We start from the raw sequence: 57,671 nt of genomic DNA on the forward strand, positions 1-57,671 counted from the left end.
CTGGCAGCCGCGGCCGCGGCGCCCGCCGACAAGCGCCCCGCCCTCTATCAGGACGTCATGCGGTTCGTCGTGGACCAGGCTTGGTTCGTGTCCGTCCTTCGCATGGACGGTCTCTACGCCTACAACTCCAAGAAGCTGACCGGTTTCATGGCCGGCCCGAGTTACCTACCCGACCTTGCCTGGAACGTCGCTCCTCAGTAGAAGTCGCATTCCGCGTAGGCCACCTCCGCCCAGATCGTCTTGCCCGTGCCGGTATGGCGGCTGCCCCACCGCCGGGCGAGCTGGGCGACGATGAACAGGCCACGGCCTCCTTCGTCGAAGGTGCGGGCGCGACGCAGATGAGGCGCGGCGCTGCTGGCATCGCTCACTTCGCAGATGAGGCCGTCGTCGCCCCGAATCAACCGCAGGTGACACGGGGGATGGGCGTAACGGATGGCGTTCGTGACCAGTTCGCTGACGATGAGCTCGACGGCGAAAGCGAGTTCGTCGAGATGCCAGCTGTTCAGAGCGGTGCCGACGAGCTCGCGGACATGAGCGACCGTCGCGGGATCGGTCGACAGTTCCCAAGTGGCGACATGATCGGCTCCAAGGGCGTGCGTCCGCGCCAGCAGCAGGGCGGCGTCGTCGTTCCTGTGGCCGGGAAGCAGAGCCTGAGTGACCTTGTCACAGGTTTCCTCCAGGGGAAGCCTGTGGCTGGCGAGAACCTCGCGAAGCCGCGTGGATCCGTTTTCGGCAAGGTCGTGGCCATTGCCGAGGAGACCGTCGGTGTAAAAGGCGAGAACACTGCCTTCCGGTACTTCGAAATCGGCGACCTCGAACGGCAGGCCGCCCACTCCGAGGGGCGGTCCGACCGGAACGTCCAGTACCTCTACCGAGCCGTCGGGCGCGACCACCATCGGCTCCGGGTGCCCGGCGCGGGCGATGGAGCAGAGGCGGGTGACGGGGTCGTAGACGGCGTACAGGCAGGTCGCCCCCACCTCGCCCACGTCCTCACCGGGCGCCGGGCGCGTGTCGCTCGCTGTCTTCTCGCGGTCGAGTCGCAACACGAGATCGTCGAGTTGGGTGAGCAGCTCGTCGGGGGCCAGGTCGACGTCGGCCAGGGTACGCACGGCGGTGCAGAGCCGTCCCATGGTGGCGGACGCCTGGATGCCACGGCCGGCGACGTCACCGACCACAAGAGCGACACGCGCTCCCGAGAGCGGGATGACGTCGAACCAGTCGCCGCCGATGCCCGCCTCCGCATCGGCCGGCAGGTAGCGGGACGCGACCTCCACCGCGGGGTGGCGCAGCGCGCGACCCGGCAGAAGGCTGCTCTGCAGGGCGAGCGCGATCTCCCGCTCACGGGCATACCGGCGGGCGTTGTCGATGTGCACCGCTGCCCTGGCAGCGAGGTCTTCGGCCAGCCGCAGGTCTTGGTCGTCGAAGGGGTCCGGTGTCCGGTGACGGTAGAAGACGGCGATGCCCAGGGGGACACCCCGAGCCCGGAGGGGGACCGACATCAGGGAATGGATCTTGTGATCCCGGATGCGCTCCGCGCGTTCCGGACTGCCGGCAGCCCACGCGGCAGCGGTCGCCTCATCGACGTCATGCCGTGCGGCGCGGCCCGTAGCCAGCGCGCGGCCCGGTGGCGAGTCCTCATGGTAGGAATGCGTCCCGCCCATGGGGACCACCGCTTCCGGGCAACCGGGCAGCACCGAGCGCTGGGCAGCGCGGCGCAGAGCAGGGCGCAGCGAGGTGCCCGCGGTATCCGTGTCCGGGTAGACGCCCGAGCCCAGAAGTGCGCTTTCGAGCAGGTCGACGGCGACGAAGTCGGCGAAGTGCTCCGAGCCGACCTGGGCCAGCTCATCCGCGGTGCGAGCCAGGTCGAGCGTCGTACCGATGCGCATCCCCGCTTCGTTGAGGACGGCCAGCCTTTGGCGGGCGCGGAACTGCTCGGTGATGTCGGCTGCCGCTTGCGACAGAGCGCAGACCCGACCGTAAGGATCCTTGACCGGGTACAGCGTCAGCAGCCACGCGTGGGGTCGGGCCTCACCAGGAGTCCGCAGGTGCGCTTCCAACCGCACGGTCTCGCCGCGTTCCCACACCCGCTCCGCCGCCTCGGCGATGCCTTCCAGCCCCGGCATCGGCTCTCCAGGCCCCGAGTGGCCGATGCGCACTCCAAGAAGCTCCTCAGCGGGCTTTCCCATGGCAACCGTCACCGCGGCGTTCACCGCGAAGCAGGCCCCCTGCCGGTCGAAGAGTGCCAAGGTCAGCGGAAGCTGTTCCAATGCCCACCGCTTGATCTCCGAGGCGTCCGGCCCGGAGCCGCCCGTCAAACCCGCGTCCCCCGGTGACACGGGTGCCGTCGCCGTGAAGAACCACTGCGCCGTCCCCGCTGCGTCGAGCAGTGGATGAGCGTGAAGCCGGACAGGCAGACGTCGACCGTCGCGGTGACGTACGGTGACCACCTGGGTCCAGGCCTCATGCTCGGCGAAGCGCCGCCGTGCCGCCTTCGACAGGGACTCTCCGAGGAGAAACCGGGCATCCTGACCGATCACCTCGGCGGCGACGTACCCCAGAAGCCGCTGGGCTCCCGCGCTCCAAGCAGTGATCACGCCGTCGGCATCCATGGCAGCCGACACAGGTGGGGCGGCCGGTCGTACGCCAACGGAAGCAGCCGACACGTCGACCTCCACGCGATCGATTGACCGCCAGCTTGATGCGCGCAGGCCCCCGATTGCTTCCAGCGTGCTCCTCGCCCCAGCGCTTCTCAACCGACGATCAGCAACAGGTCGGGAGTTCCTCCATGCTGCGGACCAGAACACAGTCGCCAACCGCCACGAAAGAGAACACAACCGATGACCAGACGCCGTGGGCCCGCGAGGCGCGCGGCTGAAGCCGACGTCAGTCCTTCCGCCCGGACTAGTGCGCCGGATCAGCCAGATCGGCCACCAGCCGCTTGGCCAGTCGCTCGGAGGAAGTGGGGTTCTGGCCGGTGTACAGATTGCGGTCGACCACCACGAACGGGAGCAGCGGCAGGCGTGCCTTGACGTAGTCCGCACCGCCCTCGCGCAGGCGGTCCTCGAGGAACCAGGGAGCCTTGCGGCCGAAGCTGTTGAGCTTTTCCTCGGTGTTGGAGAGGCCGGTCATCCGGTATCCGGCGAACGGCCAGGTCCCGTCCTCGTTCTTGGCCGCCAGTGTGGCGGCCGGCGCGTGGCACAGGAGTGCCAACGGCTTGCCGGAGCGCAGTACCCGGGTGAGCAGTGCGCCCGAGACCGGGTCGTAGGCCAGATCCTCCATCGGACCGTGTCCACCGGGGTAGAACACCAAGTCGAACTGGTCCGGGTCGATGTTCTCCAGTCCCTCGGGGCTGTTCAGCCGGCTCTGGATCGAGTCCAGGTACCTGGCGACCTCGCGCAGCTTGGACGGGCGGCCCGCGGTGCGGGACATGCTGAGCCGGTCCAGTGTCGGGGCCTTCCCGCCCGGGGTGGCGATCGTGACGTCCCACCCTGCCTCGCTGAAGATCTTGTGCGGCATGGCCAGTTCCTCACCCCAGAACCCTGAGGGGTGCTTCGATCCGTCCTTCAGCGTCCAGTGGTCGGCTGCGGATACGACGAAAAGGACCGTGGTCATCTGCGCCTCTCTCTCCTGTGGTGGTGACGGATCCCAGCGGCCCGAGTCGGCGGGACGTGACGTCACGGGGCGGTGATCGGCTCGGGGATCCGCTGTGAAGGCCGACCGGTCGAGCGATGTGTACGTTGCTTACATGAGCCTATGGGGCAATGCAGGCAGTGTCAACATTCCTTCCTGTCCGGGGGTGAGTCCGCCCGGCCTCGTCACGCCTACGCGAGATTGTTGACGGTGCTTACATCGGTGGCTACCCTCATGTAATCACCGTAAACATTCGAGCCAGGGAGCCTCGTCCATGCCCTCGCCCCAGCAGGAAACAGTCACGGTCGACCTCGGTGGCCGTACGGTCACGGTCCCCAAGGGCGGCCTGTACGACCGCTACCGGATGGATACCGATCTGGAAGAAGTCGCCCGCGATCCCCGGGTCAGCAGCGTGGACTTCTTCCGGCGGCTGCCCAAGACCAAGGTCGACTCTCCGGCGCAAGAAGATCCTGCTGCGCTTCCACGACCTGGTCCTCGCCCGCCAGGACGAGGCGCTGGACCTGATGCAGGCCGAGAACGGCAAGACACGCCGCGACGCGCTCCTCGAGGTGGTCGACATCGCGATCACCTCCCGCTACTACGCGCGCAACGCCGCCAGGTATCTGGGGCCCGAGCGCCGGCGCGGCGCGATCCCGGTGCTGACCCACACCACCGAGCTGCGCCACCCCAAGGGTGTCGTCACGGTCGTCTCCCCGTGGAACTACCCCCTGAGCATGGCTGCCGGCGACGCCATCGCGGCACTGATGGCGGGCAACGCGGTCGTACAGAAGCCCGACACCCAGACGGCGCTCACCGCGCTGTGGTCACTGGACCTGATGCAGGAGGCCGGCCTGCCCGCGGGCGTCTGGCAGATGGTGGTCGGGCGGGGCAGCTCCATCGGCGGCGCGCTGATGGACAACGCCGACTACATGATGTTCACCGGCTCCATCGCCAGTGGACGCAAGATCGCGAGCGATGCCGGGCGTCGCCTCATCGGCGCGTCCCTCGAACTCGGCGGCAAGAACGCCATGATCGTCCTGGACGACGCGGACATCGAGAAAGCCGCCGACGGCGCCGTCGCGGCGTGCTTCCCCTCGGCCGGCCAGCTCTGCGTCTCCATCGAGCGGCTGTACGTGGCCGAGTCGATCCGTGACCGGTTCGTCGACGCGTTCGTCGCGCGCACCAAGCAGCTCAAGATCGGCGCCGCATACGACTACAGCATCGATGTCGGCAGCCTCACCAACACCTCTCAGCTCCAGACCATGACCGCGCACGTCGACGACGCCGTCGCCAAGGGCGCCACCGTCCTTGCCGGCGGAAGGGCACGGCCGGACCTGGGGCCGCTGTTCTACGAGCCGACGATCCTCGCCGATGTCACCCCCGACATGACGCTTTACGAGCACGAGACCTTCGGTCCCGTTGTGTCGATCTACTCCTACCGCAGTGTCGACGAGGCGATCGCGCAGGCCAATGCCACGCCGTACGGCCTCAATGCCAGCGTCTGGTCCGGCAACGGGGCTCGCGGCCGGGCCGTCGCCGCCCGCGTGCACGCCGGCACCGTCAACGTCAACGAAGCATTCGCGGCCGCGTGGGGAAGCATCGACGCCCCGATGGGCGGCATGGGCGACTCCGGACTCGGTCGCCGCCACGGAGCCGACGGCATCCTCAAGTACACCGAGCCCCGGACCGTCGCCCACCAGCGCATCCAGGGCTTCACCCCACCGGCGGGCATCAGCCCCGAAACCTGGGCCACCCTCCTGACCGGCGCACTGAAGGTCCTCAAGGCGGTCGGCGTCCGCAGAAACGCCGAAGGCCGGACGGCGCGGTTCCGAGGGAGCCGCGCCGTCGACGCGCAGAGGGGGCCGTCCAGGTGTGGGCCTGCCACCGGAAGGGCCCCAGGTGGTCGCGGCAAGCGACGAGCATCTGGGGCCCTTCCGGCGGCACGCTTACGCGGCGCCCTGTGATGCGGACAACCAGGCGCGGTAACGGCGCAGGGCCCGTCGCTGCTTTCGCCGCTCGGAGATGAGGGCGAACGCCGGGTGGGTGCCCGGCGTGGGGCGGCTGCCGCGGGCGATGCGGCGCATCTGGTGGCGGACCTGTGCCATGCCGGCGGCAGCGGCGAGGGCCTTGTCGGACCAGGTGACCGGCCGCAGCTGCTCGTCGGCCTCACGTCCCTGGCGCCAGCGGGCGGGCAGGTCCGGGGTTACGGCGAGGGCCGTGCCCATCCCGATGATCGCCACGCCACTGTCGAGGACCCTCTCGGCGGTGTTGCGCTGGGTGATGCCGCCGGTGAGCATCAGCGGCAGCGGGCTGGTCTTGACCAGGTCTTTCGCCAGGTCGAGGAAGTACGCCTCGCGGGCCTGCGTGCGTGCGTCGGCGGGGCGCCCAGACATCGCCGGGCTCTCATAGCTGCCGCCGGACAGTTCGACCAGGTCGACGCCGAGCGGTTCGAGCATCGCGATCACCTGGCGTGCGTCGGCGGCGTCGAACCCGCCACGCTGGAAGTCGGCGGAGTTGAGCTTCACCGCGACCGCGAAGGAGGGGGAGACGGCGGCGCGCACGGCGCGGACGACGTCCAGCAGCATCCGGGCCCGGTTCTCCAGCGATCCGCCCCACCGGTCGGTGCGCTTGTTGACCAGGGGGGACAGGAACTGCGACAGCAGGTAGCCATGCGCGGCGTGGACCTCCACGCCGTCGAAGCCCGCCTGCTCGGCGCGCTGGGCCGTGACGGCGTACCGGGTCACGGTGGCCTGGATCTGCTCGGGGGTCATGGCGACGGGCTTGCCGAAGCGGCTGCTGTGCTTGCCCAGGTCGACGGCGACCGCGGACGGGCCCCACACGACGCCGGGCATGTCGGATCCGATCTGGCGGCCGGGGTGGTTGATCTGCATCCAGATCGCCCCGCCGCCGGACTTGCCGGCCTTGGCCCACTCGATGAACGGCTCCAGCGGCGCGGCCTCGTCGAGCACCACGCCGGCGGGGCCGGTCAGCGCCTCGGCGTGGACCATGACGTTGCCGGTGATCAGCAGTCCGGTGCCGCCGGCGGCCCAATGCCGGTACAGCCCGAACAACTCCTCGTCCGGGAGCTGGCCGTCGCCGGCCATGTTCTCCTCCATGGCCGCCTTGGCGATCCGGTTGTTCAGCACATGCCCGGAGCGCAGAGGCAACGGCGAGAACAGCTCGCTGGTCATCCGAGTTCCCCTCTCAGTCTCAATCGCTTACGATGTATGCAGCGTTCACATTAAGGCAGCTATGTAAGCGACGTAAACATGAGGGAGCGTGACCTATGTCGCAAGCGGGCGGCACCTATCACCACGGCGATCTGCGCGCCGCCTGTCTGCGTGCCGCGCGGGAACTGCTGGAGGAGGACGGCAGCGCCGGGCTGTCCCTGCGGGCGGTGGCACGGCGGGCCGGCGTGTCGGCGACCGCTCCCTACCGCCACTACGCGGACCGTGACGCGCTGGTCTCCGCGGTCGCCGCGCAGGGCTACCGCGAACTCGCCGCATATCTGGCCGCGGCGCATCCCTCACCCACGACTCCCGATGAGCTCGCGGCGGTCGCCGTCGCCTACGTCCGCTTCGCGCTCGAGCGTCCGGCCCTGTTCCGGGTGATGTTCGCGGAGCCCTGCGATCCGAACAGCGAGGAACGGGTTGCCGCGACCACCGCGATCTCGGAATACGTCCGAGGCATCGTCCGTGGCGCCTTCCCCGGCGCCGACACGGAGGCGCTGTCGACCACGGTATGGGCCCTCGTCCACGGCCTGGCGTTCCTGCACCTCGACGGCAAGCTCGACACCTCCACCCCCGACGTGGTTGCGGACCAGGTCCGCACCGCCGTCCATGCACTGTTCACCGCCCCTGCGGCGCTGCCACGGGCGAGGGCATAGCGGGTTGCGTGCCATCGGCACGGGTCGGCGAGCAGCCGGACAGGGGCTGCGATCCGACTCCAGCCCTGCGCACCGATCATTTCGGTGGGCGGATGTGCAGAGTGATCATCGGTGCCGCGAACGAGATCATCATGTGGCGGCGGCCGACCGGGCGCCCGGTCGACATGCGCTGCCTCGACGACGACTTCGTCGAGACAATCCAAGGAATGACCTGCCATCAGGCGAGACGCACTGTATGTTGCTCTGCCCCGCGCCCGACGTCTCACGGTCGCCGTCTGCGGGACCGGTCATCTGTTGACGCCGAACCCCTCAGCTCGGGGACAGCTTCAAGCGGATGTGTTGGCCTGCCCAGCGCTACGGCGAGGTGGGCACCTGCGGGGAGCGAAGCACGAGCAGGGTGATCTCGCTGGGGGCGAAGACGCGGAACGGCGGGCCCCAGAAGCCGGTGCCGCGGCTGGTGTACAGGAGGGTGCGGGGGCCGTGGTGGCTGAGGCCGGCGAGGGCGGGCTGGTCGATGCGGACCAGGTGGTGGAAGGGCCAGATCTGGCCGCCGTGGGTGTGGCCGGAGAGTTGGAGGTCGATGCCGGCGGCTGCCGCCCGGTCGATGAACTTGGGCTGGTGTGCCAGGAGCAGGACGGGCAGGTCGGGGTCGGCGCCGTTCAAGGCTCCGGCGAGGTGGGCGCGGTGGCCTGCCAGGCCGGAGGACTCGGCGGTGACGTCATCCACGCCGGCGACCACGAGGGTGTCGCCTCCGCGTTCGAGCAGCAGATGGCGGTTGCGCAGCGGCTCCCAGCCCAGCTCGTCCATCAGGTCGACCCAGCCCTGGGCCTCGCTGTAGTACTCGTGGTTGCCGGTGACGTATACCCGGGCCCGGGTGGCCCGCACGGTTCCGAGCGGGGCGGCCTGAGCGCGGCGGCGTTCGGCCGTGCCGTCCGCGATGTCGCCGGTGTGGCAGACCAGGTCGGCTTCCAGGGTGTTCACCGTCTCGCACACCCGTGCCGACCAGCGGGCGCGATCGAGTGGGCCGTAGTGGGTGTCGGTGATGAGGACGACGCGGATGCCGTCCAACCCGGCACCCAGCCGTGGGAGTTGCACGTCGAGTCGGCGCACGCGTGGCACGCGGCGGGCCTCGGCGTACCCCCAGGCGAGCAGCACGGCGGTAACGCCGAGGACGGCCCAAGTGACGGTTCGGGCCCGGTCCTGACTCTCGCCGACGCCGGCCACGGTCAGGGCGAGCCGCAAGAAGACGCCGAGCAGAACGGACCAGGTGAACAGAACCCAGCTCGTGCCCAGCAGGGTGTCACCGACGATCGCCGCCCGGTCCTGCTGACGCCGGCCGTGGCCGCGCACCATCGCGAGCGGCATACCGATGAGGCCGAGGACGAACAGGGCGGTGCCGACCAGCGTGACGGGCAGCGGCCAGTGCTGCCCGCTGTGCAGGAGCACCCAGCAGGGCACAGCCCACAGCAGGACGGGGGCGATCAGCGGGATGTAGCGCATCAGGCGGTGCAGTCGGCTCTGCCGTGGTGCTTGCGCTTCGCTGTCGACGGGTCGGGTGTTGCTGGTGTCGGTCACGCTTCCCCTCCCTGACCAGGCTGCCGTCTCGCGCACTGTATCCGGTCGCCCTCGGGCCGGCCGGACCGGCGTTCATGGGCGCGGCCCCCTTGGAGCGAAGCGGTCTCCGCGGGATGGCAAGACTCCGCCGCGGACACCTCCCTTGGCGCCCCTGACCTGCAGAAAGCTGGCAGGGAGCCGTCTTCCAGGAGTCCAAGGTGCTGCGTACTCTGTTCAAGTCCAAGATCTAGCATCTGAGCATTTGCGCAGGTCAGAGGCATGATCAGGCCGTTCCAGTCAGCAAAAGGTCAGCATCGGGTGGGGAAGCGTCCCGGCTTGCTGACCTGGTGACCGCCGCAGCGGGTCCTGGGCGCAGATGCCTGGCTCCCGTCCGAAAGAACTGCGGTTGTGCCAGGCCGACCCGATGCCCACACCCGTACACGATCCGTTTCCGCAACGGTCTGGGGAAGCAACTCGAAGAGGGCGGCTTCGACACGCAGGACGACGCGATCGAACGCCTCACGCAGATCTACGCGGAGAAGAAGCGCACGGCGCCGTCTGTCGCGGAAGCGCGCCGGGAGCTGGGACAGAAGACGATCGCGGAATACGCGAAGCAGTGGCGGCCCCGGCAGCGCCGGATGACCGAATACTGCGCACTCTCAAGGCGATTCTGCGGGATGCCTACGACAAGGGGGCGATGGCGGATGACCCGGTCAAGGGAGTGCAGGAGCCGGAGTACGTTCGCCAGAGGGTGGTCATTCCGGACCTGGCCTATGTGAAGCAGGCTTTGGCTGTCGCCGGTGATGAGCTTGCTCTGGAGATCGTGATGATGGCGGGGTGTGGACTGCGCAACGGCGAAGTCTGGAGAAGCACGGCACGACCGAGGAGGGGTGTCCGCCGCGGGGACCGAGCGGGTACTACACGGAGCCGATGGAACGCCGGCGCGTTCGTGCACTCTTCGAGAAGCTGCCCGTAGTGGATGGGATGGGGATGTACGGCTTCCGGCACTACTTCGCCTCCAACGCGCTGGGCATCCCGATCACCGACGTGGCCGAGTGAATGGGGCACAATTCGATCGAGGAGACCTACCGCACCTACGCGCGTCCTGGACGCCGGCCTGTGGGACGCGGCCTGAGGCCGCAGTGAAGCCTGCCAGGGCTAACACCCCGGCTCAAAGAGCGTGATGGACTCCGAGATCCGGAAGAGCCAGGGACCCGGGGTGGTGGTCGTCCGCTGAGTGAGCGAACCGTACTCGGTGACCGAGGTCGTCGCCGGCGGCCGGCAGCTGTCCGGCTTCGAGGCGCCCAAGGGCACCACGGCCGTGCCCGCCTCGCCCGCCGGCACCGTCAGCGACGTCCTGCGAGACGTCGTTGGGCTTGTACCACCACCGGGCCTTGGCTCGTGGAGTCGCCGACCGCCACGGGGCAGTCGTCTGAGGCTGCAACTGCGGCTCAATCCCTCACAGGGCGGAACGCAGCCGACGGTCATGGTGACCTGGAGGATGAGCGCCGGGACTTCTGGCGTCGCCCTGGCGAACACCGACAGCGCAGCCGGCGTTGGGCGGCGTGTTCCCCGGCGCGAGCGTTCACCGGCGGGGCAGGCCGGGGACGCCGTGTTCGCGCAGGGGGCCGACCTGCCAGCCGCGTTCCTGGCAGGTGTCCAGGATGCGGGGCAGCGCGGCGAGGGTGATGCGCCAGGAGCCGGTGGCGGAGGTGCAGTCGGAGTCGTGCAGCAGGATGGTCCCGCCACCGCGCAGGTCCGTCAGGACGGTGTGCTCGACGGAGTGTGGGGTGGCCCGCCTGCGCCAGTCCTCGCCCCAGCAGGTCCACAGCACGGGGGTCAGGCCGAGGCGGCGGCAGGCCAGATGGGCGCCGGTGCTCATCACTCCGTACGGTGGCCGGAAGAGCACGGGTGGCCTGCCGGTGACGTCGGCCACGGCGTCGCGTGCGCGGGCGAGGTCCTCGTAGGCGGCGCGGGGACCGCGGAGCAGCAGCGGGCGATGGTGCCAGCCGTGGACGGCGATCTCGTGCCCGGCCGCAGCCGTCTCCTCGGCCAGCCCCGGTGAGCCGGCCAGCATGGAACCGAGCAGGAAAAAGGTGGCCCGCAGCCCGCGAGCGTCGAGGAAGTCGAGGAAGCGCGGGGTGGACAGGCGGTCGGGACCGTCGTCGAAGGTGAGCGCGACGTGATCTGGCCGGCCCTGGCCGGCCAGGCGCGGCATGGCCGCATTGCGCAGCGGCCCGAACGTGGAGATCACGGGTGCCGCGTGCAAAGCCGCGAGCGCGGGCACCGCCGCGGCCGAGGCGAGCGCCGTGGCACGGGCGAGACGGGCCGGGGTCATCGTCCGTCTCCGTCCAGGTAATGGGCGACGGCGGTGAAACGGGCGGGCGTCTCGTTGTAGGCGCACGCCAGCGGGGCGGCGACGCCCAGACAGGCCGTGGTCGCCACGGCGACGGCCGTCAGGGCGATGCGCCGTCGGCCGGCGAAGCGCCTCACCGCGGGCTTTACGTCCGGCGCGGGGGTTTTGGCAGCGATGGAGGTCACGGGTCCGGGAGCCAGGCGGTGCAGGTCAAGTCCCACCGCACGCTGCGCCCGACCGCGCGGCCCGCGGAGGAGCTCGGCCAGCACCGGGCCGAGGTCCGCCGGGTCGCGGATCCAGGCCGCCAGGCCCGCCTCGTCCAAGGCGTCCGCGTTGGTCTGGCCGTGACCGGGGATACAGCGGTAACTGGCCACCGGCAGCCCGGCGGCGAACGCCTCCAGCGAGGTCAGTCCGCCCGCGTTCTGCACCAGGACGTCGCAGGCGTGCATCAGCCCGGGCATGTCGTCCACCCAGCCGAAAGTGTGCTGGATGCCGTCCCCGCGCAACTTTTCCACGAGGGACTTGTTGCGTCCGCACACCACTACGGGCACCGCGACCCCGGTCTCCCGTATCTCGGCGGCGACCCGTCGCACCGGTCCGACGCCCCACGACCCGGCGACCAGCAGGGCCAGGGGCGCGTCCGCGGGCAGGGCGAACCGCTCGCGGGCGGCAATCCGCTGCCCGTCGGTGGCGGGGGTGAAGCGTGCATCGGTGACCGGACCGACGACGGTGACGGCGGCCGCGCCCTGCACGTGGGCCTGAGCCGCCGGCACCGGGTGCACGGCGAGGTGGGCGTCGATGCCGGGGGCAACCCAGAGGGTGTGGACGGAGAAGTCGGTGAGGTAGGTGAAGGCCGGCACCGTCAGCTTGCCGCGCCGGCGCAGTGCGCCGAGGACCTGGCTGGCGCCGGGGTAGGTCGAGACGACCGCGCGGATGTCCGGCGCGAGCGCCCGCAGGGTGCGCCGCTCGGCTGCGCGGAACAGCGCCCGCCACACCGCACCGGGGCGTGCGGCCCGGTCGGTGGCCGCGTACAGGCGTTGGTAGCCGTCCGGCATCCAGGTCAGCATGCGGTGGTAAGTACCGCGCAGCAGCCGGCCCGTACCGGTGGGCAGCAGTTCGAGGAAGTCGTGCCGGTCCACCAGGTACGCGTGCTCGGCCAGCCGCTCGGCCAGCCCCGCGGCCGCACCGTCGTGTCCCGCACCGACACCGGCCGAGATGATCGCGATCCGCCCGGCACCGCCCTGCGGCGGTGCGGCGGACGGCGAGGGTGCCGACTCCGGCACCAGGTCGTCACGGTGGACCACGGTGGATCGCCTCCTGATGGGCTACGGGGCACGCCGGGCATGCCCCGGCCCAGACGGCGCTGCGGGCAGGCCGAGGCCGCGCCTGTGCGCGGGCCAGGGCCACGACTCGACCGCTGTGGTGCCGAGAAGGGAAACTACTACATGATGTAGAACTTAGGGAATGATCGCCGCAGGCGGGGATGGCGACCCGGACGTCGGCGCCCCGGTCGATGCCGGTCAAGCTACTACGAGATGTAGAGGCAGTGGTGGTGCACCGAGGGGAGGGGCGTCGATGGCGTCAGGGCTCGTGACCATCGCGGCAGCGCTGGATCCACAGGCGATGCTGACGAGGTTCGGGGCGTGGGCCGTACTGGTCGTGGTCTTCGCGGAGACCGCCCTGCCTGCGGTGGGCGTCTTCCTGCCCGGTGACACCCTGCTGCTGCCGGCGGGACTGGCGTGCTCGCTCAGTACGCCGGGCGCGGCCCGGCTGTCACTGGCCTTGGTGCTCATTTGCGCAGGCGTGGGGGCGCTCGCCGGCGCACAGACCGGATTCTGGCTGGGGCGGCGCGGCGGCCGGGCGATGCGGCTGTGCCGCCCGGGGGGTCGGGGCGAGGCCCGGACGAGGCGGTCCGAGGCGCTGTTCGTGCGCTACGGGCCCCGGCGGGCGGTAGTGCTGGGGCGGTTCGTCCCGGTGGTGCGCACCCTGGTCCACCCGGCGGCCGGCCTGCTGGGCATGCCGACCTCGTCGTTCACCCTGTGGCAGTCCCTGGCCGGCATCGTGTGGTCGCAGTCGCTGGTGCTTGTCGGCTACGCGCTCGGCGAGAGCGGCCGGCATGGGATGGCATGCCTGACGCCTGCCATCGGCGCTGCGGTCGCCGCCGGGTTGATGCCTCCTGCCGTCGAGTGGCTGCGCACTCGCCGGGCGCCCTCCGCCCCGGCCGAGGCGGACCGTGACGCACTCGCGGCGGACATTCGGGCCTCGTCCGTGCCCGGCTCCGGGCGGGCGCGACGTCGGTGACCGGATGGCTTCCCGGGCGGTGAATTCACGTCGCCGAACAGGCAGGCCGGTAGTCGCCTTGCGGGTTCGGGTGAGCCTGGCACACCGCGTGGGCTTCGTCCCGTTCGCCGCCCCTCGGCCCCCCGCCGGGACCAATCCGACCTGGCGGAAGCGATGTCGCTCCCGCCCGGGGCGACCCGTCAGATGCCGGTCTCCCGCGGCCACCGCCGGGCAGGTGGCCCCGACCTCGGCAGCACCGCGCGGCGGACGGCCCATCCTGCTCACATCTACAAGATGTAGTAGATTTCCCGTGTGGTCACTCTGTGGTCGTCGCCATCTCATTCACATGTCATCTCACAGGTGCGAGGCGGCTGGTGACAGAGCCCGAACCCCATAACCGCTCGCACATGCTCTCGGGGTCTTCGCCATCCTCATGATCGCGGGCCGGTGGACGCAGACTCGGCGCGGAAGGCGATCGGGATCGCGGGCACCACCGAGTCGTTGCGTACCGGCGCGGGGTCGGGCGCCGGCATCGCGCTCGCCCGTGAACCGGCCTTCTCGCTCGGCGGCGGCCGGCTCACCCTGGCGAGCCAGGCGCGGGGCACGTTCACTGTGCTCCTGCCGGTCCGCCTGGGCGACCGGGCGACAGGGGTGAGGATCGGGCCGGGCAGGTCAGAAGTGCCGCTCTCCGTGCTCCGGATGATCAGGGACGGCACGGCAGCCGTCCGGTCCGTGCCGAGGGGCATCGTCATGGTCGGTCGGCGCGGCGGCGGTGGTGGTGTCGGCATGTGCCCTGCACAGCGCCCACTGCGCGCTGTCCAGCATGCGGTCGCTGTCCGAGGTGGCGTTGGCCAGGCTCGCGCAGCACACGGCCAGCAGCAGACCGCCCGCCAGCAAGGGCAAGCTCCGGCGGGCGGGCGGCGGGGCCAGCAGGGCCCGTACCCGCTGGGGTACCACCCCGCCGGTCGCGGCCAGCGCGGCGGGACGGGACGCACCGGCGGATGCAAGGGCGGCGCGGCCCACGGCGTGGGCGACGACCGTACGGTCACCAACCCGCTCGGCGGCCTCCTCGTCGGCCCAGCGCTCCAGGACGAAATTGCCCGCGACGGCCACCGGTCGCAGCAACGGGTTCACGGCGGCCGTGAGCCGCCACACACTCTGGAAGACGTGGTGACGCCCGCGCAGATGCGCCCGCTCGTGGGCGAGCAGTGCAGCGCGCTCGGCGTCACCGAGGCGGCACAGCATTCCCCGGGAGACGACGATCCGGCCCGGTGCCCCAGGCAGTGCGAAGGCCAGCGGGACGTCGTCATCGAGTACGGCCAGCTCCGTGTCCCCGGGCAGCTCGGCGCACTCCCGCCGGGCCCGGAGCAGGTGGCGGCCCTGCCGGACGGCGGCCACGCCGAGGGAGAAGACACACACCGCGAGCACCAGGGTGCTGACGGCCGCGACCACGGCATAGACGGGGTCCTGGGAGCGCAACGCGGACACGGACCAGCGGCCCTCCTCGGCGATCTGCGGGATCTGCGCCACTCCGGTGAAAGCCAGCAGGGCGAGGGATCCCGCCCATCCGGCCGCCGTCACCAGCGCGGCGCAGGCCAGCGCCAGGGCCGCCGGGCGCGGGGGCAACCGGTGCGCCACGGGCGGTGCGAGCACGGCGAGTGCCGCCGTGACGAGGAACGGGATGTAGACGCTGATCAGCACCGGCTCACCGCTTCCCAGGCGAGCGCCTGCTCTCGGGGGGTACGTCGTCGTGCCCAGACAGCAGCTGCTGCAGCAGGTGCTCGTCCTGTTCGGACAGTTCCGAGACGAAACGGGCCAGCACCGCCTGACGGTCGGAGCCACCCGTCAGCAGAGAGTGCATGCGCTGGGCAGTGTGCGACGCCTCGTCGCGGGCCGGCTCGTAGGCGTAGCCACGGCCCTCGCGGTGCCGTACCAGCATGCCCTTGTCATGCAGCCGGGACAGGATGGTGAGTACCGTCGTGTAGGCGAGGTCGCCCGGCAGCTTTTCCCGGACTTCCCGCGCGGTCCGCGGACCGTCTGCGGCCCAGAGGGCGGCAAGTACATCGCTCTCCAGTTGGCCGCGAGCCCGTCTGCCGGATGCCTCGTGGGCTTCCTCGTCTCCTTGGCCCGTCACCTCACCGTCCGCCTTCCCTCGCCGTCATCGGGTAACAGGCTACCCGCCCATTTCCTACTTGTTGTAGGACGTGCTCTCTCGTCTTGCCCGACCGCCCGGCGATGTGTGAGATGTCGGACGATTCCCGAACGGCTACTACATCACGTAGAGGTAGGGCGTACGGTGGGGGCGCAGGAACCGGGCGGTCTTACGGTCTGTGCCGACCTTCTTGCGTCGGCCGTGCCGCGGTGACGTGGGGGAGCGGGTGCTCCCGACGAGCGTCTAGGGTTCCAGAAGATGCCTACAAGGCTGTAGTCATCCAGTTGCCTGTCCGAACTCATTCATCCGAAAGGACCCTGCCCCATGACGGCACCGAGTCCGGCGGCGTCCCAGTTGGCTGTGAACGTGCTCGACGCCCACTCCCTGCTGGCGGCCTTCGGTGTGCTGGGCGTCGCGGTGGTGATGTTCGCCGAGACAGGACTGCTGGTCGGATTCTTCCTGCCGGGCGACTCTCTGCTGTTCACCGCCGGCCTGCTGTGCACGGGGTCGGCGCAGGGGAGCCTGCATCTGTCTCTCGGCCCCTTGCTCATGGCGGCGGCGGCAGGCGCGCTGGCCGGGGCTCAGTGCGGATATCTGCTCGGGCGGAAGGCCGGCGGAGCACTGCTGGCTCGCAGCCGCTCCCCGCGACTGCACGAAGGAGCGAAGCGCGCCGAGGAACTCCTGGAGCGCTACGGGTATGCCAAGGCCGTCGTGCTGGCCCGCTTCGTGCCCGTGGTGCGCACGGTCCTCAATCCGGTGGCGGGCGCGCTGGAGGTGCCGGTACGGACGTTCACCCTGTGGCAGGTCGTCGGCGGGCTCGTGTGGAGCGTCGGCCTCACCCTCGCGGGGTACGCGCTCGGCTCGTCGATCCCGAACGTCGACCGTTACCTGCTCCCGATGGTGGCACTGATCGTCGTCGTGTCTCTGGTCCCGCTCGTCGCCGAGGTGTACCGCGGGCGCCGGGCGGCACGGTCCGAGGAGGGGCGAGGGTGATCAGCGCCCGGTCAGTGGCGGGGGCGGCGGGTGCACTGCACCGCGAACTACCAGGGCGCCCGCCAGGAAAATAGAGAACCGTCGCTGGAGCATCTGGGGTCAACCTGTGGCTTTTATTGTGGTGTGTGAGGATGATGCGGCGGTCCGTGACGTCCTCAAGCGTGCGCTCGAGCACGACGGCCATACGATCGCAGTCGCTTCCACCGCGGACAGCCTGCTGCGGCAACTTGAGCCGCTCCCGCACCTGGTCGTCCTGGATCTGGGACTCCCGGACGCTGATGGCCGGGATGTCTGCCTGGCGCTGCGGGCACGTGGCGTTGATGCCCCGGTGCTGATGCTCACCGCTCTGGACGGCATGCATCACAAGGTGGGCGGCTTCGAGGCGGGAGCCGACGACTACATGACGAAACCGTTCGACATCCCGGAGTTGCTGGTGAGGGTCCGCGCCCTGCTCCGCAGAACAACCGCGATGACCCCACCGAAAGGCGTCGTTCTCGATCCGGCGAAACATGTCGTGATCCACGGTTCGACGAGCGAGAGCCTGACGCCGACCGAGTTTCGGTTGTTGGGCAGGCTTATCGCCTCGCAGGGCGACGCGGTACGCCGCCAAGCCCTCGTTGCTGCGGGTTGGCCGCACGGCGCGCGGGTCAGTGACAACACCCTTGACTCCTTCGTCCGCCGGCTACGGACCAAACTCGGTGCGCTGGGCGTGGCCGATCGGCTGGCGACGGTCCGTGGGGTGGGCTATCGATGGGAGTGACGGGCTTCCGTGGGAGGGTCGTCGCGCTTGCGGCTCTCATCGCGACAGCGGTGGTCGCAGTGCTGGTGGTGGTCTCGCACGTGTTGCTGAGCCAGGTGACCGACGCCGACGCGAACGCTCTCGCGCATACACGTGCGGAGGCGGTGGCGGCGAACGTGGCCGTACGCGGTGGCCACGTCGTGCTGATCGAGGGCGGCAACGAAGCGCTGGACACGGTCTCGTGGGTGTATGCCGATGGGCACCTCATTGACGGGATCGTGCCGGGCAGCGTCCTCGACCGCGTCGATGCGCTTGTCGGCTCCGGACGGTCCCAGACCACCACGGTCGGCAGTGACCTTCTGTATGCCCAGCCGATCCGACTGGAAGGCCACCACGTCATGGTGGTCGTGAGGGTGGATCTGACGCCGTACGAGACGTCGGAGCAGCGCAGCCTGACGATGTCGCTCATATTGGGCGGCATCTCGATCCTGCTCGCAGGCGTCGTCGCACATCTCGTGGTGGGTCGTGCGTTGCGGGTGGTCCACACGATGGCCGCCCTCGCCGACGACTGGGGCGATCACGAACCCGGGCGCCGATTCGATCTCGGGGTTCCGCGGGATGAATTCGGAGAGCTCGGGCGAACTCTCGATCGCCTGCTTGATCGCGTGGACAACGCGCTCGCGGACGAGCGCCGGCTCACCGACGAGATCGCCCACGAGTTGCGGACGCCCCTGACGGCCCTGCGGGGCGAGGCGCAGTTGGCGCAGCTCTCCGGTCACCAGGTGGCACCGGAGTCTGTTCTGACCGAGGTCGACCGCCTGAACACGGCGATCACGACGATTCTGGGTGCCGCCCGGACAAGGATCGATGGCGGTACCCGCTGCGATCTCAGGGCGGCGGCGCGACAGGCGATCGCCGGTCGCTCCATCGAACTCGCCATCCCGACCGACGTCGACGTCGCTGTGGCAACCGAACTCGTCGTGGCTGTGCTGTCGCCCCTGTTGGAGAACGGCCTGCGGCATGCGAGTTCACGCGTCTGGGTCACGGGGCGCGTCCAGCCCCAGGGCGTCGTGATCGATGTCCTCGACGACGGCCCGGGGTTCGATCCGGCAGAGGTTGACCGGGTCTTCGAAGCGGGCGTGACCAGCGGCGACGGGCACGGGTTGGGGCTGGCGGTAGTAAGGCGTCTCGCCGCGTCCGCGGGAGTGGCAGTCCGTGCGATCGCGGATGGTCACGGTCGCGTCGAGGTGACCTTCCCCACGCCGGAGGCGATCACGTAGTCAGGTTATGTGCAGGTTGGCCGAGCCAACCTCGCCGCATGACAACGACAAGCGAAGCCCGCACGCACAGCAGTGGGCGGCTGATGCTGAACAAGGTTCCCGAGGTCACCATCTGGTTCTGGGTGATCAAGATCCTGTGCACGACCGTCGGTGAGAGCTTCGCCGACTGGATCAACATGAAGCTGGGCGTCGGCCTGGTGAACACGGCCTGGATCTTCACCGCGGTGTTCGTCGTGGTCCTGGGCGTCCAGCTGCGGCTGAAGCGGTACGTCCCGTTCCCGTACTGGCTGACCGTGGTCGTTGTCAGTGTCACGGGCACGCTCTACACCGACATCCTGACCGACCAGCTCAACGTGCCGCTGTGGATCAGCTCCGCGGTGTTCTCGGTCCTGCTCGCCGTGGTCTTCGGTGTGTGGTGGCTGCGCGAGCGCACCCTCTCGATCCACTCGGTCACGACGCTGCCGCGTGAGTCGTTCTACTGGCTCGCCGTTCTCGTCACCTTCGCGCTCGGCACCGCGACCGGTGACTGGACCCTCGAGCTCACCGGGTGGAGCCCGGGGGTCTCGGTCCTGTTGCCGCTCGGCCTCATCGCGGCGATCACGCTGTTGTGGAAGTTCGGCGCGAACCCGGTGCTGTCCTTCTGGCTCGCCTACATCCTGACCCGCCCGCTGGGCGCCAACATCGGCGACTGGCTCGGCTCCCCGAAGGTCGCTCAGCCGGGCGAGCCGACCGGTCTTGCGCTGGGCACCTTCACCACCAGCCTGATCTTCCTTGGCCTGATCCTGGCGACTGTCGTCTACCTGACGGTGACGCGCTCCGACGTGACCGAGACCTACGAGGCTTCGCACACCCCGCAGATCACCGCCAACCCGCGCAGGGAGCGCATCGCCCTGGCGGGCTTCGGCCTCCTCGCCGTCGCCACGGGGGGCCTGCTGGTCTGGGCTCACAGCCAGCCGCACGTCGGCCCGGCGCCGGAGACAGACGCCACCTCCACCGTTCAACTCGCGCCTGGTCAGGCCGTGAAGAAGTTCCCGCCCGCGAAGGTCGACGCACTCAGGAAGCTCGCATCGACCTCGCTCAAGGACGCACGGTCGGGCAACGCGACCGGGGCCCACGCCGCTGCCCAGTCCCTGCGCGATCTCTGGGATGCCGACCAAGCCTCGTTGCAGCCGCTGGACAACACCGGCTGGACGTTCCTCGACGCTCAGATGGACCAGGTGCTGAAGACCTTCGGCATCGACCACCCGAACCCGCCGATGTCGCCGGCACAGCAGGAGGCTGAACTCAATACCCTCCTCACGGACATGCGCTGACGGACCTGATCGGCGGCGCCTCGCCTGGGGCCGCCGCCGATCACGCTCTTGCGAGCACGGGATCCACGACGCAATCGTCGCCGGCGCGCCCACCTGCGACCAGGAGCTGCCTGAGCTGCTGCGCGTTCCCGACGGGCGCACGGTGCCGGCGGGATGGTCCAAGGCGGACGGCGGGGCGGCGTATGCGCACGGCAGTCAGGACCCGTTCAGGTGATCCGTGACACCGTCGGGCCTCATGGCATACGAGACATCAGAGACCGCGGCGGCCTCATCGGTCGACGCCGCGGCGTCCTCGGGCCGCCGGTCCAGCCGGAACAAAGCGCCCGAGGTCACTGTCTGCTTCTGGATCATCACGACGCTGTGCACGACGGTCGGCGAGACCGCTGCCGACCTGCTCGACGAGAAGGCCGGGCTCGGCCCGACCGTTGTGTCGGTGACGACCGCCCTGCTGGCGGTCGTCATGATCGTGCAGTTCCGCACCAGTGCCTACCGTGCCGGCGTGTACTGGCCGGTTGTCATGCTGATCAGCGTCATCGGTACGCTGGTCAGTGACGATCTCACCGACAAGGTGGGTGTGCCGCTGGAGACCAGCACCACCGTCTTCGCGATCGTCCTCGCGATCGTCTTCACGGTCTGGTACCGCCGCGAGCGGACGCTGTCCATCCACAGCATCGACACCACGGGCCGTGAGTCCGCCTACTGGCTCGCCGTCCTGTTCACGTCCGCGCTCGGAACCGCCGCCGGTGACCTGGGCTCAGAGCGGATGGACTTCGGCTACTGGCTGTCCGCGGTCCTCTGCGGCCTGGTCATCGCCGCGGTGGCCCTCGCACACTTCGGGCTTGACCTGGACGCGGTGTGGAGCTTCTGGATCGCCTACATCCTCACCCGCCCGCTCGGCGTGTCCATCGGCGACTACCTCTCCCAGCCGACCGGTGACGGAGGCGTGGGCCTGGGCACAGCCGTCACGAGCGCGCTGTTCCTCAGTGTCATCCTCGGTCTGGTCGTGTACCTGGCGGTGCCCCGGAAGGACGTCGCGCAGCCGCAGCAAACCGCGCGCCACGCCGGCTGAACAGGGACGGGGCCGGCGTCCAGGATGCATTGACGCCGCCACGTCGTTGATCGTGCTCGCCTCGTCGCGGTCGCCCAACCGGCAGCGTTCCCCCCATCGCCGGGCGAGCGCCCTGCCGTACGACCGCACAAGGAGCCCCCTTGCAGCAGTCGGCAGTCCTCACCGACCTCGACGTCCCGAGCACGACGACATCATGGTGGCACTCGTCGTCCGACTCAGGTCCCGCCGCTACAACCCGTTCTTCTCCTGGTCGGTCATCTTGTCGATCAGCATGGCCGGCACCACCATGTCGGACTTCATGAACCACGATGCCAGCGCCAAGTACCTCTCCCGTAGAGGGGGCTGGTGTGGCCGTGCGCGCCGCGTGCCGGAACGCGTGGGAGCAAGTGAGTGTCGGGTCATGGGCCTTGTGGCTTCTGCGCCGTGCATGGGGTTGGCAGCGGCGGCCAGGGGGTGGGTCCGCCGAGGAGCATGCCCACAAAGGCGCCGGACAGGGTTACCGGTCCGAACCCCGGAACCGGCTGAACGAAGGGCAGAGGTATTGGCGCGGAGGCGTCTTCTCACTCGCCTCTCACCCTGCAAGTCGTAGTGTGGGGTGTTCTCCTACGAGCTGTAGGAGGATCCGGCTCCGCGGCCGGCGCGGGACGAGGAGAGGTGCGAGATGGCGGACGGCTCGAACGCCACGACGACCAGCGCCCCACGCACCAGGCTTCCGGCGCAGTCCGCCGAGCCTCGCCGCCGGCGCGGGGAACCCTGGCTCGCGACAGTCGCAGCCGCAGGGGAGGAGCGGTCAGGGGTGCTAGGCGTTGCTCCACCCGGTGGTGCTGGAATACGAGTCCAGCAGGTCCACCACGAAGACCAGGGTCGAGCCCGCCGGGATCAACGGCGAGGGCGACTGATTGCCGTAGCCGAGACGCGGGGGAACGATGATCTCGCGCCGACCGCCGACCTTCATCCCCCTCACCCCCCGGTCCCAGCCCTTGATGACCTTGCCACTGCCCAGGGCGAACTTGAACGGCTGGCCCCGGTCCCAGGAGGCATCGAACTCCTTCCCGGACTCGAAGGTCACCCCGACATAGTGGACCCTGACCACCATGCCCGGCTTTACCTCAGCCCCGTCCCCGACGATCAGGTCCCGGATGGTCAGCTCGGTAGGAGCGTCACCCTCCGGAACGTCGACCTCGGGCTTCGTCAGTTCACTCATTGCAGCCTCATCACTCTCCGCCGGAAGCCGTCGCACGGACCAGCCCGACACATGGACACCCCATGCAGCAGATGGTCACGCTACCGAGAATGCCGCGGTGCGAGCGGGCGGACGTCCAGGGAGGCGATGTAGCCGCCGGGCCAGAGGCCGGACATCGGCCACGGGGTGAGTGCCTCGGGCAGGGTGAGGCGGTCGTCGGGTCCGCCCATGATCGCGGTGGTGTCGAGGTGGGCCAGGAACCAGGCGCGGGCCCGGACGACCGGGCGGCCGGCAATCCGTACGACGGCTTCGAGGAGCTCGATGGTCCGCCCGGGACGGACGGTCTCCACCACGATCTCGCACTCGTCGAGGGCGAGACGTCCGAGGATGTCGTAACTGATCCGTGAGAGGACCAGGCCGTCGTCGGGGCCGGCGGCCCGGTGGCGGTCGAGGGCGTGGACGACGAGCCCGCCCAGCGGGCTGAAGTGCTGCTCGTCCGTGTTCCAGGCCCCGCCCGCGTGCGTCGTCGGCTTGTAGCGGTGCTCGTCGATGGGTTCGTAGTAGTTGTCGGAGGTCAACGGGCGCTCCTCCAAGAGGCGTTCAGAGAGAGTTGAGGAGGACGACGTAGAGCGTGGTACCTGCGCCGACGCTGAGGATGGTACGGCGGCGGAAGGCCAGGTGAACGACGACAGTGGCGGCGACGGCGAGCAGCGCGTACCAGGTGCCGTGCGAGTCCTTCGTGATCGTGCCGTGCAGTGCGGTCACCGCGAGGATGGCGAGGATGCCGACCGGCATCCACACCGCCAGCCGCCGTACGACCGCCGAGTCCCGCAGCCGGCCCAGCACGGCGAAGGGGACGGCGCGCAGGGCGAGCGTGATGGTGAAGACGATCGACAGGACGGCGATCAGATAAGGGGTGCTAGGCATCGGCGGCCTTCCGGGCTGTGGCGAAGTGGCGGGCCAGGAGCAGGCCGACGAACAGCAGCAGTACGGTGAACATGGCCACGGCCGGGGTGAGGAAAAGGGCGATGGTGACGCTCGCGCCCGCGAGCAGCAGGGACGGCAGCTCCTTGCGGGAGCAGAACGCATCGAGGGTGAGCACGGTGAACAGGGCGCACAGCGCGAACTCCAGGCCCTTGACGGGAGCCGGCAGGGCCGCACCCAGGGCGACGCCGAGCAGTCCGCCGCCGACCCAGTAGGTCTCGCAGGCGATCTGCATGGCCAGCAGTCGGGGTGCCGAGCGCTCGTGCTCGGGCAGGGAGGCGTTCACGGCGTACGCCTCGTCGATCATGGCGTAGACGGCGTACACCTTCGCCGCCGGTTGCTTGACCAGGTGGAGCGGGAAGTTGAACGCGTAGAAGACATGTCGGAAGTTGACCACGAGCACGGTCAGCGCGACCGCGGCGAGTGGAGTGACGCTCGCCATCATGCCGACCAGCAGCAGTTCCAGGGAGCCGGCGAACGCGGACAGGGACAGGGCGGGGGCGAGCCACCACGGCAGTCCGGCCTGCATGATCAGCAGGCCGAGCGCGATACCGAGCGGGAAGATACCCAGCCCGGCCGAGAAGGAGTCGCGGACACCCTCGGATATCTGCGTCCGGCGACCGGCCGGGCGGGGTGGCCCAGCGGGTCGGGCTGACCACCGGGCCGTGTCTGCGCCGGGTGCGGCGGCTGGAGGCCGACGGCGTCATCCGGGGCTATCGGGCCGTGGTCGACCCCGCTTCCGTGGGCCGGTCCTTCGAGGTGCTGATCGACCTCAGCCTGGAGGCGCAGGACGCGGAGACGGTCGAGCGGTTCGAGGAGACCCTGGCGCAGGCCGAGGAGGTGCTGGAACTGCGGAGGCTGTTCGGGAGCCCGGATTATTTCGTCCGCGTCGCCGTCGCCGATCTCTCCGCCTACGAGACGTTCCTCAGCCAACGGGTCATGACTATCCCCAGGATCAAGAACGTCACCTCGCACTTCACGATGAAGACCGTCAAGCCGGGCCCGTAGGGGAGGACGGGACCCGGACAGCGGCAGACGGTGGCTGATCAGCTCGGTGGCGTCGAGGGCGCCCGTCGCGACGGAGTTCATCAGCTGGGGGATGGTCAGGCCGGACGGGATGTCGGTGGTGATGTTGCCGGCGCCCCGCACTGCGCCCGGCATGACAAGCTGTGCCTGCCCACCCCCGAACCCAGGAGGTCACCATGACCGCAGAGCCCGTATCTACGGAAGGTTCGGAGCCGGCTGCCCCGGAGACGTTCTCTCTGGCGCCGGACAGCGACGGCAACTACGACCTCAAGCGCAAGTTCCGCGAAGCCCTTGCACGCAAGCGCGGTGCGCAGGCGGACGCCGCCGATGCTGCCGCCAACCCCAATGCGTCGAAAGTGCGTGCGGCGCACGGCCCGGCTGCGAGCCAGCGGTCGTTCAGGCGCAAGAGCGGCGGCTGAGTCGATCAGTTCCGGGATCCGGCCGCTTCACCAGCAGTCTGAGCGCTACCTACTCGCGCCCCGTGCAGTGGCCCGCAACGTGCGCATACCCCTGTGCACGTTGCGGGCGAGGCGTAGCCGGCGCTCGTTTAGCGGGCGCCGATGCGCCTCATGTTGAGCGTTCGCCAGGTCGACACCCGGGAAGGTGGTCGTCACCTTCCGCACCTATGTGAAGGTGGCGCCGACTGTCGCCGACGATGATCTCGGGCTTGAGATCGCATGGCGGGGTTCGGTTTGCGCAATGGTGAGGCCCGGGCGGTGGACGTCAACAACGGCGTGGCGGACGACGTCCACCCCCCCCGTGCCCGATCAGATCTGCTTCACGTAGACCAGCCCGGAAAGCGCGCAGAAGGCCCTGACACGCGAGCTCGTGCGACTGGCGCGGCGTCAGAAAGGTCAGCAGTAGGTCAGTGTGAGTCCTCAAACACCCGGCGACAGCTGACCACACATGCGAAACGTTGTAGCCTCCGAACATCGCCCTTGACCTGCAAAAAGCAGGCAGGGAGCAGATAAATCGGGAGTTTCTTCATGTTTCGTACAGTATTCAAGTCCAAGATCCACCGCGCCACCGTCACCCAGGCCGACCTGCACTACGTGGGATCGGTGACCATCGACGCCGACCTGCTCGACGCCGCCGACCTGCTGCCCGGCGAGCTGGTGCACATCGTCGACATCACCAACGGCGCCCGTCTGGAGACGTACGTCATCGAAGGCGAACGCGGCTCGGGAGTCGTCGGGATCAACGGGGCGGCCGCCCACCTCGTCCATCCCGGAGACCTGGTGATCATCATCAGCTACGCTCAGGTCACCGACGCCGAGGCGCGGGCGCTCCGGCCGCGGGTCGTGCACGTCGACGCAGGCAACCGGATCGTGGCCCTCGGTGCCGACCCGTCCGAGCCGGTGCCCGGATCGGACCAGGAGCGCAGCCCGCAGGCCGTCTCGGCCTGACCGGCCGACGAGGACGACGAGGACCAGGAGCGTGCGTGCCCATGAGTGACATCGAGATCCGTGACGACCGGGCGGCGGGCCGCCTCGAAGCCGTCGGTGACGGTGAGGTGACCGGTCACATCGAGTACTTCGTCCTCGAGTCGCCCGCGCGCGCCCTGGTCCCGGTCCACACGATCGTGGAGCCGGCCCACGAGGGCAAGGGCATCGCCGGCTCGCTCGCCCGCGAGCTGTACGCCGTGGCCGAGCGCGAGGGCATCCCGGTCGCCCCGCTGTGCCCGTACGTCGTCAAGTGGGCCGAACGCCACCCCGAGGTGGCCCCGCCGGCCGACCCGGAGCTGCTCGAGGCCGCGAAGGACTGGCTGCGCGCCCACCCCGGACGGTTCTGACCTCACCCCAGGACGAACGGATCCCGACCCGCCATGCTCGCCCTCCTGCACACCTCGCCCGTCCACGTCCCGGTCTTCGACGCCCTGCGCGACGCGGACCACCCGGACCTGGAGCTACGGCACCTCGTCGCGGAGGAACTGCTGGAGCGGGCCCGGCGGGAAGGTCCCCTCGCGGTCACGGACGACGTACGGGACGCGCTCGCCCGTGCCGCGGACGCCGGGGCGCGGGCGGTGCTCTGCACCTGCTCGACCATCGGTGCCGTCGCGGAGGCCCAGGCCGCCTCGGTCGGCGTACCGGTGCTGCGGGTCGACCGTCCCATGGCGGCCGCCGCCGTGGCCGCGGGCCCGCGCGTCACCGTCCTCGCCGCCCTGGAGAGCACCCTCGGCCCCACCGCCGACCTGATCGAGGAGGAGGCCCGCCGGGCCGCCCGCCCCGTCTCCGTCCGCACCCTGCTGGTCGACGGCGCCTGGGACCACTTCACGGCAGGCGACACGGAGCGCTACGTACGCAGCGTCGCAGCGGCCGCCGACGGCGTCACCGACGCCGACGTGATCGTCCTGGCCCAGGCGTCCATGGCCCCGGCCGGCGGCCTCACGACCGCCACGGTTCCGGTGCTGTCCAGCCCCCGCCCGGGACTGGCCGCCGCAGCAGCCGCCCGTACCCGCTGAACACACCGCCGCCGGGCGAGTGGCCGAGCGGCCCCCGGGTACGCGGGGAGTAGTCCCAGAGGCGACGCAGCGACTGCCCGGAGGACCCCCATGACAAACCCGTACCCCGACCCCGTCACACCGCCACCACCCCCGGCCCCACCGGATCCCTACCCGAGCCCGGTCCCCACACCGGAACCGAGTCCGGCACCGGAACCCCCACCCCCTCCGCCGCCCCCGGCCCCGGGCCCACCACCGGAGCCCTCACCGTCCCCGATCCCGCCGGGCCCGGAACCCGTACCGAACCCGGAACCAGGCCCACCTCTCACCTGAAAATGCCGGGCGGAACCAGCGCGCCGACAGGGGCGCGGGGAACTGCGCGACCAGCCACGACAAACCGGTACCCGCGTCGCAACAGCTCCCCCCACCCCACTAGGCGCACAAAGCCCCGCTACGCGGAAACCTCACTCCGGTCCCCACCCCACAACGTGTGGAACGACCCGTCCCGGTCCGTCCGCCGGTAGGTGTGCGCACCGAAGAAGTCCCGCTGTCCCTGCGTCAAAGCCGCCGGCAGGCGATCCGCCCGCAGCGCGTCGTAGTACGCCAGCGCCGCCGCGAAGCCCGGTGTCGGCACCCCCTGCCGAGTCGCCGCGATCAGCACCTCGCGCCAGTCGTCCTGGGCGGCGGCGATCTCCTGCGCGAAGGCATCGTCGGACAGCAGGCTCGGCAGATCGGCCCGGGCGTCGTACGCGGCACGGATCCGGTCCAGGAAGGCCGCCCGGATGATGCAGCCGCCGCGCCAGATCGAGGAGACCGCGCCCAGGTCGATGTCCCAGTCGTACTCCTCGCTGCCCGCGGCGATCTCGTGGAAGCCCTGCGTGTACGAGACGATCTTCGAGGCGTACAGCGCCTGCTCCACCTGGTCGGCGAACGCGGCCGCCTCCGACTCGCTCAGCGGGGAGGGCTTCGGCCCGGCCAGGTCCCGCGAAGCGGCCCGCAGCGCCGCGTGACCCGACAGCGACCGGGCGAACACGGCCTCGGCGATGCCGGACACCGGCACGCCCAGGTCCAGCGCGATCTGCACCGTCCAGCGGCCGGTGCCCTTCTGCTCGGCCTGGTCGACCACCACGTCCACGAACGGCTTGCCGGTCGCCGCGTCCACGTGGGACAGCACCTCGGCGGTGATCTCGATCAGGTACGAGTCCAGGCGGCCCGTGTTCCAGGTCCGGAAGATGTCCGCGATCTGCGCGGGGGAGTACCCGGCGACGTCCCGCAGCAGCTGGTACGCCTCGCCGATCAGCTGCATGTCGGCGTACTCGATGCCGTTGTGGACCATCTTCACGAAGTGACCGGCGCCGTCCGGGCCCACGTGCGTGACGCACGGCGCCCCGTCGGCCGCCTTCGCGGAGATCTTCTCCAGCATCGGGCCGAGCGAGTCGTACGACTCCCTCGGGCCACCGGGCATGATGCTGGGCCCGTGCAGCGCGCCCTCCTCGCCGCCGGAGACGCCCATGCCGACGAAGTGGATGCCCTGCTCGCGCAGCGCCTTCTCCCGGCGGCGGGTGTCCGCGAAGTGCGCGTTGCCGCCGTCGATGATCATGTCGCCGGGCTCCAGGAGCGGGGCGAACTCCTCGATCACCGCGTCCGTCGGACCGCCGGCCTTGACCATGATGACCAGACGGCGCGGGCGCTCCAGGGCCGCCACGAACTCCTCGGCGGTCTCGGCCCCGATGAAGTCCCCCTCGTGCCCGAACTCCTCCACCAGCGCCTTCGTCCGCGACTCCGTACGGTTGTGCACGGCGACCGTGTAGCCGTTGCGCGCGAAGTTCCGGGCGAGGTTGCGGCCCATGACCGCGAGGCCCGTGACGCCGATCTGCGCTGAAGTGCTCATACCGCCTGCTCCCTAGCTGCCTCGTGACTACGGCTCCGTCACTACGGACCCTCGCCCATCCTGACGTGCCGCTTCGGCGAGCGCACATCCGACCCGCCACGCATGGGTACGGACGGAAGGCGCCCCTCGCCTCAGCGTGGCCGCCGCTCGCCGCCGATCCCGCCAAGGAGGGCCGGTTCCCGGCCACTTGGTGACCACATGCGGCCGATTTGCCGTCTTGTCATGGCCTGTTCGCGGCGCTTACTTTTGCGCTCCTGACGCATGCCGAGGGGATTTCGGACATGGCCGTACGCGGCCGGCATCGCCGGTACCAGCCGAACAGGATCAACCGCGCCTCACTCACCGTCACGGCGGGCGGCGCCGGTCTCGCCATCCCGCTGGTCGCCGCCGGCACCGCGGACGCGGCCGACGCGTCCACCTGGAACAAGGTCGCCGCCTGCGAGTCCAGCGGCAACTGGAGCATCAACACCGGCAACGGCTACTACGGCGGGCTGCAGTTCACCCTGTCCACCTGGGAGGCGTACGGCGGCACCCGGTACGCGCCGCGCGCCGATCTCGCCACCCGGGACGAGCAGATCGCCGTAGCCGAGAAGGTCCTGGACGGACAGGGGCCCGGGGCCTGGCCGGTGTGCTCGGTACGGGCCGGGCTGACCCGGGGCGGCGACGCGCCCGAACTCCACACCGACGGTGCCGCGACCCGCCCGGCGAAGACCGGCCGGACCGGCTCCGTGTCGGACGTACAGCCGCAGACGACCCCGCAGTCCCGCGCCGGCCAGGCCGAGATGTACACGGTGGTGCACGGCGACACGCTCTCGGGCATCGCCGGCGAACAGCACGTCCAGGGCGGCTGGCGCCGGCTGTACGCGGGCAACCGCACCACCATAGGGTCCGATCCCGACCTGATCCTGCCGGGCCAGCGGCTCAGCCTGCGCGGCACCGCCTCCCCGGCGCCCGACACGCACACCGACAGCAAGCCCAAGTCGCCGAAGAAGAAAGCCCCTTCGGAGAAGAAGACCCACCAGCGCCCGAGCCACGGCAGCGGCCGGTCGCTCGTCGCCCCGGTGAAGGGCGCCATCGGCACCGGTTACCGCGTGGCCGGGTCGCACTGGTCGAAGGGCTACCACACCGGGGTCGACTTCCTCGTGCCGACCGGCACCTCCGTCCACGCGGCGGCGGCCGGACACGTGGTCGCCGCGGGCTGGGGCGGCTCCTACGGCTACCAGGTGGTGATCCGGCACGCCGACGGGCGCTACACCCAGTACGCCCACCTGTCCGCCATCTCCGTGCGGGCCGGGCAGAGCGTGACCGCGGACCAGCGCATCGGCCGGTCCGGGTCCACCGGAAACGTCACGGGCCCGCATCTGCACTTCGAGGTGCGGACGGGGCCCGGCTTCGGTTCGGACATCGACCCGGTCGCCTATCTCCGGGCCGGCGGCGTCAGGATCTGACCCGCGGGCGGTGCCGCTCCGGGACGGGGAACGGCAGGTGGAAGCTGGCGGACAGCGGGAGGTACGACGCCGGGAGGGCGTAGGCCGCCGAGGTGTGGCCGCCGCCCTCGTGGCCGCCGTCCGGAGCCGCCACGAGCACGTCCTCGAGGGCCGGCACGTCCGGCAGGACGCGGCTGTCGGGAAGGCGCAGCTCCTCCGCGGCGGGACCGCCCACGACCTCCACGACCTCCCCGGTCTCCGTCGGCTGCTGCTCCCGCTCCGCCGCCGACCGCTGCCGGGGCACGCTCCCGAGCACCTCTGCGGCGCCCGCCCCGGTCTCCGCGACCGGCTCCCCGGCCGGGGTGCGCTCGAGCCGCTCCGTCGTCAGCAGGATGAGACCGCCCGCGGCCACCACGCCGCAGCCCAGGGCGAGCACGGTGCCGGTGGTGTCGTAGCGGAACGTCTCGCCGAACATCATGATGCCGACCGCGGCGGCCAGCACCGGGTTGACCACGGTCAGCGTGGCCAGCGGCGAGGCGAGGCCGCCGCCCCGGTAGGAGGCCTGGGAGAGCAGGATGCCGGCGGTCGCGAACACGCCGATCACCGCGAGGGAGGGCAGGTCGCCGAGGCTGATGCCGCTGTCCCAGTCGACCGCCACGGTCTTGGTGAACACGGACGACATGCCGAAGGCTATGCCGGAGCCGGTGGCCAGCAGCACGCTGCGCACGGCCGGGTGCCGGTGCACGGCCCGGCCCGCGATCATCAGCGCCACCACCGCCCCGCCGGTGACCAGCGCGACGGCCACCCGCTGGGCCGCGTCGAGGGAGTGCGCGTCGGACGAGCCGACCAGGGACAGCAGGCCCGCGAGGCCCACCGTGGCCATGATGGCGCCGCGCCAGGCGGTCGCCCCGGCCCTGCGGCCGACGAAGAGTGCCGCCATGGGCAGGGCGAAGACGATGGTGAGCGCGCCCAGCGGCTGCACCAGGCTGAGCGGGCCGTAGGCCAGTGCCACGACGTGCAGCACGCCGCCGAGCCCGTTCAGGGCCAGCGCCGCCCACCAGCCGGCCCGGCGCAGCGGCAGGTACGACCCGTCGGCGCAGGACACCGCGACCTGCTCCTGCACGATCGCCGCGCCGGCGTAGGCGACGGCGGAGACGAACGACAGGAGCACGGACAACGCGAGGGCGCTCATCTGCAGTTCCTCCGCGGGAGGCGGGACCCGTGGGTCCGGCGCGGCGTACGGTCGGCTTCCATGGTCAACACTCTGCCCGCTCGGTCCCTTCCCGTCGTCGTACCTGAGCACGCATTGGGTCCTACTACCGATGGAGTACGCAGACCGCCCGATCATCCCCAAGGCGGGTGACCACGGGTGGACACCCCGGGGTCCGGGCCACGAACGGGCCTGGTACTAGTGCTCCTCGTGGACCTCGACCCCGAACTCGCCGCCCTCCGCCCGCTCGGCGGCTTCTTCGTCCTGCGCACCACCGGAGCGGCGGCAGGGCCGGCTTGTGCGCCTCTGCCGACCCTCGCGGAGACCTATGAAACGGGGACATCGGATGTTTACCGGAATCAGCTGACTTTCCGTGTCACCACGGTCGGGCAGCGCCTGCGCACGGATGAGCCGCGGGTCGCCGCCTCCATCAGCCAGCAGGGCCTCGCCGCCCGCCTGTGGTCCCCGGCCCTGGCCTGCGCCGCCCTGTACGGCCGCCTGCCCGACCTCGACCCCCGCCTGCTGCGCTGGGACGCCGCCGCCACCGCCCCCGACGACCTGTGGCTGACCGAGGTGCGCCCGCTGCCCGGGGACGCGGCGACGCTCGCGGACACCGTGCTGCACGGCCACCTGGAACCCCTAGGGGAGACCCTGAAGTCCCGTTACGGTGTCGCGGCCGGCCTGCTGTGGGGCAACGCCGGCTCGGCCCTCGCCGGCGCCGCCCGCGAACTGGACCGCTGGGCACGCGCGAGAGGTCGTACCGAGGTCGCGGACCGGGCCCGCGCCCTCACGGACGCACTCTTCGCCCACCCCCTCCTGCGCACCACGGGCACCCGCGCCGGAACCGCCTTCCGCCGCCGCAGCTGCTGCCTGTACTACCGCGTCCCCGGCGGCGGAGTCTGCGGCGACTGCTGCTTCACCCGGCCGCCGCGCTCTTCCCCGGACGCCGCTTCTGGGTGACCATGAAGGGGAACGTGCCGCCGGGGCAAGGGGGTTGTCGGGTGCGTGTGGGACTGCTGACCCGGGAGTACCCCCCGGATGTGTACGGTGGCGCCGGTGTCCATGTGGAGTTCCTCGCCCGGGAGCTGACCTCCCTGGTGGACCTGGAGGTGCACTGCTGGGGCGAGGGCCGTGGCGTCGGAGTCGTACGCCACCGCCCCTGGTCCGTCCTCGACGGCTCCAACGACGCGTTGCGCACCTTCTCCGTGGACCTGTCCATCGCCGCCGCCCTCGAAGGCCGCGAACTCGTCCACTCCCACACCTGGTACGCCAATCTCGCCGGCCACTTCGCCAAGCTCCTGTACGGCATCCCGCACGTGGTGACGGCCCACTCGCTGGAGCCGCTGCGCCCCTGGAAGGCCGAGCAACTGGGCGGCGGATACGCCCTGTCGAGCTGGGCCGAGCGCAGCGCGATCGAGGCCGCCGACGCGGTGATCGCCGTGTCGGGGGCGATGCGGGACGACATCCTGGCCTGCTATCCGGCGCTCGACCCGGCGAAGGTCCGCGTCGTGCACAACGGCATCGACACGACCCTGTACCGGCCGAACCGCGGCACCGATGCCCTCACCCGGACCGGCCTCGACCCCGCCCGCCCGTACGTCCTGTTCGTCGGCCGGATCACCCGCCAGAAGGGCGTGCCCCATCTGCTGCGCGCCGTACGGGACATCGACCCGCGCGCGCAGGTCGTCCTGTGCGCGGGAGCCCCCGACACACCGGAGATAGACCGCGAGTTCCGGGAGCTGTACGAGGAGCTGAGCCGGGCCCGCGAGGGCGTGTTCTGGATCCCGCAGATGCTGCCGCGCACGGACGTGATCCAACTCCTCACGCACGCGGCCGTGTTCGTCTGCCCGTCGGTGTACGAGCCCCTCGGCATCGTCAACCTGGAGGCCATGGCGTGCGGCACGCCCGTGGTGGCCTCCCGGGTCGGCGGCATCCCCGAGGTCGTCGAGGACGGCAGGACGGGCCTCCTCGTCGACGTGGACGACGACTTCGAGCAGGGCCTCGCGCGGGCCCTGGACGCCGTCCTCGGCGACCGGGACACGGCTCGGCGGATGGGCGAGGCCGGACGGGAGCGCGCGGTGGGCGAGTTCGGCTGGGACGCCGTGGCCCGGCGCACCGCCGGACTGTACGAGGAGATCCTCAAGCAGGCTTAGTCCGGTCTGCTCGGGGCAACCATGGTTCAACCAGGGTGAGGGGAGCGGCCATGCGTCGTGGTGGACCTTCGGTGCTCGGAATCGTTCTGGCGGGCGGAGAGGGCAAGCGCCTGATGCCGCTCACCGCGGACCGCGCCAAACCAGCCGTCACCTTCGGCGGCACCTACCGGCTCGTCGACTTCGTCCTGTCCAACCTCGTCAACGCGGACGTCCTGCGCATCTGCGTGCTGACCCAGTACAAGTCCCACTCCCTGGACCGGCACATCACCACCACCTGGCGGATGTCCAGCCTGCTCGGCAACTACGTCACCCCGGTCCCGGCCCAGCAGCGCCTGGGCCCGCGCTGGTACCTGGGCAGCGCCGACGCGCTCCTGCAGTCGCTGAACCTCGTGTACGACGAACAGCCCGAGTACGTGGCCGTGTTCGGCGCCGACCACGTCTACCGCATGGACCCGCGGCAGATGCTCCAGCAGCACATCGAGGGCGGCGCGGGCGTGACGGTGGCCGGCATCCGCGTACCCCGCTCGGAGTCCTCCTCCTTCGGGGTGATCACCCCGGGCTCGGACGGCCGCGGTGTCGAGCGCTTCCTGGAGAAGCCCGCCGACCCGCCCGGCCTGGCGGACGACCCCGAGTGCGTGTACGCCTCGATGGGCAACTACATCTTCTCCACCAAGGCCCTCATCGAGGCGCTGCAACGCGACGCCGAGGACAGCCAGTCCGTGCACGACATGGGCGGCTCGATCCTGCCCCAGCTCACCGGCCGCGGCGAGGCACAGCTGTACGACTTCAGCGCCAACCACGTGCCCGGCGAGACCAGCCGCGACCAGGGCTACTGGCGGGACGTCGGCACCCTCGACGCCTACTACGAGGCGCACATGGACCTGATCGCCGAGCGCCCCGCCTTCAACCTCTACAACCGCCAGTGGCCCATCTACACGCACTCCAACCAGCTCTCCCCGGCCCGGTTCAACGCGGGCGGCATGGCGAGCGAGTCCATCATCAGCGCGGGCTGCCTGATCCGCGGTCAGGTGACCCGGTCCGTGCTGTCGCCGGGCGTACGGGTCGACCCGGGCGCGGTCGTGCAGGGCTCGGTGCTGCACGACAACGTGCACATCGGCCGGGGTGCGGTGGTCCGCGGTGCGGTCCTGGACAAGAACGTCGAGGTTCCGCCCGGCGCGACGATCGGCGTCAACCCGGAGCGGGACGCGGAGCTGTACACCGTCTCCGAGGGCGGGGTGATCGCCCTGGGGAAGGGGCAGCGGGTCTCCTGACCTCCTGTCGGACGCACCGTCAGACGGCTTCCGGGCGCGACGCGTTTCGTATCTTCCTCCCGGAATGCCGGGGTTCGCATCGTTCGGCCTTCACGATGCAGGCAACGATGTCGAACCTGCGGAGGTCATGCGACATGAGAGGGACCCGGCGCACGCGGCTGTGCCTGGCCGGGGTGCTGGCAGCGTCCACGCTGATCGCCACCCCGGCCGCACGGGCCGCCGAGCGTACCGACGGCCGCCTCACCGACCTGGTCAACCCGTTCATCGGGAGCCAGAACGAGGGCAACACCTTCCCCGGCGCGGCCGTGCCCTTCGGCATGGTGCAGCTCTCCCCGGACACCGGGCACAACACCGGTTACGACTACACACAGAACCGCATCCGCGGCTTCTCGCTGGTCCATCTCTCGGGCGTCGGCTGCCGGATCGGCGGCGACCTGCCCGTGCTGCCCACCACGGGCGAGGTCACGCAGACGGACTACGCCAAGTACGCGGCGGGCTTCTCGCACACCGACGAGGAGGCGAGCCCCGGCTACTACCGCGTCGGCCTCGACTCCGGCATCCGCGCCGAGCTGACCGCGTCGAAGCGCACCGGAGTGCAGCGCTTCACCTTCCCGGCCACCGACAAGGCCAACGTCCTGCTGAACGCGGCCCAGTCGCTGCACAAGGCGGTGAGCAGCGCGGTCGAGATCCTCGACGACCACACCGTGCGCACCGAGATCAGCGGCCACGGCTTCTGCCGTGACACCGGCCCCTACACCGTCTACACGATCACCCGCTTCAGCCGGCCCTTCACCGCGTACGGCACCTGGGACGGCGCCACGGTCACCCCGGGCGCGCGCAGCGGAGGCGGCGGCGCCTACGTCCGCTTCGACGCGACCAAGGACCGTACCGTCGAGGCGACCACCGCCCTGTCGTACGTGGACGCGCGCGGCGCCGCCGTCAACCTGCGCGCCGAGGGCGGCCGGTCCTTCGACGCCGTACGGGACCGGGCCCGCGAGCAGTGGGAGCGGCGGCTCGCCGCGGTCCGTGTCGAGGGCGGCGAGCCGACCCTGCGCCGCACGTTCTACTCGTCGCTGTACCGCTCGTTCCTCGCGCCCAACATCGGCAGCGACGCCGACGGCCGCTACACCGGCTGGGACCGCCGCATCCACCGCGCGGAGCGGTTCACGTACTACCAGAACTGGTCGCTGTGGGACACCTACCGCACCCAGGCCCAGCTCCTGGCCCTGCTCGCGCCCCGCGAGGCGCGCGACATGGCGCTGTCGGTGGTGAAGGTCGACGAGGACGGCGGCTGGCTGCCCAAGTGGGGCTACGGCCCGGTCGAGACGAACACCATGAGCGGCGACCCGGTCACCCCGTTCCTGACCACCGCCTACCAGATGGGCCTGCTCAAGGGGTTCGAGGAACGTGCCTACCGGGCGCTGAGGAAGAACGCCGACGGGGTGCCGCCCGCCGGCTACCCGGGCGTCGGCCGAGAGGCCAACGCCGAGTACATCGCGCACGGCTTCGCGCCCTACGACAAGAGCCACCCGCTCGCCAAGATGGGCGACTCCGACTACCACCACGGTGCCTCCGTCACCCTGGAGTACGCCCTCGCCGACGCCGTGCTCGCCCAGATGGCCCGGGGCCTCGGCCACACCGACGACGCGGCCCGCTACGCCGCCCGGGCGCAGAGCTACCGGACCGTCTTCGACCCCTCCACCGGCTTCTTCCGCGCCCGGGACGTGTCCGGCGCCTTCACCGGCTCGGCCGATCCGGCCCGCGGCATCGGCTTCCACGAGGGCACCGCCTGGCAGTACCAGTGGCTCGTCCCGCAGGACCTGCCCGGCATGATCGGGCTCATCGGCGGCGACCACGCGGCCAACGACCGCCTGGACTCCTTCTTCGCCTACGACCGGCTGCTGGCCGACCCCGAGAAGACCGCCCGTGAGGTGTGGGTGCACGGGGACGCGTACGACTACTACAACGCCGACAAGTACAACCCGATGAACGAGCCCGACCTCATCGCGCCCTACACCTACCTGTCCACCGGGCAGCCCTGGAAGACCACGGACGTGGTCCACGCGGCGCTGACCCTCTTCACCGACGGACCCACCGGCATGACCGGCAACGACGACCTCGGCACCATGTCCGCCTGGAACGTGCTGTCGTCGATCGGGCTCTTCCCGATCCAGCCCGGCTACGACACCTGGGGCCTGTCCACCCCGGTCTTCGACCGTGTCGACCTCACCCTGAACCGCCGCTTCTGGCCCGGCGGCCGGCTGACCGTCACCGCGCCCGGCACCTCGGCGACCGACCGCTACGTCCAGGCCGTCCACGCGGACGGGACACCGCACGCGCGGACCTATCTGACGACGGACGCGCTGCGCTCCACGCGCACCCTCGCGTTCACGGTCGGCCCGCGCCCGTCCGAGTGGGGTACGTCACCCCAGGCGGCACCACCGGTGCTGAAGTGACCTCAGGAGTCTCCTGAATCCCGCCCCTCTCACAGGGGCGGGACTTAATCTGCTGTTAACTGAGCGTAGCCTGATCGTACTTGACCGTAATCGGCTGACGCGCTTTGACTGTTTCCCTGCACCTCCACCCGTCGTCGACGCGAGGCAAGCCCTTGACTTCCGATCTGCTCGCTCCCCTCGACCTGGCGTTCTGGAACATGGAGTCCGAACGGCACCCGATGCACCTCGGCGCGCTCGGCGTCTTCACCGCGCACTCGCCCACCGCGGGCGCCCACGCCGCCGACCTGCTCGCCGCGCGGGCCGCCGCCGTGCCCGGTCTGCGCATGCGCATTCGGGACGTCTGGCAGCCGCTCGCCTTCGGCGGCGCCACTCGCGAGACCGATCCGGACTTCGACCCGCTGAACCACGTACGGCTGCACGCCCCGACCGCCGACTTCCACGCGGACGCGGGCCGGCTGATGGAACGCCCGCTGGAGCGCGGCCGGCCGCCGTGGGAGGCGCATGTGCTGCCCGGCGAGGACGGTGTGTCCTTCGCCGTGCTGTTCAAGTTCCACCACGCCCTCGCCGACGGGCTGCGCGCGCTCAAGCTCGCCGCCGGCGTCCTGGACCCGGTCGACCTGCCCGAGCGCGGCCCCCGCGCCATCGAGCCGCCGCGCACCCTGCTCTCCGACGTGCGCCGGCTGCCCGCACGCGTCCCCGAGCTGGTCAAGGGCACCCTCTCCGACGTGGGCAGGGCCCTCGACATCGGCGCCTCGCTGGCCCGCTCCACCCTCGGCATGCGCCCCTCGTCCGCGCTGACCTCCGCGCCCAGCGGCACCCGCCGCACCGCCGGGGTCGTCCTGGACATCGACGACGTCCACCGGGTCCGCAAGAGCGTCGGCGGCACGGTGAACGACGTGCTGATCGCCGTCGTCGCCGGCGCCCTGCGCCGCTGGCTGGACGAACGCGGCGACGGCAGCGCGGGCGTCGCCCCCCGCGCCCTCATCCCGGTCTCCCGGCGCCGCCCGCGCGCCGCCCACCCACAGGGCAACCGGCTCTCCGGGTACCTGATACGGCTTCCGGTGGACGACCCCGATCCGCTCCGTCGGCTCGACACCGTGCGCACGGCGATGGTCCGCAACAAGGACGCGGGCCCCAACCGGGGCGCCGGCGCGGTCGCCCTGCTCGCCGATCATGTGCCCGCGCTCGGCCACCGGCTCGGCGGGCCGCTGGTCGGGCAGGCCGCGCGGCTCTGGTTCGACATCCTGGTCACCAGCGTGCCGCTGCCGGGGCTCGGGCTGAAGCTCGGCGGGCACCAGCTCACCGAGGTGTTCCCCTTCGCCCCGCTCGCCCCCGGCCAGTCCCTGGCGGTCGCGATCTCCACGTATCGCGGCCGCGTGCACTACGGGCTCGTCGCCGACGCGCGGGCCGTGCCGGACCTCGACGTGTTCGCGCGGGCGGTGTCGGACGAGGTGGAGACGTTGCTGTCCGTCTGCGAGCACTGAGCACCCGGCCTCCGGCCGGGTATGGGGTCCCACCCGCACCACCCGCACCACCCGTGCGGCTCTCGTCGCCGGGGTGCGGGTGGCCCCGGTGGGGCTGCTCGGAACCGCGTTTGGTGGTATGGCACCCTGCTCCGTAAAATTCCCCGTTCGAAAGCGGGCGCGAGTCGGAGCGCTGCGCGGGTGATCAGGGAAGCGGCAGCGCGATGACGGTGACAGAGGACGGCCCCACGGCCACGGACGAGGTCGTGTACGGCCCCGGCATCGACCCGGAGCGCCTGGCCGTCTGCCTCAGCGTGCTCGATGAGCTGGACACGCTGGAGGTCGACCACCCCGACGCCATCGCGGTGCGCCGGGCCACGGCCGGCATCTACCGCACGGTCAAGCAGCGCCGCCGCCAGGAGCGCCGGGCCGCCAAGACCGCCCACGACAAGGCGGTCACCGAGGCCACCGCGACCGGCTCCGCCCAGCGCATCGACGACGAGACCGAGGGCATCCTGCCGTCGTCCGTCACCGAGGCCGGCAAGATCGCGGGGATACTCCAGCGCCCGCGCTCCTGCTACACCTGCAAGACGCGGTACGTGGAAGTCGACTACTTCTACCACCAGCTCTGTCCCGACTGCGCCGGTCTGAACCGCGCCAAGCGCGACGCCCGCGTCGACCTCACCGGCAAGCGCGCCCTGCTCACCGGCGGCCGCGCCAAGATCGGCATGTACATCGCGCTGCGCCTGCTCCGCGACGGCGCGCACACGACCATCACCACGCGCTTCCCCAAGGACGCCATCCGCCGCTTCAAGGCGATGGAGGACTCGGCCGAGTGGCTGCACCGCCTTGAGGTCGTCGGCATCGACCTGCGTGACCCGGCGCAGGCCGTGGCCCTCGCCGACCAGGTCACCGCGGCGGGTCCGCTCGACATCCTGATCAACAACGCGACGCAGACCGTGCGCCGCCTGCCCAGCGCGTACGCGGCCCTGGTCGAGGGCGAGAGCGCCCCGCTGCCCGCCGGGGAACTCCCCGCCCACCACGTGATCGGTGCCTTCAACTCCGGCGCGGTCGACGGCATCGCCGCGCTGCCCATCGGCACCAGCGGCCTGGACGCCCAGAAGGTCGCCGACCTCGCGCTCGTCGCGGGCAACGCCAGCGTCGCCCGGCACCTCGACGGCACCGCCATCGACGCGGGCGGCCTCGTCCCCGACGTCGTCGACACCAACACCTGGGTGCAGACCATCGACCAGATCTCCCCGGTGGAGCTGCTCGAGACCCAGCTGTGCAACTACACGTCGCCGTTCATCCTGATCAGCGCTCTGCGCCCGGCCATGGCCGACGCGGCGAAGAAGGCGGTCAGCGGGCGCTCGTACGTCGTCAACGTCTCGGCGATGGAAGGCGTCTTCGGCCGCGGCTACAAGGGTGCCGGGCACCCGAACACCAACGCCGCTAAGGCTGCCATGAACATGGTCACGCGGACCAGCGCCGAGGAGATGTTCCAGACCGACGGCATCCTGATGACCTCCGTCGACACCGGCTGGATCACCGACGAGCGTCCCCACTTCGACAAGCTGCGCCTGGCCGAGGCCGGCTTCCACGCGCCGCTCGACCTGGTGGACGGCGCGGCCCGCGTCTACGACCCTGTCGTGCGCGGCGAGCAGGGCGAGGACGTGTACGGCGTCTTCCTGAAGGACTACGTGCCCGGCAAGTGGTGAACCGGGGTCGGAAAACCGGTGGTCCGACGGGCCGCCGGTGATCTACCCTCCCAGAGTCGTGCCGGGGTGCCCGGTGCGCAGGCGACGCGTTCTTCGTGGTTGAAATCCTCTTGCAGACCCCAGCGGGACTGCGGCCCTTCGGGGGCCGGCTCGCGCCGCCGCCTAGACCTCGGGCACCCCACGCAGACGTTCGTGCACGGCGTACGCCCCGGCCCCGGAAGCGGCCCGCACCCGCGTCCCGCCGTCCACCAGCAGATCCGCCCCCGTGATCCACTCGGCCGCGTCCGAGACCAGCCACACCACGGCGCGTGCGACGTCCTCCGGCTCCCCGATCCGCCCGAGCGGCAGTCCCGCGGCCACCTCCGCCTCGCCCGGCTCCCACACGAACCGTGCCATCTCCGTGCGGACGAGCCCGGGGGAGACGGAGTTGACCCGCACCCGGGGCGCGAGTTCCCCCGCGAGCTGCTGGGTGAGATGCAGGAGGGCCGCCTTCGTGGTGCCGTACGCGCCCACGCGGGGCCCCACATGCGCGGCACCCTCCGTGCACACGTTGACGACGGCTCCGCCGTGTTCCCGCATCCAGCCCCGCCAGGCGCACTGCACCAGCCGCAGCGGTGCCTCGACGTTGACCGCGAACGCCTCCCGCCAGGCCTGGGCGCCGGCCTCCATCAGCGGCCCGTACGGCCGGTTGGTCGCCGCGTTGTTGACGAGGACGTCCAGCCGCCCGAACTCGCGCAGCACCAGATCCGTCAGCTCCTCGGGATGCCCCTGGTCGGCCACGCTCCCGGCCAGCCCGATCCCGCCCAGCTCGGCGGCCGTGCGCCGGACCTCGCCCGCGTCCCGCGCGGTCACACACACGAGCGCCCCGGCTTCGGCGAGCGCCCCGGCGACGGCACGTCCGATCCCACGTGTCCCACCGGTGACGACTGCCGCCCTGCCCGTGAGCCCGGACGACGTGGTCATCTCCGTACCGTCTCATGACGGCCCGTCAGAAACCAGGGGTGCGCACCGAAGGGGCGCGGGGCTGTGTCGATGTGCGGCTCCGCCGCGTGGGCGCGACCAGCCACGACGACGCAGCGGACAACCGACGGCCCGTTGTGGCCCCCGCGGCGCAGCGCTTACGCGCCGAGTCGGGAGTGCCGGGCCGCGATCAGCTCCAGTACGGTGCGCCAGTCCTCCAGCACCCCGGCGTCGAAGCCCGCGGTGCGGCCCTCCTCGGCGGCCTGGCGCAGCCGCAGCAGATCGTCGTCGGCGGGACCGGTGGGGTGGGAGGCCCCGCGCACCAGCCGGAACACCCGCTCGCCGAGCAGCGGGCGTACCGCGGCGGCCGCGCTGCGGGCCCGCCCGGCCTCGTCGCCCGGGCTCAGCACCGGCCCGATGCCGTGGACCAGCCCCGCCACCTGGAGCTCCTTGTCGGCGGGGCGGCTGCGGCGCAGCAGCGCGGCGGTTCGCAGCGCGTGCTGGTGCCGGCCGGCATTCAGCAGATCCATCAGCTCCTCGACACTGCGCAGCTCCATGCGTCAGTCCTTCCGGGAGACGGCCGTTGCCCTCCGCCACCAGATCATGGCGAGCTTGCGGCCCGGCCAACGGCACCTGAACTGCGCCGCATGTCCGCCGAGTGGGTGAATCGCTCCGACGGCCGGGTGATGCACTTTATGACAAATAGACCCATATTGGGGGGCATTGAGAGGGCGAATGACGTCCGATAGTTACACCTTGTTTGCACTCCCTATCGAGCGGACCTCCGCTCATTTGGTTAATCTGGAGGGCATGGACAGCAGTACGGGGTCCCACCCACACCCCACGTCCGAACCGGCGCCACCGCGTCCGACTGGCCTTGTATCCAGACCCGAGCGGGCGACGAGTGCCGGAGCGCAGGCTGTCCGGCAGGCCCCGAGGGTGACCCGACACATAAGGAGTGCGCGGTGACACCGGAGAAGACGAATCGCGACGAACGCCCCAAGGAACGCACGGAGCGCGGCCGCCGGCGGCCCGGAGAACTGGGCAGCCTCGACGTGTGGGCCCGCTCCGCCCCGATCCGCCTCGCGGGTTACGAGGACGACCTCGCCGAACCCCACATCCTGCCCAGCGTCGACTGACCCTCCGGGGCCGGACCGCCGCGATCGCCGCAGACATGGGCGTGACCTGCCAGACTCACGCCCATGCTGATCAGAGAAGCCGCGGCCGAGGACTGGCAGCGGATCTGGCCTTTCTGGCACCGGATCGTCGCCGCCGCGGAGACCTACGCCTGGGACCCCGACACCTCCGAGGAAGCGGCCCGCGCCCTGTGGATGAGCCCGGCCAAGCGCGTCTACGTGGCCGAGGACCCCACCGGCACCGTGGTCGGCTCGGCCTACCTCACCCCGAACTACGCCGGCCCCGCCGCGGGCGTCGCCAACGCGGGCTTCATGGTCGACCCCGATCACACCGGCCAGGGCATCGGCCGAGCCCTCGCCGAGCACATCCTGACCGAGGCGCGGACCCACGGCTACCACGCGATGGTCTTCAACGCCGTGGTGGAGACGAACCCCGCGGTCATCCTGTGGCAGTCCCTCGGCTTCACCGTCCTCGCCACGATCCCGCGGGCGTACGACCATCCCCGCCACGGCAGGGTGGGGCTGCACATCATGTACAAGGCGCTCGACCGGCCAGGGGGCGGACGATCGTGACAGGCGAGGAGTACAGCGCCGCCGACATCGAGGTCATCGAGTTCGACGAGCACGTACGGCGGACCCCGGTGATGTACTTCGACCTCCCTCGCGACCACCCCGACCTGGCCACCCGGGTGCTGAGCCGGGTCCTGGCGCACGCCCTCCATCCGGCGACCCGACTCGCCCGGGACCACACCCTGCGGGTCTTCGCGGAGATCCACGGCGACCTCGCCTTCACGGTCACCGACGACATGCCCGACGCCCTGGACGACGGCACGGGCCGACCGCGCCTCGGACACTACGGAGCGCTGCTCGGTCCCGAGCGCTGGACCAGTGCCGCCGCGGCCGCGCTCGGCACGCGGACCGTCGTCGAGGTGTGGCGGGACGGCCACGGCGTCCGGCAGGAACTCGCGGGCATCCGCCCGACGGCGGAACCCCGGAGCTTCGACCCGCCCGCCGGGGCGGGGACAAGGGTCGCCTTCGCCCTCGACCCCGCGTACTTCGCCCCCGGAACGGCGATCACCGCCGACCTCACCGGCCTCGACCTGCACGGCCCGTACTGCGACGAGCCGCCCGGTCCGGGTGGTGTCACCCTCCGGGACCTGCGCGACGGCCGTGAGGTCCGCTACCGCTGATCCGCCAGGGGTGCCGTCCGCCGCCACGGGTGCAGGGTCTCCAGCTGCTCCGCCAGGGCCAGCAGGTTCGCCTCCATGCCCGGGCGGCCCACCAGTTGGACGGCGCAGGGGGCGCCGGAGGGGAGCGTGCCGAAGGGGATCGACATCGCGGGCCAGCCCGTCAGGTTCCAGGGCGGGGTGAAGGGTGAATAGGCGGAGTTGACCACGATGTTGCGCAGCCAGCCCCGCTCGTGCCAGGGGGCGGCCTTGGGGGAGCGGCGGGCGAGGGCCAGGGTGAGCAGGACGTCGTGCTCGGTGAAGAAGGGGGTCAGCCGGGCGCGGAGGCGTTCGCGCTGGTCGCCGGTGCGGACCGAGCGGAGGAAGCGCCGGCCCACGGCCGCGTGCACCCGGGTCCGCCGGGCCAGCCGCGCCGGGTCGAGGCCCTCCGCGTCCACCGCCGTACCCGCCGTCCAGTGCTGGAGCGAGGTGACGCTCAGGGAGAGCGGGTAGGGCGGCTCGGCCCGCCGGACCCGGTGCCCGGCCTTGGCCAGCACCCCGGCCGCCTGCCGGACCGCGGTCGTATACGGCCTGCTCACGCTCACGCCGGCGACCGGGCTGCGCAGGCCGACGGCGATTCTGAGCTGCGTCCGCTCCTCAGGTCGTACGAACTCGGTGTCCGCCAGGACCGACAGCATCAGCCGCAGATCCTCGACCGTCGTGGCCAGCGGACCGTTCTCCGACATCCCGAACCAGTCGCCGTTGCCGATCCCCGCCGGCACCACCCCGTGCCCCGGCTTCAGCGTGACCAGGCCGCAGTTGGCCGCCGGGATGCGCAGCGAGCCCATCCCGTCGTTGCCGAGCGCGAGCGGCACCAGACCCGCCGCCACCGCGGCCGCGCTGCCGCCGGACGAGCCGCCCGCGTTGCGGGAGGTGTCCCACGGATTGCGGGCGGTGCCGTACACGCCCTCCGTCGTGCCGAAGACGCACAGCTCGGGCACGTTCGTCAGACCCACGACCACCGCACCGGCCGCCCGCAACCGGGCCACCGTCACATGGTCCTCGGTGGCCGGGGTGTCCGGGGTTGCGGCCGAGCCGTCGCGGTGGGACTCGCCGCGCACCGCGAGGTTGTCCTTCACCGCCACCGGCACACCGGCGAGCGGCAGTTCGGCCAGATCGGCACGGGCGGCCACCGCGTCCGCCTCCGCGAGCGCCGCCTCGGCCCGCACGGTACGGAACGCCCCGACCCGGCCGTCGAGCCGCTCGATCCGCGCGAGGTGCTCCGCCACCACCTCCCGTGGCGTGACCTCCTTCGCGCGTACGGCGGCGGCGATCTCGGCGGCGGTCCGGCCGGCCCAGCTGCTCACGGGCGCTCCTCGGCTACTCGTCGGTATCAATCAGGGTGCGTACGGAGAACTGTGCACGGTCGGGCGCGGCACGTCGAGGGGTCGATGTCCGCCATCGGAATGGTCATCCGATCAATGGGTCAAGTCGCAGCATCCGCAAGCCCGTTGACATGCCCGCAGCCCCAGCACAATCATCAGACATCCGATGAATCGAAGTGTATGGGAGCCGCTCATGAGCACGTATCCCAGACGTCGAATCCTGGGCGCGGCGGCCGGCGCGACCGCCGCGGCCGCCCTTCCGCTCACCACGGCCACACCCGCACGGGCCGCCACACCCGCACGGGCCGCCGCGCGCCAGGGGCCGTGGGCCGCCGTCCCCGACCCCGTGCCCGTCCCACTGGACGCCCTCTACGACAACGACGGCATCGACACCGCCTCCGCGCGCGGAGGCGACTTCGACGGCTCCGGCTACACCTTCCCCGGGGAGGAACTGCCCGCCGGCCGTGTCGAGGTCGACGGCGTGCCCTTCCTCTTCCCGGCCGCGACCACCGGCGCCCGCAACAACGTCGTCGCCCTCGGTCAGCGCCTCGACCTCCCCGAGGGCCACTATCTGTCGGCCTTCTTCCTCACCGCCGCCAGCTACGGCAACGCCTCCGGCAGGGCCACCGTCCACTACGCCGACGGCACGACCAGCACCGCCGGCCTCGGCGGCTCCGACTGGTACGCGGCGGGCGGCCCGCTGTCCGCGCCGTACCGTCACCGGCCCGACGGCGGCAGGGACGAGCACAGCGTGGGCATCGGAGTCGCGGAGGTGTGGCTCGACCCGCGCCGGGAGGCGGTCGCCGTCACCCTCCCCGTCACCAACCCGGCCGAGGCGAACAAGACCTCCCTGCACGTCTTCGCCCTCACCCTGCAACCGGTGGCCACCGGACGGGCGCTGACCCTGCGCGGCCCGCACTCCACGCCCTCCCTGCTCGAACCGTCCGGCGCGCAGAGCGTGGAGGCCACCGTCGTCAACGCGGGCACCGTCGCCGTCCTGGCCCCGGACGGTGTGTCGGTGACGGTCGACGTCCCGGGCGCCCGCACGGTCCAGCCCGCCCGCATCCGCCGCCTCGACCCAGGTGAGCAGGCCCGCGTCCGCATCGGCATCCGCAACCGCCCGGGCACACCGCCGGGCACCCGCCGGGACGGCACGGTGACGGTCACCGGCCGAGGCGCCCGGGCGGCCGCGGGCAGCACGGCACTGACCCTCGGCACCGCCGACTACGCACCCACCGGCACCTCCCTCTCCGCCCACCAGGCGCCGTACTGGTTCCAGGAGGCCAAGTTCGGCATCTTCATCCACTGGGGCGTCTACTCGGTGCCCGCCTGGTCGCCGGTCGGCAAGCAGTACGCGGAGTGGTACTGGAACCACATGCAGGACCCGGCCAACGCGGTGTACGCCTACCACCGGGACACCTACGGCGAGGACTTCGCCTACGACGACTTCATCCCCCGCTTCACCGCCGAGCGGTTCGACCCGCGGGCCTGGGTGGAGCTGTTCCGGGACGCGGGCGCCCAGTACCACGTCCTGACCTCCAAGCACCACGAGGGCTTCGCCCTGTGGGACACCGAGGTCAGCGACCGCAACGCGGTGCGGATGGGCCCGAAGCGGGACCTGGTCAAGGACCTCTTCGAGGCCTCGCGACGCTACGCTCCCGAACTCCACCGAGGCCTGTACTTCTCCATGCCCGAGTGGTTCAACCCGGACAGCCCGTGGATGGGCCACGCCCCGCGCAATCCCTACACCGGCCAACCGGTTCCGTACACCGGCTACACGGCCGGCAAGGACTACGTCCACGACTACCAGGCACCGCAGCTGCTCGAACTGATCCACGGCTACGACCCCGAGATCATCTGGTGCGACATCGGCGGCGCGAACGACAGCCTCCACGTCCTCGCCGAGTACTTCAACCACGCCAAGAGCCGCGCCCGCCCGATCGACGTCACCGTCAACAACCGTTCGGGCATCGACTTCCACGACTTCACGACCCCCGAGTACACGACGTACGACAACACGGTCGTCGCCAAGTGGGAGTCCAGCCGGGGCCTCGACCCCTTCAGCTACGGCTACAACCGGGCGACGCCCGACACCGCCTACATGACCGCCGAGGAGGTCGTGCACAGCCTCGTCGACATCGTCTCGAAGAACGGCAACTTCCTGCTCGACATCGGCCCGCGCGCCGACGGCACGATCCCGGAGATCATGCAGACCCGGCTGCGCGAGACGGGCGACTGGCTGAGGGTGAACGGGGAGGCGGTGTACGACACCACGTACTGGTCACGGATGGCCCAGCTCGGGGACGACCTGCGCTTCACGGTCCGGCCGGACCAGGCGTTCTACATCCACTCCCTGGTGCGGCCCGGCGCGAAGCTGACCGTGCCGGCGCCGGTGCCCGTACGGGCCGGGGACAAGGTGACCATGCTCGGTCACGACCGCCCCCTGACCTGGACCGTCACGGGCGGCTCCCTGGTCGTCGACGTACCGGAGGCGGCGCGGAAGGCGGGCCGGTACGTATGGGTGTTCAAGGTGGAGTGGCAGGTCACAGGGTGACAGGGCGCTCGAAGAAGGTCTCCAGCACCACGGTGGCCTGAGTGCCGCTGACTCCGTCGATCGCGTATATACGGCGCAGGACGTCCTGGAGCTGCTGTGTCGTCGAGGTCCTGACCTTGACCAGGGCCGAGGCGCTGCCCGCGATGACGTGCGCCTCCTGGATCTCCGGAATGGCGGAGAACCGGTCGCCGGAGTCACCCACCCACCGCGTCGACTCCACCATGACGAAGGCCAGCACGCCCTGTCCGACCGCCGCGGGATCGACCTCGACGGTCGTCCGGCGGATGACGCCCCGCTCACGCAGCTTGCGCACGCGTTCATGGGTCGCCCCCGCGGACAGCCCGACGGCCTCCCCGAGCGCCGCGTAGGGCCGCGACGCGTCCTGCTGGAGGAGGACGAGCAACTGCCGATCGATGTCGTCCACCGTATCTCCTTCGATGAATTGCTTGATCTACCGAATCTCATTCTGCATAGTATGGGTCTGGTAGATCAACATTCGGATCGACGGTGAGGGTGACGGCATGCCCGGCGAGCGACCGCAGTTGTACGAGATCCTCGATGACCGGTTCCGTACGGGCGGGTGCACCGCGGGCGACTCGAAACTGGAGACCCTCTTCGAGGGCTGCCGCTGGGCCGAGGGTCCCGTCTACGTCCCGGCCGGGCGGTACCTGGTGTGGAGCGACATCCCCAACGACCGCCTGCTGCGCTGGGACGAGACCACCGGGACGGTCGGCGTCTTCCGCTCACCCGCCGGCCACCCCAACGGCAACACCCTGGACAACGAGGGCCGCCTCGTCACCTGCGAGCAGGGCAACCGGCGGGTCACCCGCACCGAGCACGACGGCTCGATCACCGTGATCGCCGAGCACTTCCAGGGCAAGAGGCTCAACAGCCCGAACGACGCCGCCGTGCGGTCCGACGGCTCGGTCTGGTTCTCCGATCCCGACTTCGGGATCACCAGCGACTACGAGGGGCACCGCGCGGAGAGCGAGATCGGCGCCTGCAACGTGTACCGCGTGGACCCGGGCACCGGCGAGGTACGGCTGGTCGCCGACGGCTTCCGCGGCCCCAACGGCCTCGTCTTCTCGCCGGACGAGCGCCGGCTGTACGTCTCGGACAGCAGGGCCAACCACATCCGCGTCTTCGACGTCCAGGACGACGGCACCCTCACCGGGGGCGAGGTCTTCGCCGCGTGCCGGACCGGCAACTTCGACAACATCCGCTTCGACGACGCGGGGCGGCTCTGGGCCGCCGCCATGGACGGCGGCGTGCACTGCTACGACCCGGACGGCACACTGCTCGGCCGCCTGCTCGTCCCCGACGTCGTCGCCAACATCCGCTTCGGCGGCGCCAGGCGGAACCGCCTGTTCATCGCCGCCGACACCGCGCTCTACTCCCTCGTCATGTCGGTCACCGGAACGCCGGCGCTGCCGCTCACCAGTACATGAGCGCGATCGAGCCGCTGCCCCAGGTGGAGTACAGGCGGGCCCGGGCCACATAGCTGTGGTCCTTGGCGAGTTTGACCGTGAGGCGTCCGTTGCGGTCCTGGCCGCTGTCGTCGTCGGCGGTGACGAACTGAAGTTCGCCGTCGACGCGCTCGAACAGGGCCAGGACGACATCGCTGTCGCCGAACGTGCCGACCTGGTAGCTCCGGGTCTCCGGCGGAACGATCTCGAAGTCGGCCTGGTCCCCGGTGGCGAGCTGCAGCGGGGTCGACTGGAACGCTTCGAGCCGGGCCGGCTTGGCGGCGAGCGGCGGGTACCACTGCAGGACCCGCTCCTTGTCCGTCGCGGACAGGCCCAGGGTCTCGGGGATGCCGTTGCGGTAGGCCTCCGGGCGCACGATCAGTCCGGGTCCGAAGCTGTACTCCATGATGGAGCTGACATCCCAGTCGGAGCCTGTGACCTCGTCCTTCGACAGCTTGCGCAGGATGTTTTCGAACGTGACCTCGTGGGGCCAGTTGTTGGGCGGTCCGCCGAGGTCCTCGTAGACCTTCGCCTCGTTCCACTGGATGCCCGCGAACGGGTTCTGGTGCTCGTGGGCGAAGCCGATCGCGTGCCCGGTCTCGTGCAGCGCGGTGGCCTTGCCGTACCGGGTGGTCAGGTCCCAGCCGAAGGTCATGGTCGCTTCGTTCGTGCCGATGAGCAGATTGTCCCGGCCGACGTACGACGCGGAGCCGTCGCGCTCCCGGAAGGCGATGCGGATCTCGGACTCGGTGGGATCGGTCACTTCCTTGAAGTCCAGCCCGATCCCCAGGTCCTTCCAGGCCCGGAAGGCGTGCCGGACCTCCTCCAGCTGCTCCGGGCCTCCGATGTCGCCGCCCTGGTCGAGGAAGGCGTAGTGCAGGACCGTGCCGTTGACCCACTTGGCGCGGACCAGCAGGATCGCCCTCGACCGGCCCGGACTGAGGTCCGGGGGCAACGCGGGCTGGGTCTGCGGTGGTTGGGCGCAGTAGCGGGGCGTGGTCGTCCCGCTCTCGGACAGCGCGCTCATGACGGCTCCCCTTCGGATGCGTGTCTGTCACCGCGAGGGCGAACAGGCACCGAGCCGTCGGCCGGCGGTCGGGCGAAGAAGGAGGTCGGCGGCGGCATTCCGATCGCCACCACGGTGTTGCGGTTCCTGAGGAAATGCCCGACCTGGATAACTCCAGCATCTTTCCGAACGGGACGTTCCGCAAGTGTCGAATAGTTAGATACCGCAGGAAACCGGGCGGTTGAACAGTGAAGCACTGCCTCTCATGCCGGCCGCGCACTCCCCGTACTGCCCCGCCCCGTGAGCCGCGGCACCGGCACCCCCACCGCCCGTGCCGGCTCCCCGTCCAGCAATGCCATCAGCTCGCGTGCCGCCGTGCGGCCGAACTCGGCGCTGTCGCGGGACAGGGCGGACAGCCGGGGCGTGACCATGCGGCACAGCGCCGAGTCCTCCCAGGACACGACCGACACGTCCTGCGGGACCCGGAAGCCGAGGTCGGCCGCCGTCGCGAGGCCGGCCACGGCCATCACGTCGTTGTCGTAGATCAGCGCGGTCGGGGCAGGGGAGCCGCCGAGCACCCGGCGGGTCACGGCGGCGCCCTCCGTGTCGGAGTAGTCGGTGGTCACCGAGCGGACCTCCGTGAGGCCGCGGCGCCGCGCCTCCGCCCGCAGCGTGGCGATACGACGCTGGGTGTGCGCCAGGCCGGGCAGGCCCGCGATGTGCACGATCCGGCGATGGCCGAGGGCGGCCAGTTCGTCCACCACGGACGCCATCGCGCCGGCGTCGTCCGCCCACACCGTGGACAGGCCGGGGTGACGCACGTCGGGTGCGCCGCCGATCACCACGGCGGGCAGGCCGAGTTCGTCCAGCAGGTCGGGGCGCGGGTCCTCGGCACGCGGGTCGACCACCAGGACGCCGTCCACCCGGTGCTCCGCCCACCAGCGCCGGTAGACCGCGCACTCGTCGGCCACGTCCTCGGCCACCTGGAAGAGCAGGCCCAGGTGACGCTCGGCGAGCACCTCCTGGATGCCGGAGACGAGTTGGAGGAAGAAGGAGTCGACGCCCAGCGTGTCCGCGGGGCGGGCCAGGACGAAGCCGACCGTGGCCACTCCTTCGCCGGAGAGGGCACGGGCCGCCGTGCTGGGGCGCCAGCCGAGCTGCTCGGCGACCCGGCGGACCCGGGCGCGGGTGGCCTCGGAGACGCCGGGACGGCCGTTCAGGGCGAAGGAGACCGCGCTCTCGGAGACTCCGGCGCGGCGCGCGATGTCCTTCATCGTCGGTCGGCGCGCGGGTGATCGCTTCTCCGGCAACGCGGGCTCCCCCTTCCGTACGGTTCGGTACCGGCCAACTGCTAATGCGCTTGAGTGCACTTACCCTAAAGCGCATTAGTGATCGGCGGCAATAGGTTCAACGCACCGCTGTGAGCAGGGGTTTTGAGTCACTAATGACTTTAGCTGGGTCGAATCCATTGACTCCTCACACAAACGCTGGGCACAGTCTGGCCCGGCACCTTCGGCCACATCCCACTGCGTCCCGCCGCATCTCGCCGCATCCCTCTGTATCCCCCTGCAAAGGAGCCCAGCCGCCGTGCGTATCTCCCGCAGAACCTTCGCCGCCGCTGCCGTCGCCCTCGTCCTGCCGCTGAGCGCGTGCGGCTCGGGCGGTGACGACGGCGGCTCGACCGACGCCTCGGGCAAGGTCGAGGGCGACATCACCTTCCAGACCTGGAACCTGCGCGCCAACTTCAAGCCGTACTTCGAGGGCCTGATCGCGGACTTCGAGAAGAAGTACCCCGGCACCCGGGTGAAGTGGATCGACCAGCCCGCCGAGGGCTACGCCGACAAGATCAGCGCCGACGCGGCCGGCGGCACCCTGCCCGACGTCGTCAACGTCTCCCCGGACCTGGTCGCCCCGCTCGCCGAGGCGGGCCTCGCCCTCGACCTCGACAAGGCTGCGGGCAAGTACAAGTCCGAGTACCTGGACGGGGCTTGGGCCAGCCATCAGGTGCCGGGCCTGAGCGGCACGTACGCCTTCCCGTGGTACCTGAACACCGGCCCGCTCTTCTACAACAAGTCCCTGTTCGAGAAGGCCGGACTCGACCCCAGCACACCGCCGAAGACGTACGACGAACTCTTCGCCGACGCACTGCGGCTGGCGAAGAAGAGCGACGGAAAGGTCGCCACGCTCGCCAACGTGCCCACCATCGAGGACTTCGGCCGGTACGGCGTCCAGCTGATGAACAAGGAGGGCACCGGGTTCGGCTTCAACGACGCCAAGGGGGTCGAACTCCTCTCCAAATACAAGGAGTTGTACGACGCCAAGGCCCTCGACCCGCAGGCCCTGACCGCCACCCCGGAGTCCTCCGGCAAGAAGTTCCTCACCGAGGCCGTCGCCATGAACCCCGGCAGCGCACTCGACCTCGGCAACTTCAAGAAGCAGGCGCCGAACCTGTACAAGAACATCGGGATCACCGACCAGATCACCAGCACCGGGCACGTCAACATGTACGTGATGGGCGTGATGGTCAACTCCCGCACCAAGCACACCCCGGCCGCGGTCGCCTTCGCGCACTTCGTCACCGACGCGCGGAACCAGATGTCCTTCGCCAAGAAGGTCGCCATCTTTCCCAGCACCGCCGGCTCCCTCGACGACCCGTACTTCACCAAGGAGGACGGCACCGACGAGACGCGCGTGCGCATCGCCGCCGCCCAGTCCCTGAAGAACGCGGTCAACTACACGCCGGTGCTGTTCAGCGAGCAGATGAAGACCGCGCTGCGCAACGAGGTCGCCAAGGCCCTGCAGGGCAAGGAGAGCCCCAAGACGGCTCTTGACAACGCTGTCAAGGCCTGCGACCAGCTCCTGAAGCAGCAGGGCTGACGCGAATGGCCGGCGTGTCGCGCGTGCGGCGCCAACTTCCCACCAGCCCCTGGCTGTTCGCCGCCCCGGGGCTGATCGTCATCGGCGCCTTCGTGCTGTACCCGTTCGTGTCGACCGTGGTGAACTCCTTCACCGACCGCCGCACCCTGATCCCGGGCCGCTTCGTCGGACTCGCCAACTTCCGCGAGCTGCTCCACGACGACATGTTCTGGACCGGCCTGCGCAACAGCACGCTGTACATCGTCGGGGTCGTACCGGCCCTGGTGATCCTGCCGCTGCTGCTCGCGCTGCTGGTGCAGAAGAACATCCCCGGCATCACCTTCTTCCGGTCCGCCTTCTACACCCCGGTCGTCGCCTCCATCGTGGTCGTCGGGCTGATCTGGGTGTGGCTGCTGGACGAACGCGGCCTGGTCAACTCCCTGCTGGAGGCGGTGGGGATCGGGCGGGTCGGCTTCCTCAGCGACCAGTGGCTGCTCCTGCTGAGCGCCATGGCCGTGACGGTGTGGAAAGGCCTCGGCTACTACATGATCATCTATCTGGCCGCGCTGGCGAACGTACCGCGCGAGCTGCACGAGGCCGCCGCCGTGGACGGCGCAGGTCCGGTCCGCCGCTTCCTCACGGTCACCGTGCCCGCCGTGCGCTCCACCATGGTGCTGGTCGCCGCGCTCTCCTCGGTCGCCGCGTTCAAGGTCTTCTCCGAGGTGTACCTGATGGCCGGCCCGAGCGGCGGCCCGGCCGGCGAGGACACCACCCTCGTCATGCTCGTCCAGCGCACCGGCACCGGCCTGACCGGCCGCGTCGGCTACGCCTCCGCCCTCTCCGTCGTCGTGTTCGTCGTCACCGTCGTACTGATGCTGCTCGTCCTGCGCGCCGACCGGAGGGAGGAGACATGAGCGTCCTGGAGAAGGTGCGGCCCCGGCAGGAGCCCGTGGTCCGCGAACTCCGCGTCACCGACGAACACGGCCGCCGCATCCGGGTATGGGAGTTGGTCCTGCGCTATGCGCTGCTGCTCGCCGTCCTCGCCCTCACCGTCGGCCCCTTCCTCTGGCAGCTGTCCACATCCCTCAAGGGCCCCACCGAGGACATCTTCAGCTCGCCGCCGACGTTCCTGCCCAGCCATCCCACCCTGCACAACTACGAGCGGGTCGCGCACACCATCCCGGTCTGGGACTACGCCCTGAACTCGCTGAAGGTCGCGAGCGCGAGCGTCGTCACCAACTGCGTGGGCTCCGCACTCGCCGGGTACGCCCTGGCCCGGCTGCGCTACCGCGGCCGGGGCGTGGCCACGCTGGTCTTCGTGCTGGCGATGCTCGTGCCCGTGGAGGGCATCATCATCGCCCAGTTCACGACCATGCGGGAACTCGGCCTCAACAACACGCTGATCGGGGTCGTGCTGCCCGGCTCGATCGGCGCGATGAACGTGCTGCTGATGCGCAACGCCTTCCGCAACCTGCCCTACGAGATCGAGGAGGCCGCCTACGTCGACGGCGCCACCGTGTGGCAGCGGTTCTGGCGCATCGCGCTGCCGTCGGTGAAGGGCACCCTCGCCGTCGTCGCCATCTTCGCCTTCATGGGCGCCTGGGACGACTTCCTGTGGCCGCTGATCGTGCTCAGCGACCCCGACAAGTTCACCCTGACCATCGGCCTCAACTATCTGCACGGCACCTTCGCCAACGACGAACGCCTGGTCGCCGCCGGCACCGTCATCGCCGTGGCCCCGCTCATCGCCCTCTTCGCCTGCCTCCAGCGGTACTTCTTCCGCGGGGTCGGCGAGGGCGCCGTCAAGGGCTGACACCCGTACCCCGTCCGCAAGGAGCAAGGACACCGCATGCCCCCTGCCGTGCGCTTCGGCGTCAACTACACGCCCAGCGAAGGGTGGTTCCACCACTGGCTCGACTTCGACCTCGACTCCGTACGCGCCGACCTCGACGCGATCGCCGACCTGGGCCTCGACCACATCCGCGTCTTCCCGCTGTGGCCCTACTTCCAGCCGAACCGCACCCTGATCCGCCCGCGCGCCGTGGAGGACCTGGTACGACTGGCCGACGCGGCCGCCGAACGCGGTCTGGACGTCAACGTCGACGGCCTGCAGGGTCACCTGAGCAGCTTCGACTTCCTGCCCGCCTGGACCCGCACCTGGCACCGGCGCAACCTCTTCACCGACCCGGACGTGGTCGACGGCCAGGCCGCCTACCTGCGCACCCTCGCCGCCGCCCTCGCCGACCGGCCCAACTTCATCGGCATGACCATCGGCAACGAGGTCAACCAGTTCGCCGCCGGACCCCACCCCGACCCCGACCGCATCACGGCCGAGGACGCCGAGCACTGGCTCACCCGGCTGCTCGCCGCCTGCACCGAGGGCGCCCCGGACCGGCCGCATCTGCACGCCTCGTACGACGCCGCCTGGTACCAGGACGACCAGCCCTTCACCCCCGGCCACTCGGCCCGCCTCGGCGCCGTCACCGCCGTGCACTCCTGGGTGTTCAACGGCACCGCCCAGCGCCACGGCCGCACCTCCGTACCCGCCGAGCACCACGCCGCCTACCTGGTCGAGCTGAGCAAGGCCTGGGCCGAGGAGCCGCACCGGCCCGTCTGGCTCCAGGAGGTCGGCGCACCCGCACCCCTCGTCCCCGCCGAGCACGCCGCCGCCTTCACCGAGGCGACCGTGCGGAACGTCCTGGACTGCCCCGACCTCTGGGGCATCACCTGGTGGTGCTCGTACGACGTCTCCCGCGAACTCGCCGACTTCCCCGCACTCGAATACGGCCTCGGGCTGTTCACCAACGACCGGCGACCCAAGGACACCGCCGGCGTCCTGGCCGACGCGGCTCGTGCGCACCATGAGCCCCCTTCCGCCCGCGCGACCGCCCTCGTCGTGCCCGCCGACCCGGCCCACCGCTCCCGCTGCGCCCCCGGCGGCCCCGTCTTCGACGCCTTCTTCCGGCTCGTCGCCGACGGCGCCCGCCCGACCACCGTCCTGGACACCCGCGCGCACGACAAGGAACACCTCGCCGCCCGCGCCATCACCGAAGTCGTCACTCCCGACCAGGTACTCCCCATCCCACAAGGAGGCACCCGCTCGTGAACCCCACCAGACGCACCGTCCTCATCGCCGGCGCCGCAGCGGCCCTGCTGCCCACGCCCGCCCTCGCGGTCCCGCGTCCCAAGGCCGCCGCCACCCCGCCGTACGCCTCGTACTGGTACCCGGACTCCTTTCCCTCCGGCAGCCCGGGCGCCGGCATCACCTGGCGCAGCCTGAAGGCCTGGCGTGCGGCCGACGACGCCGACCTCGCCTTCAACGCCGCGTCCGTGCCGCTCGCCGCCCGCTTCACCCCGACCCCGGCCAACACCACCGCGCGCTCGGGGCAGGCCCGGATCCAGTCCCTGGTCTCCTTCGGGCCCACCTCCAGCAACCCCTCCCAGGGATCCGCCACCGCCGACTACTACGCCCTCACCCACTGGGCCTACCTCGACGAACTGGTGTTCTGGGGCGGATCCTCGGGCGAGGGGCTGATCCTGGCGCCGAACGCGCCGATCGTCGACGCGGCCCACCGGCACGGCGTCCCCGTCCTCGGCAACATCTTCCTGCCGCCCACCGCCTACGGCGGTCAGCTCCAGTGGACCCGCGACCTCGTCCAGAAGGACTCGTCCGGGCACTATCCGCTCGCCGCGCAACTCGTCGCGGTGGCGGCCGCGTACGGCTTCGACGGCTGGTTCGTGAACGCCGAGACCGGCGGCGGGAACACCGCGCTCGGCACCGCCATGCTCGGATTCGTGAAGGAGCTGAAGGCGCTCGCGGCGGCCAAGGGGCAGCGGGTGACCTGGTACGACGCGATGACCGTGAACGGGACGGTCAGCTGGCAGGGCGCGCTGAACAGCCAGAACCAGGCCTTCTTCCAGGCCGCCGACGACATGTTCGTCGACTTCCGGTGGAGCGCGGCGACCCTCGCCTCCTCGGGGACCAAGGCGGGGCAACTGGGCCGCAGCCGCTACGAGTTGTGGGCGGGCGTCGACGTCGAGTCGAACGGGTCCGGCTCGTCGGTGAACTGGGACGCGATCGTGCCGACCGGGAAGGCGCACATCACCTCGATCGGCTTCTACCGGCCCGAGTGGACCCGCAACCACCTGCCCGCCGGACAGCGCACCCCGGAGGACTTCCACGCAGCCGACGACCGGTTCTGGAGCGGGCGGTCGCTGGATCCGGCGCGGCCCGACGCCAGTGACCCGTGGCGGGCGCCGGCGGTGTCGGTGGCGGACCGGTCGACGGTGTCGTCGCTGCCGTTCGCGAGCGTGTTCAACACCGGGCACGGGCTGCGGTGGTACGAGGACGGGGCCGTCGCCTCGGACGCGGCCTGGAACCACCTCGGGCTGCAGGACCGGCTGCCGTCGCGGCGGTGGGTCGTGCGGACGGCGGGGCAGCGGCCGGCCGTCTCCTTCGACTTCGCGGACGCCTGGCGGGGCGGGAGCAGTGTGCTCGTCGCTGGTGAACCGGATCAACCAGTGGTGGTGGACCTGTACGCGACGCGGCTGCCTATCGGTGTTGACACGGTTGTCGAGCTGACGCATCGGACCGATGCCGGGAGCGTGAACGTCGAGCTGGCCGTCGCCACCGCCGAGCCGAGCGGCGCCGGTGCGACACCGCCGTAC

52 protein-coding genes and 1 pseudogene (1 of these 53 running past the window's edge) are annotated in these 57,671 nt (G+C 70.7%); 32 read left to right on the forward strand and 21 right to left on the reverse strand.

From position 1 onward, the window contains the following. Window positions 1–201, forward strand: a 201-nt coding sequence (locus BEK98_RS49255; RefSeq protein WP_167444363.1) for a hypothetical protein, incomplete at its 5' end; no start/stop codon positions are given. Here BEK98_RS49255 and BEK98_RS39350 read toward each other — a convergent pair. Next, window positions 195–2,675, reverse strand: coding sequence for a SpoIIE family protein phosphatase (locus tag BEK98_RS39350; protein ID WP_279635505.1), 2,481 nt, complete (start codon window positions 2,673–2,675; stop codon window positions 195–197). The two genes, BEK98_RS49255 and BEK98_RS39350, sit on opposite strands and share 7 nt — an antisense overlap. 226 nt (window positions 2,676–2,901) lie before the next feature. After that, window positions 2,902–3,612 (reverse strand): type 1 glutamine amidotransferase domain-containing protein, encoded by a 711-nt coding sequence (locus BEK98_RS39355; protein WP_094221580.1) that lies wholly within the window; start codon window positions 3,610–3,612, stop codon window positions 2,902–2,904. Window positions 3,613–3,944: 332 nt separating this feature from the next. Between BEK98_RS39355 and BEK98_RS39365 the strand changes: the two genes are divergently transcribed. Continuing rightward, on the forward strand, window positions 3,945–5,594 hold the full coding sequence (locus BEK98_RS39365; protein ID WP_244202183.1) for a succinic semialdehyde dehydrogenase: 1,650 nt from the start codon (window positions 3,945–3,947) through the stop codon (window positions 5,592–5,594). Here the strand turns inward: BEK98_RS39365 and BEK98_RS39370 are convergent. Next, window positions 5,577–6,821, reverse strand: a complete 1,245-nt coding sequence (locus BEK98_RS39370; protein ID WP_094221581.1) for an NADH:flavin oxidoreductase/NADH oxidase family protein — start codon at window positions 6,819–6,821, stop codon at window positions 5,577–5,579. The genes BEK98_RS39365 and BEK98_RS39370 overlap by 18 nt on opposite strands. 95 nt (window positions 6,822–6,916) lie before the next feature. Here BEK98_RS39370 and BEK98_RS39375 point away from each other — a divergent pair, with 95 nt between their 5' ends. Beyond that, window positions 6,917–7,516 (forward strand): TetR/AcrR family transcriptional regulator, encoded by a 600-nt coding sequence (locus BEK98_RS39375; protein WP_094221582.1) that lies wholly within the window; start codon window positions 6,917–6,919, stop codon window positions 7,514–7,516. A gap of 354 nt (window positions 7,517–7,870) precedes the next feature. On the opposite strand, the gene BEK98_RS39380 is transcribed toward BEK98_RS39375, so the two are convergent. Beyond that, window positions 7,871–9,091: a metallophosphoesterase gene (locus BEK98_RS39380; protein WP_094221583.1), complete on the reverse strand. Its 1,221-nt coding sequence runs from the start codon at window positions 9,089–9,091 to the stop codon at window positions 7,871–7,873. A 909-nt stretch (window positions 9,092–10,000) separates the two neighbouring features. On the opposite strand from BEK98_RS39380, the gene BEK98_RS51035 reads away from it, so the two are divergent. After that, entirely contained in the window at window positions 10,001–10,129 is a 129-nt protein-coding gene (locus tag BEK98_RS51035; protein ID WP_279635506.1) for a site-specific integrase, read from the forward strand. A gap of 526 nt (window positions 10,130–10,655) precedes the next feature. On the opposite strand, the gene BEK98_RS39395 is transcribed toward BEK98_RS51035, so the two are convergent. Next, window positions 10,656–11,408, reverse strand: a complete 753-nt coding sequence (locus tag BEK98_RS39395; protein WP_094221585.1) for a polysaccharide deacetylase family protein — start codon at window positions 11,406–11,408, stop codon at window positions 10,656–10,658. Beyond that, entirely contained in the window at window positions 11,405–12,730 is a 1,326-nt protein-coding gene (locus BEK98_RS39400; RefSeq protein WP_094221586.1) for an MGDG synthase family glycosyltransferase, read from the reverse strand. Before BEK98_RS39400 ends, BEK98_RS39395 begins: the two co-directional genes overlap by 4 nt. 271 nt (window positions 12,731–13,001) lie before the next feature. Between BEK98_RS39400 and BEK98_RS39405 the strand changes: the two genes are divergently transcribed. Further along, entirely contained in the window at window positions 13,002–13,727 is a 726-nt protein-coding gene (locus BEK98_RS39405) for a DedA family protein (protein WP_094221587.1), read from the forward strand. Window positions 13,728–14,137: 410 nt separating this feature from the next. Here BEK98_RS39405 and BEK98_RS39410 read toward each other — a convergent pair whose 3' ends face one another. From BEK98_RS39410 to BEK98_RS39420, 3 genes are all read right to left on the reverse strand, one after another. After that, window positions 14,138–14,317, reverse strand: a complete 180-nt coding sequence (locus tag BEK98_RS39410; protein WP_094221588.1) for a hypothetical protein — start codon at window positions 14,315–14,317, stop codon at window positions 14,138–14,140. A 61-nt stretch (window positions 14,318–14,378) separates the two neighbouring features. Beyond that, on the reverse strand, window positions 14,379–15,407 hold the full coding sequence (locus tag BEK98_RS39415; RefSeq protein ID WP_094221589.1) for a M56 family metallopeptidase: 1,029 nt from the start codon (window positions 15,405–15,407) through the stop codon (window positions 14,379–14,381). Window positions 15,408–15,411: 4 nt separating this feature from the next. Beyond that, complete coding sequence (locus BEK98_RS39420) at window positions 15,412–15,840, reverse strand: BlaI/MecI/CopY family transcriptional regulator (RefSeq protein ID WP_107428320.1); 429 nt, start codon at window positions 15,838–15,840, stop codon at window positions 15,412–15,414. Between the two features lie 342 nt (window positions 15,841–16,182). On the opposite strand from BEK98_RS39420, the gene BEK98_RS39425 reads away from it, so the two are divergent. The 5 genes from BEK98_RS39425 to BEK98_RS39445 all read left to right on the forward strand — a co-directional run bounded on the left by BEK98_RS39425 (window position 16,183) and on the right by BEK98_RS39445 (window position 21,252). Beyond that, window positions 16,183–16,851, forward strand: a complete 669-nt coding sequence (locus tag BEK98_RS39425; RefSeq protein WP_094221590.1) for a DedA family protein — start codon at window positions 16,183–16,185, stop codon at window positions 16,849–16,851. Between the two features lie 106 nt (window positions 16,852–16,957). After that, window positions 16,958–17,611, forward strand: a complete 654-nt coding sequence (locus BEK98_RS39430) for a response regulator transcription factor (protein ID WP_094221591.1) — start codon at window positions 16,958–16,960, stop codon at window positions 17,609–17,611. After that, a complete protein-coding gene (locus tag BEK98_RS39435) occupies window positions 17,602–18,870 on the forward strand; it encodes a sensor histidine kinase (protein ID WP_094221592.1) in 1,269 nt (422 codons plus the stop codon). Before BEK98_RS39430 ends, BEK98_RS39435 begins: the two co-directional genes overlap by 10 nt. Window positions 18,871–18,908: 38 nt before the next feature. After that, window positions 18,909–20,183, forward strand: a complete 1,275-nt coding sequence (locus tag BEK98_RS39440) for a COG4705 family protein (RefSeq protein WP_094221593.1) — start codon at window positions 18,909–18,911, stop codon at window positions 20,181–20,183. Window positions 20,184–20,418: 235 nt separating this feature from the next. Further along, complete coding sequence (locus tag BEK98_RS39445) at window positions 20,419–21,252, forward strand: COG4705 family protein (RefSeq protein WP_094221594.1); 834 nt, start codon at window positions 20,419–20,421, stop codon at window positions 21,250–21,252. Between the two features lie 799 nt (window positions 21,253–22,051). Here the strand turns inward: BEK98_RS39445 and BEK98_RS39455 are convergent. From BEK98_RS39455 to BEK98_RS39470, 4 genes and pseudogenes are all read right to left on the reverse strand, one after another. Next, window positions 22,052–22,456: an FKBP-type peptidyl-prolyl cis-trans isomerase gene (locus BEK98_RS39455; protein ID WP_094221596.1), complete on the reverse strand. Its 405-nt coding sequence runs from the start codon at window positions 22,454–22,456 to the stop codon at window positions 22,052–22,054. A 95-nt stretch (window positions 22,457–22,551) separates the two neighbouring features. After that, window positions 22,552–23,028 (reverse strand): annotated as a pseudogene (locus BEK98_RS39460) (acyl-CoA thioesterase domain-containing protein); the annotation flags it as partial. A 7-nt stretch (window positions 23,029–23,035) separates the two neighbouring features. Continuing rightward, window positions 23,036–23,362: a branched-chain amino acid transporter permease gene (locus tag BEK98_RS39465; RefSeq protein WP_094221597.1), complete on the reverse strand. Its 327-nt coding sequence runs from the start codon at window positions 23,360–23,362 to the stop codon at window positions 23,036–23,038. Then, entirely contained in the window at window positions 23,355–24,026 is a 672-nt protein-coding gene (locus BEK98_RS39470) for an AzlC family ABC transporter permease (protein WP_094221598.1), read from the reverse strand. The genes BEK98_RS39465 and BEK98_RS39470 overlap by 8 nt, the downstream gene beginning before the upstream one ends. A gap of 26 nt (window positions 24,027–24,052) precedes the next feature. Between BEK98_RS39470 and BEK98_RS39475 the strand changes: the two genes are divergently transcribed. The 5 genes from BEK98_RS39475 to BEK98_RS39495 all read left to right on the forward strand — a co-directional run bounded on the left by BEK98_RS39475 (window position 24,053) and on the right by BEK98_RS39495 (window position 26,906). Then, a complete protein-coding gene (locus BEK98_RS39475) occupies window positions 24,053–24,427 on the forward strand; it encodes an Lrp/AsnC family transcriptional regulator (RefSeq protein ID WP_244202185.1) in 375 nt (124 codons plus the stop codon). A gap of 194 nt (window positions 24,428–24,621) precedes the next feature. Further along, window positions 24,622–24,864: a DUF5302 domain-containing protein gene (locus BEK98_RS39480; protein WP_094221600.1), complete on the forward strand. Its 243-nt coding sequence runs from the start codon at window positions 24,622–24,624 to the stop codon at window positions 24,862–24,864. 567 nt (window positions 24,865–25,431) lie between these two features. Next, window positions 25,432–25,851, forward strand: coding sequence for an aspartate 1-decarboxylase (gene panD / locus BEK98_RS39485; RefSeq protein ID WP_094221601.1), 420 nt, complete (start codon window positions 25,432–25,434; stop codon window positions 25,849–25,851). A 41-nt stretch (window positions 25,852–25,892) separates the two neighbouring features. Continuing rightward, window positions 25,893–26,237 carry a GNAT family N-acetyltransferase gene (locus BEK98_RS39490; protein ID WP_094221602.1) on the forward strand — a complete coding sequence of 115 codons (345 nt, stop codon included), beginning with the start codon at window positions 25,893–25,895 and terminating at the stop codon, window positions 26,235–26,237. A 33-nt stretch (window positions 26,238–26,270) separates the two neighbouring features. Next, a complete protein-coding gene (locus BEK98_RS39495) occupies window positions 26,271–26,906 on the forward strand; it encodes an aspartate/glutamate racemase family protein (RefSeq protein ID WP_094221603.1) in 636 nt (211 codons plus the stop codon). Window positions 26,907–27,336: 430 nt separating this feature from the next. On the opposite strand, the gene gndA is transcribed toward BEK98_RS39495, so the two are convergent. Next, a complete protein-coding gene (gndA, locus tag BEK98_RS39505; RefSeq protein WP_094221605.1) occupies window positions 27,337–28,776 on the reverse strand; it encodes an NADP-dependent phosphogluconate dehydrogenase in 1,440 nt (479 codons plus the stop codon). Window positions 28,777–29,057: 281 nt separating this feature from the next. Here gndA and BEK98_RS39510 point away from each other — a divergent pair, with 281 nt between their 5' ends. Beyond that, window positions 29,058–30,224 (forward strand): transglycosylase family protein, encoded by a 1,167-nt coding sequence (locus BEK98_RS39510; protein ID WP_094221606.1) that lies wholly within the window; start codon window positions 29,058–29,060, stop codon window positions 30,222–30,224. Here the strand turns inward: BEK98_RS39510 and BEK98_RS39515 are convergent. Further along, the gene (locus BEK98_RS39515) at window positions 30,214–31,395 is read right to left on the reverse strand and encodes a DMT family transporter (RefSeq protein ID WP_094221607.1); all 1,182 of its coding nucleotides are present in this window, start codon (window positions 31,393–31,395) and stop codon (window positions 30,214–30,216) included. The two genes, BEK98_RS39510 and BEK98_RS39515, sit on opposite strands and share 11 nt — an antisense overlap. A 228-nt stretch (window positions 31,396–31,623) precedes the next feature. On the opposite strand from BEK98_RS39515, the gene BEK98_RS39520 reads away from it, so the two are divergent. From BEK98_RS39520 to BEK98_RS39545, 6 genes are all read left to right on the forward strand, one after another. After that, window positions 31,624–32,373 (forward strand): (2Fe-2S)-binding protein, encoded by a 750-nt coding sequence (locus tag BEK98_RS39520; protein ID WP_094221654.1) that lies wholly within the window; start codon window positions 31,624–31,626, stop codon window positions 32,371–32,373. A 41-nt stretch (window positions 32,374–32,414) separates the two neighbouring features. Then, a complete protein-coding gene (glgA, locus tag BEK98_RS39525) occupies window positions 32,415–33,566 on the forward strand; it encodes a glycogen synthase (RefSeq protein WP_094221608.1) in 1,152 nt (383 codons plus the stop codon). Between the two features lie 50 nt (window positions 33,567–33,616). Then, on the forward strand, window positions 33,617–34,837 hold the full coding sequence (gene glgC / locus BEK98_RS39530) for a glucose-1-phosphate adenylyltransferase (RefSeq protein WP_094221609.1): 1,221 nt from the start codon (window positions 33,617–33,619) through the stop codon (window positions 34,835–34,837). A gap of 134 nt (window positions 34,838–34,971) precedes the next feature. Beyond that, entirely contained in the window at window positions 34,972–37,293 is a 2,322-nt protein-coding gene (locus BEK98_RS39535; RefSeq protein WP_094221610.1) for a GH92 family glycosyl hydrolase, read from the forward strand. A gap of 152 nt (window positions 37,294–37,445) precedes the next feature. Next, window positions 37,446–38,777: a wax ester/triacylglycerol synthase family O-acyltransferase gene (locus BEK98_RS39540; RefSeq protein WP_094221611.1), complete on the forward strand. Its 1,332-nt coding sequence runs from the start codon at window positions 37,446–37,448 to the stop codon at window positions 38,775–38,777. Window positions 38,778–38,980: 203 nt separating this feature from the next. Then, a complete protein-coding gene (locus BEK98_RS39545; protein WP_094221612.1) occupies window positions 38,981–40,474 on the forward strand; it encodes an SDR family oxidoreductase in 1,494 nt (497 codons plus the stop codon). A gap of 162 nt (window positions 40,475–40,636) precedes the next feature. Here BEK98_RS39545 and BEK98_RS39550 read toward each other — a convergent pair whose 3' ends face one another. Together BEK98_RS39550 and BEK98_RS39555 are read right to left on the reverse strand one after the other, a co-directional pair. Next, window positions 40,637–41,437, reverse strand: coding sequence for an SDR family oxidoreductase (locus tag BEK98_RS39550; protein ID WP_094221613.1), 801 nt, complete (start codon window positions 41,435–41,437; stop codon window positions 40,637–40,639). A gap of 155 nt (window positions 41,438–41,592) precedes the next feature. Continuing rightward, window positions 41,593–41,991: a hypothetical protein gene (locus BEK98_RS39555; RefSeq protein WP_094221614.1), complete on the reverse strand. Its 399-nt coding sequence runs from the start codon at window positions 41,989–41,991 to the stop codon at window positions 41,593–41,595. Between the two features lie 408 nt (window positions 41,992–42,399). Here BEK98_RS39555 and BEK98_RS48245 point away from each other — a divergent pair, with 408 nt between their 5' ends. The 3 genes from BEK98_RS48245 to BEK98_RS39565 all read left to right on the forward strand — a co-directional run bounded on the left by BEK98_RS48245 (window position 42,400) and on the right by BEK98_RS39565 (window position 43,760). Further along, entirely contained in the window at window positions 42,400–42,573 is a 174-nt protein-coding gene (locus BEK98_RS48245) for a hypothetical protein (protein WP_107407368.1), read from the forward strand. A 63-nt stretch (window positions 42,574–42,636) separates the two neighbouring features. After that, window positions 42,637–43,143, forward strand: coding sequence for a GNAT family N-acetyltransferase (locus tag BEK98_RS39560; protein ID WP_094221615.1), 507 nt, complete (start codon window positions 42,637–42,639; stop codon window positions 43,141–43,143). Then, on the forward strand, window positions 43,140–43,760 hold the full coding sequence (locus tag BEK98_RS39565) for a DNA topoisomerase IV subunit B family protein (protein WP_244202186.1): 621 nt from the start codon (window positions 43,140–43,142) through the stop codon (window positions 43,758–43,760). Before BEK98_RS39560 ends, BEK98_RS39565 begins: the two co-directional genes overlap by 4 nt. Here BEK98_RS39565 and BEK98_RS39570 read toward each other — a convergent pair. Further along, window positions 43,751–45,103, reverse strand: coding sequence for an amidase (locus BEK98_RS39570; protein WP_094221616.1), 1,353 nt, complete (start codon window positions 45,101–45,103; stop codon window positions 43,751–43,753). The genes BEK98_RS39565 and BEK98_RS39570 overlap by 10 nt on opposite strands. A gap of 211 nt (window positions 45,104–45,314) precedes the next feature. Here BEK98_RS39570 and BEK98_RS39575 point away from each other — a divergent pair, with 211 nt between their 5' ends. Continuing rightward, on the forward strand, window positions 45,315–47,675 hold the full coding sequence (locus BEK98_RS39575; RefSeq protein ID WP_094221617.1) for an alpha-L-fucosidase: 2,361 nt from the start codon (window positions 45,315–45,317) through the stop codon (window positions 47,673–47,675). Here the strand turns inward: BEK98_RS39575 and BEK98_RS39580 are convergent. Continuing rightward, on the reverse strand, window positions 47,665–48,099 hold the full coding sequence (locus tag BEK98_RS39580; protein ID WP_094221618.1) for an Lrp/AsnC family transcriptional regulator: 435 nt from the start codon (window positions 48,097–48,099) through the stop codon (window positions 47,665–47,667). The genes BEK98_RS39575 and BEK98_RS39580 overlap by 11 nt on opposite strands. A gap of 97 nt (window positions 48,100–48,196) precedes the next feature. Between BEK98_RS39580 and BEK98_RS39585 the strand changes: the two genes are divergently transcribed. Further along, on the forward strand, window positions 48,197–49,123 hold the full coding sequence (locus BEK98_RS39585; RefSeq protein WP_094221619.1) for an SMP-30/gluconolactonase/LRE family protein: 927 nt from the start codon (window positions 48,197–48,199) through the stop codon (window positions 49,121–49,123). Here BEK98_RS39585 and BEK98_RS39590 read toward each other — a convergent pair. Then, window positions 49,110–50,168: a M12 family metallopeptidase gene (locus BEK98_RS39590; protein ID WP_094221620.1), complete on the reverse strand. Its 1,059-nt coding sequence runs from the start codon at window positions 50,166–50,168 to the stop codon at window positions 49,110–49,112. The two genes, BEK98_RS39585 and BEK98_RS39590, sit on opposite strands and share 14 nt — an antisense overlap. A gap of 242 nt (window positions 50,169–50,410) precedes the next feature. Beyond that, window positions 50,411–51,457, reverse strand: coding sequence for a LacI family DNA-binding transcriptional regulator (locus BEK98_RS39595; RefSeq protein ID WP_094221621.1), 1,047 nt, complete (start codon window positions 51,455–51,457; stop codon window positions 50,411–50,413). 277 nt (window positions 51,458–51,734) lie between these two features. Between BEK98_RS39595 and BEK98_RS39600 the strand changes: the two genes are divergently transcribed. The 5 genes in view from BEK98_RS39600 to BEK98_RS39620 are tightly spaced (at most 36 nt apart) and all read left to right on the forward strand, a layout consistent with a single transcriptional unit that may run on beyond the window. Beyond that, window positions 51,735–53,024: an ABC transporter substrate-binding protein gene (locus BEK98_RS39600; protein WP_094221622.1), complete on the forward strand. Its 1,290-nt coding sequence runs from the start codon at window positions 51,735–51,737 to the stop codon at window positions 53,022–53,024. Window positions 53,025–53,029: 5 nt separating this feature from the next. Continuing rightward, window positions 53,030–53,917, forward strand: a complete 888-nt coding sequence (locus BEK98_RS39605; RefSeq protein WP_094221623.1) for a carbohydrate ABC transporter permease — start codon at window positions 53,030–53,032, stop codon at window positions 53,915–53,917. After that, window positions 53,914–54,816 carry a carbohydrate ABC transporter permease gene (locus tag BEK98_RS39610; protein WP_094221624.1) on the forward strand — a complete coding sequence of 301 codons (903 nt, stop codon included), beginning with the start codon at window positions 53,914–53,916 and terminating at the stop codon, window positions 54,814–54,816. Before BEK98_RS39605 ends, BEK98_RS39610 begins: the two co-directional genes overlap by 4 nt. 36 nt (window positions 54,817–54,852) lie before the next feature. Further along, window positions 54,853–56,109 carry a glycoside hydrolase 5 family protein gene (locus BEK98_RS39615; protein ID WP_094221625.1) on the forward strand — a complete coding sequence of 419 codons (1,257 nt, stop codon included), beginning with the start codon at window positions 54,853–54,855 and terminating at the stop codon, window positions 56,107–56,109. Continuing rightward, a protein-coding gene (locus BEK98_RS39620) for an endo-beta-N-acetylglucosaminidase (RefSeq protein WP_094221626.1) crosses the window boundary here: on the forward strand, window positions 56,106–57,671 show its 5' portion. It continues 438 nt past the right edge of the window; only the first 1,566 of its 2,004 coding nucleotides appear in the window; it begins with the start codon at window positions 56,106–56,108; its stop codon lies beyond the right edge, outside the window. Before BEK98_RS39615 ends, BEK98_RS39620 begins: the two co-directional genes overlap by 4 nt.

This window comes from Streptomyces diastatochromogenes (assembly GCF_002242805.1).
Lineage (GTDB): Bacteria > Actinomycetota > Actinomycetes > Streptomycetales > Streptomycetaceae > Streptomyces > Streptomyces diastatochromogenes.

Coding starts and splice junctions, on each gene's coding strand:
- BEK98_RS39490 (WP_094221602.1), top strand. CDS start 25,893: ATGAGTGACATCGAGATCCGTGACGACCGGGCGGCGGGCCGCCTCGAA.
- BEK98_RS39480 (WP_094221600.1), top strand. CDS start 24,622: ATGACCGCAGAGCCCGTATCTACGGAAGGTTCGGAGCCGGCTGCCCCG.
- BEK98_RS39550 (WP_094221613.1), bottom strand. CDS start 41,437: ATGACCACGTCGTCCGGGCTCACGGGCAGGGCGGCAGTCGTCACCGGT.
- BEK98_RS39455 (WP_094221596.1), bottom strand. CDS start 22,456: ATGAGTGAACTGACGAAGCCCGAGGTCGACGTTCCGGAGGGTGACGCT.
- gndA (WP_094221605.1), bottom strand. CDS start 28,776: ATGAGCACTTCAGCGCAGATCGGCGTCACGGGCCTCGCGGTCATGGGC.
- BEK98_RS39465 (WP_094221597.1), bottom strand. CDS start 23,362: ATGCCTAGCACCCCTTATCTGATCGCCGTCCTGTCGATCGTCTTCACC.
- BEK98_RS39445 (WP_094221594.1), top strand. CDS start 20,419: ATGGCATACGAGACATCAGAGACCGCGGCGGCCTCATCGGTCGACGCC.
- BEK98_RS39405 (WP_094221587.1), top strand. CDS start 13,002: ATGGCGTCAGGGCTCGTGACCATCGCGGCAGCGCTGGATCCACAGGCG.
- BEK98_RS39355 (WP_094221580.1), bottom strand. CDS start 3,612: ATGACCACGGTCCTTTTCGTCGTATCCGCAGCCGACCACTGGACGCTG.
- BEK98_RS39375 (WP_094221582.1), top strand. CDS start 6,917: ATGTCGCAAGCGGGCGGCACCTATCACCACGGCGATCTGCGCGCCGCC.
- BEK98_RS39585 (WP_094221619.1), top strand. CDS start 48,197: ATGCCCGGCGAGCGACCGCAGTTGTACGAGATCCTCGATGACCGGTTC.
- BEK98_RS39395 (WP_094221585.1), bottom strand. CDS start 11,408: ATGACCCCGGCCCGTCTCGCCCGTGCCACGGCGCTCGCCTCGGCCGCG.
- BEK98_RS39425 (WP_094221590.1), top strand. CDS start 16,183: ATGACGGCACCGAGTCCGGCGGCGTCCCAGTTGGCTGTGAACGTGCTC.
- BEK98_RS51035 (WP_279635506.1), top strand. CDS start 10,001: ATGGAACGCCGGCGCGTTCGTGCACTCTTCGAGAAGCTGCCCGTAGTG.
- BEK98_RS39515 (WP_094221607.1), bottom strand. CDS start 31,395: ATGAGCGCCCTCGCGTTGTCCGTGCTCCTGTCGTTCGTCTCCGCCGTC.
- BEK98_RS39435 (WP_094221592.1), top strand. CDS start 17,602: ATGGGAGTGACGGGCTTCCGTGGGAGGGTCGTCGCGCTTGCGGCTCTC.
- panD (WP_094221601.1), top strand. CDS start 25,432: ATGTTTCGTACAGTATTCAAGTCCAAGATCCACCGCGCCACCGTCACC.
- BEK98_RS39575 (WP_094221617.1), top strand. CDS start 45,315: ATGAGCACGTATCCCAGACGTCGAATCCTGGGCGCGGCGGCCGGCGCG.
- BEK98_RS39370 (WP_094221581.1), bottom strand. CDS start 6,821: ATGACCAGCGAGCTGTTCTCGCCGTTGCCTCTGCGCTCCGGGCATGTG.
- BEK98_RS39605 (WP_094221623.1), top strand. CDS start 53,030: ATGGCCGGCGTGTCGCGCGTGCGGCGCCAACTTCCCACCAGCCCCTGG.
- BEK98_RS39560 (WP_094221615.1), top strand. CDS start 42,637: ATGCTGATCAGAGAAGCCGCGGCCGAGGACTGGCAGCGGATCTGGCCT.
- BEK98_RS39495 (WP_094221603.1), top strand. CDS start 26,271: ATGCTCGCCCTCCTGCACACCTCGCCCGTCCACGTCCCGGTCTTCGAC.
- BEK98_RS39545 (WP_094221612.1), top strand. CDS start 38,981: ATGACGGTGACAGAGGACGGCCCCACGGCCACGGACGAGGTCGTGTAC.
- BEK98_RS39615 (WP_094221625.1), top strand. CDS start 54,853: ATGCCCCCTGCCGTGCGCTTCGGCGTCAACTACACGCCCAGCGAAGGG.
- BEK98_RS39590 (WP_094221620.1), bottom strand. CDS start 50,168: ATGAGCGCGCTGTCCGAGAGCGGGACGACCACGCCCCGCTACTGCGCC.
- glgC (WP_094221609.1), top strand. CDS start 33,617: ATGCGTCGTGGTGGACCTTCGGTGCTCGGAATCGTTCTGGCGGGCGGA.
- BEK98_RS39610 (WP_094221624.1), top strand. CDS start 53,914: ATGAGCGTCCTGGAGAAGGTGCGGCCCCGGCAGGAGCCCGTGGTCCGC.
- BEK98_RS39555 (WP_094221614.1), bottom strand. CDS start 41,991: ATGGAGCTGCGCAGTGTCGAGGAGCTGATGGATCTGCTGAATGCCGGC.
- BEK98_RS39510 (WP_094221606.1), top strand. CDS start 29,058: ATGGCCGTACGCGGCCGGCATCGCCGGTACCAGCCGAACAGGATCAAC.
- BEK98_RS39440 (WP_094221593.1), top strand. CDS start 18,909: ATGACAACGACAAGCGAAGCCCGCACGCACAGCAGTGGGCGGCTGATG.
- BEK98_RS39535 (WP_094221610.1), top strand. CDS start 34,972: ATGAGAGGGACCCGGCGCACGCGGCTGTGCCTGGCCGGGGTGCTGGCA.